The organism is Ramlibacter sp. WS9 (assembly GCF_003797765.1).
Classification (GTDB): Bacteria; Pseudomonadota; Gammaproteobacteria; order Burkholderiales; family Burkholderiaceae_C; genus Ramlibacter.
Genome location: NZ_RKMB01000020.1, coordinates 57,005 through 110,100, shown reverse-complemented (window position 1 = coordinate 110,100; position 53,096 = coordinate 57,005). Strand labels below are relative to the sequence as shown.

The window sequence follows — 53,096 nt, the reverse complement described above, 5'->3', positions numbered from 1 at the left end:
GCTCTCACTGCAACGCCGTGCATGGCCGGGCCGCGGCGCGAATAAAGCCCAGGCGCCCGCGGTGGACGGTCTTGCGGCCCAGCGTCGCTTGCGACGCGACCGTCTCATGCTCGCGGCACTTGTTTGAGTCGCAGCGAAGCGGAGGCGAGTTGTGGCGCGCGGGCCGCAAGACCGTTCAGCGCGGGGACTCCGGCAGGAGCTTGCGAAAGCAAGCGATGCCGGACGCCGTAGCCATCGCGCCGCGGCCCGGCCATGCACGGCGTTGCCGCGAGGTCCCTGAGCGCCGGATGTTCGAAATGCGGAGACGACACCACGCGAAGTTCAAAACGCCAGATTCCGCAGCTCACGCAGCGCCACCGACAACATCGCGAGATCCGGGCTGGCCGTATCTGCCAGTTCCGCCACCAGCCGGCGCGCACGCGCGAACGTCATCGGGTTGCGTGCTTCCCAGGCCGAGAGCTTGTCGCCGGCAGGGCCGGGATGCCGGCTGACCGCGTCCAGGGCGATCGAGCGCTGCAGGTCGGCCAGGTCGTCGGCCAGCGCCACCTTGGCCAGGCCCTGCCAGTGCGTGTCCGACGGCAACAGGTCGATCTGCTGGCGCAGCTTTTCCAGGCCCAGGCGCTCACCGATGCCGAAGTGCACTTCACTGGTCACTTCCAGCGGGCTGTGGCCGGCGTCCGCGACCTCGGCGACGTCGAGCGCACTGAACAGGCGGTCGGCCGTGCCGACCTGTTGCGCCAGCGTTTGCGGCACACCGGCAGCGACCCATGCGGCGACGCGGGGTGACGCGGCGGAATCCGGCTCGAGCCGGGTGCGCAGGAAGGCAACGGCGGGCAGCAGTTTTTCCGCGGCCTTCTCCATCGGCTCATCCAGGCGGCGCGACCGCAGGAACCACGTCGTGGCGCGGGCGATGAGGCGCCGCCACTCGACGATCAGCTCGCTTTGCACGCTGTCGGCGACGACGTTGTCGAGCGCTTCGATCTGCTGCCACAGCGCCACGCTGGCGAACACTTCGCGCGACAACAGGTAGGCACGCACGACCTGCGGGGGCGTGGCGCCCGTCAGCTCGGCGACCTGGTGCACGAAGGTCGAACCCACGCGGTTGATCATGCTGTTGAGCACGTGCGTGGCAATGATTTCGCGTCGCAGTGGATGCTGCGGGATGAAGGCCCCGAAGTCGCGCTTCATCGCGGATGGGAAGTACCGCTCCAGCGCCGTGGCCACCCACGCGTCCTCTGGCAAATCGGAAGCGACGAGCTCGTCCGACAGCCACATCTTGCTGTACGCCAGCAGCACCGCTTGCTCGGGCGTGGTGAGGCCCAGGCCCTTGGCCTTGCGCTCGGCCAGCTCGTCGTCGGTGGGCAGGAACTCGATCGCACGGTTCAGGCGCCCGTTCCTTTCCAGGAACCGCATGAAACGGCCATGCTCGTCGATCTGCTGCGCCGCGAGCCGTTTTCCGACCGACAACGCCTGCGTCTGGAAGTAGTTGTCCCGAAGCACCAGACCAGCGACGTCATCCGTCATCGTCGGCAGCACGGCGTTGCGCTGTTCCGGCGTGAGCTTGCCGGCGGCAACCGCCAGGCCCAGCAGGATCTTGATGTTGACCTCATGGTCCGACGTGTCGACGCCCGCGGAATTGTCGATCGCGTCGGTGTACAGGCGCACGCCGGAGAGCGCAGCCTCGATGCGCCCGCGCTGCGTGAAGCCCAGGTTGCCGCCCTCACCCACCACCTTGCAGCGAAGCTCCGCGCCGTTGATGCGCAGGCCGTCGTTGGCACGATCACCCACTTCGGCATGCGATTCGCTCGCCGCCTTGACGTAGGTGCCGATACCGCCGTTGTAGAGCAGGTCGACCGGCGCCTTCAGGATCGCTGACACCAGCTCGGTGGGCGCCAGCTTGTCGGCGGTGATGCCCAACGCCGCGCGCGCTTGCGGCGAGATGGGGATCGACTTTTCGGAGCGGGCCCAGACACCGCCGCCCTCAGAGATCAGCTTGGTGTCGTAGTCGGCCCAGGACGAGCGCGGCAGCGCGAACAGCCGCTGGCGCTCGGTGAACGTGGATGCGGCGTCGGGCAGCGGGTCGATGAAGATGTGGCGGTGGTCGAACGCAGCCACCAGCCTGATGTGCTTCGACAGCAGCATGCCGTTGCCGAACACGTCGCCCGACATGTCGCCCACGCCCACCACGGTGAAGTCGGTGGATTGCGTGTCCAGCCCCATCTCGCGGAAGTGGCGCCTCACGCTTTCCCAGGCACCGCGGGCCGTGATGCCCATGACCTTGTGGTCGTAGCCGACGCTGCCGCCCGACGCGAAGCCGTCGCCCAGCCAGTGGCCGTATTCCGCACTTACCTGGTTGGCGAAATCGGAGAACGTCGCGGTGCCCTTGTCGGCGGCCACCACGAGGTACGGGTCATCGCCGTCGATGCGCACCACGTGCGGCGGTGGCACCGCCCCGCCACCGATCAGGTTGTCGGTGATGTCGAGCAGGCCGCGCAGGTAGTCCTGGTAGCAGGCGATGCCTTCTTTCATGAACGCTTCGCGGTCGGTCGAAGGCGGCGCCTTCTTCAACACGAAGCCGCCCTTCGATCCCACCGGCACGATCACGGTGTTCTTCACCATCTGCGCCTTCACCAGGCCCAGCACCTCGGTACGGAAATCGTCGGGCCGGTCGGACCAGCGCAGGCCGCCGCGCGCGACCTTGCCGCCGCGCAGGTGGATGCCTTCGAAACGCGGCGAGTAGACGAAGATTTCGTACAGCGGTCGCGGCTGCGGCAGGCCGGGGATCTTGGCCGAATCGAACTTGAAGCTCAGGAAGCTGCGACGCGGGCCCGCGTCGCCGGAATGGCCCGCACCCGTTCGCCAGTAGTTGGTGCGCAAGGTGGCGTCGACCAGCGCCAGCAACTGGCGCAGGACGCGGTCTTCATTGAGGTTGCTGACCTTGTCCAGCGCCTGGTTGATGCCATTGACCTGCGCGGTGGCGCCTTCGGCATCGCGCCCTTGCGGATCGAAGCGCAGCTTGAACAGGCCGACCAGCATGCGCGCGATGCGCGGGTGCGCGGCGAGCGTTGCGGCGATGGTGGCTTGCGACTGCGCAAAGCCGATCTGCTTCAGGTACTTCGCGTAAGCCCGCAGCACCACCACCTCTTCGGCCGACAAGCCGGCCAGCAACACCAGGCGGTTGAATTCGTCGCTCTCGACCTCACCGCGCAGCACCCTTGCAAACGCGTCCTCGAACAGGCGGGCCAGCGTCTGCGGCTCGATCTCGCCGGTGACGGGGGCGTGCAGCTCGAAATCGTGCAGCGAGATGGCTTGATCTTCCGAAGGGCCGCCAATTTCGTAGCTCGACTCGGCGATCACGCGCGCGCCCATGTGCTCGAGCATCGGCAGGCTGTCCGACAGCACCAGCGGCGCGCCCAGCCGATAGACCTTCAGGCCCAGCGCTTCGCGCGCCGCGCCGGGCATCTGGTACAGCGACAACTGCAGTGGTTCCTGCAACGAAACCGCGGCGAGCTTGCGCACGTCGGGCACGGCTTCGCGCGCGGCCACGCGGTCGCGATAGGCGGCCGGCATTGCGGTGCTCCAACGCTTGAACAGCGCGAGCCCCGTGCCCTCGCCTTCCGACTCCACCAGCGCGTCGCGCAGTTCGTCGTCCCAGCGGCGCGCGGCTGCGGCCAGCTGGCGCTCGATGTCCTTGCGTTCGAAGGCGGACACCTGGCCCGGAACGGTCCGCACCGTGAAGTGAATGCGCGCCAGGACGGCGTCGCCGAGCAGCACGTCGAATTCGGCGCTCGTACCACCCAGCGCTGCCAGCAGGATACGCTGGAACTTCACGCGCAAATCTGTGGAATAGGCTTCGCGCGGCACATAGACCAGGCAGGAAACGAAGCGGTCGAACGGGTCGCGCCACATGAACAGACGCAGCCGTTGACGCTCACCCAGGGCGACGATGCCCAGCGCCGTTTCATACAGCGCCTCGTCGGGAATCTGGAACAGGTCGTCGCGCGGGTAGGTCTCCAGGACGTGGTCCAACGCCTTGGCCAGGTGACCGCCGGGCGGCAACCCTGCCTTGGTCGCGATGGCTTCGACCTTGCCGCGCAGCAACGGTGTTTCTGCCACGCGGGCGCTGTAAGCGGTGGAGGTGAAGAGGCCGATGAAGCGGTGCTCGCCGATCACGTCGCCCGCGGCGTTGTAGCGCTTGACGCCGATGTAGTCGGTATAGCCGGCGCGGTGGACGGTGGAACGGGTGTTGGCCTTGGTCACCACCAACACGGGCAACGGAGCGCGGGCCAGCTCGCGCGCTTGCGACGGCAGCGCCGCGAAGCTGGCGGAGAGTTTTTCAGCCTGCGTCTCGCGCAGCAGCCCGAGGCCGCTGCCCGGGACCAGCCGAAGTGCGGCAGCGCCCTGCTCCTGCACCAGGTCGTGCTGCCGGTAGCCCAGCAGTGTCATGTGCCCGTCTTCCAGCCATCGCAGAAATTCGCGGCTCTCGGCCACCGCTGCGGCGGGCACCGTGGCGGGGGCGCCTTCCAGTTCGGCGATGGCATCGGCCAGCTTCGCCAGCATCGGCTTCCAGTCGGTGACGGCGGCGCGCACGTCGGCGAGCACGCGCTCGATACCCGCCGCGAGCGCGTCGCGCTGTTCGTCGTCGACCAGGCGATCCACCTCGATGTGCATCCACGATTCGCGCGGGACGCCCTTCGCGTTCCCGTTGGCTTCCACGATCGACTGCAAGTTGCCTTGCGCGTCACGCTCCACCGCGTAGATGGGGTGAACGATCAGGTGCAGGGTGAGGCCTTGCCGGTTGATCTCCAGGCTGGTGGAGTCCACCAGGAAAGGCATGTCGTCGTTGACGATCTGGATGACCGTGTGCCGCGAAGTCCAGCCGTCCTCGCCCGCGGTGGCGCCGAAGATGCGCAGTTTGGCCCGGCCGGACTGGCGCTCTTCGCCCAGTTGAATGTGGGACAGGAGCGCGCCCAGCAGGTCTTCCGGCGTGCGCTCGGCCAGGTCGTCGGCGTCGACGCGGTTGAAATAGGCGTGCGCCATGCCTTCAACGCGCTTGTGGCGCGCGGCATCGAGCCGGGAGGCGGAAAGTGCGAGAACCGCGCTGATGCGGTTGTGCAGGGCTTGATCGGGGGCGTTCATGGCGCGCCTTCTTCCTGTGAATGAGGGGTGCCACACTCTAGGCAGAGTTGCGGGCAAGCGCAAATGCCATATCCGCGCTGCGCCATGCAAAGAACGCATGTGGCCGCCGCAGGGCGGCCGGCCGGTGTGCTACTGCTGCTTCAGCCCCAGCGTGGCGGCCAGGCGGCGGTAATGCGCGCCTCGCTCAGCCACCACGCGGCCGAGCTTTTCGGGACCGCCCTCTTCCACGGGCGTGCCGCGCGCCCGCATGAATTCGCGTACCTGCGGCTCATTCATCGCGGCCATGAGTTCGCGATGCAGCGTCGTCACGGTCGCTTGCGGCGTTCCCGCGGGAACCAGCATGCCCATGAAGCCGATGACGGTGAAGCCCGGCCAGGTTTCGCTGGCCAGCGGCAAACGGTCGAAAGGCGGCATGCCGGGTTTGGTGCCCATGGTGGCGATGGCCGTGACGCGCCCGCTTTCAACCAGCGGCTGCGCGGCATCGTGCGGCGCAATCACCAGATCAACCTGGCCACCGGCCAGCGCGGCCATGGCGGGCGCAACGCCGGGATACGGAACCGTCACCACGGCGCCGCCGAGCAGCTGCTTGAGCTGCTCGCAGCCGAGCATGAAGTCGCCCGGCGGCGCACCGCAATTCAGCCCGCCCTTTTGCAGATCGGCGATGCGTTGCAAGTCGGCCGGCTTGCGCGCGTCGAGGTCCTTGCGCACCAGCATCAGCATGCCCATCTGGCCCATCTCGATCACCGGGACCAGGTCGCGGAGCGGGTCGTAGTTGACCTTGTAGAAGACGGGGTTCGAAGCCACGAAACCGGTCGCGAGCAGCATCGTGCGGCCGTCCGGCGGTGCCTTGACGACATGTTCGGTGCCGATGATCCCCGATGCACCCGGCCGGTTCTCGACGATGACCGTCTGATTCATGTTGCGCGCAAGGACCGTGGCGAGCATGCGCGCCGTGACGTCGAGCGGCCCGCCCGCATTCGTCGGCACCACCACGCGGATCGTTCCATCGGCCTGGGCGAAGGCGCTGGGGGCGATGAAAGCGGCAGCGGCAAGCAGCACGGCTACCACCGCGCTGCGCATAGGCTGGAAATCAAGGGTCATGACTCATCTCCGGGCGGAAGGAACAGGGACTGCAGGTCGCTCAGGAAGTCGAAGCCGCGCGTGGTCGGCCGCACCTGCGCCAGGTCGCGTTCCACCAGCCCCTTTTTTTCCGCCTCCTGAAGTCTCGCCTCGATCGCGGCCAGAGGCAAGCCCGTGCGCTCGGTGAAATCACGCAGCGCGAAACCCTCCTTCAGGCGAAGCGCATTGAGCATGAACTCGAACGGCAGCTCGCCGCGACCCACTTCGCTTTCCTGCGCAAGCGGCTTGCCGGCCAGCGCGTTGTCCATGTACAGGCGCGGCTCGCGATAGCGCACCTGGCGGATCACCCGGTGCGGGAAACTGAGCTTGCCGTGCGCACCCGCGCCGATGCCCAGGTAATCTCCGAACTGCCAGTAGTTGACGTTGTGCCAGCAGCGATGGCCCGCCTTTGCATAGGCCGACACCTCGTAGCGATCCAGGCCTGCGGCCGCGGTCATTTCGGTGATGCGGTCCAGCATGGCGTACGCGAGGTCGTCGTCGGGCACGCGCGGTGGAAACTTCGCGAAGTACGTGTTCGGCTCGATGGTGAGTTGGTAGACAGACAGGTGCGGCGGCATCACCGCCAGCGCCTCGTGCAGGTCGCTCTCGAGCTGCGCCATGTCCTGCCCGGGCAGCGCGTACATCAGGTCGAGGTTGAAGGTGTCGAACGAAGCTGCCGCTTCTTCCAGCGCCGCGATCGCCTGTGCCCGGTCATGCACGCGGCCCAGGGCGCGCAGATGGTCGTCGTTGAAGCTTTGCACGCCGACCGACAGGCGCGTGACGCCCGCGGCGCGGAATGCCCTGAAGCGATCTTTCTCGAAGGTGCCCGGGTTGGCTTCGAGGGTGATCTCGCAGTCGGGCTCGAGCTTCACACGCGCGCGAATGTCGCCGAGCAGGCGGTCGATGCCCTGCGGCGAGAACAGGCTGGGCGTGCCGCCGCCGATGAAGATGCTGTGCACCGGCCGGCCCCAGATGAGCGGCAGCGACGACTCCAGGTCGGCGACGAGTGCATCGAGATAGCGCTGCTCCGGGATGTCCGAAGGACGCATCTCATGCGAGTTGAAGTCGCAATAAGGGCACTTCTTCAGGCACCACGGCAGATGGACGTAGAGCGAGAGCGGCGGCAGCGCGGGCAGTTGCAGCAGGCCGGGCCGCAGGTAGTGGCCGACGTCCTTGATCGTGTCGCCTCCCGTGGCAACGGGCTGGATGGGAATCATCGCCAGCGCTCGCGAATCAGCACGAGCATTTGCCGGGCGGCTTGGCCTCGGTGGCTGTTGGCGTTCTTCACTTCGACGGGCAGCTGCGCGAAGGTCTGGCCGAACTCGGGGATGTACATCACGGGGTCGAAGCCGAAGCCGTTGCTGCCCACCGGCTGTGGCGCGATCTCGCCGGCCACGCGGCCGACGGCGATCAGCGGCTCGGGATCGTCGGGCGTGCGCACCGCGACCAGCGTGCTCACCAGGGCGGCGCGGCGGTTCGGCTCATTCTGCAACTGCTCGAGCAGCGCCTTGACGTTGTTGGCGTCGCCTTTTTCGTAGCCGAACTGCGTGGCGTAAAAGGCTGTGTCGACGCCCGGGAGGCCGCCGAACGCATCCACGCACAATCCGGCGTCGTCGGCCAGCGCCGGCAGGCCGCTCTCGCGCGCGGCGTGGCGCGCCTTGGCCAGCGCGTTCTCGACGAAGGTGCGGTAGGGTTCTTCGGCTTCGCCTATGCCCAGGTCGGCCTGGCGGACCAGGGCGATGCCCAAAGGCTCGAACATGGCTTGCAGCTCGGCAAGCTTGCCGGGGTTGTTGGAGGCGAGGACGATTTTGGGGGGCATGGAACCTGCAATTGTCGCCTGAGTGCCCCCACCCCCGCCCTCCCCCGCAGGGGGAGGGAGTCAGGCAGCCAGTGCCTTTGCCTGAAGGACCACCAGCTCGGCAATGCCCTTTTCCGCCAGACGCAGCAGCTCGTCCATTTCCTTGCGGGTGAAAGCGGCGCCTTCGGCCGTGCCCTGCACTTCGACGTAATGGCCGGCGCCGGTCATGACGACGTTCATGTCGGTGTCGCAGCCCACGTCCTCGACATATTCCAGGTCGAGCAGCGGCGTGCCCTGCACGATGCCCACCGACACCGCGGCCACAGGGCCGGTGATGGGCGAGATGGCCAGCTTGCCTTGAGCGAGCAGCTTGTTCACCGCGTCCTGCGCGGCCACGAAGGCGCCTGTGATCGCGGCCGTGCGTGTGCCGCCATCGGCCTGCAACACATCGCAATCGATCTGGATGGTGCGCTCGCCCAGAAGCTTCAGGTCGAACACCGCCCGCATGGAGCGGCCGATGAGCCGCTGGATCTCCTGCGTGCGGCCGCTCTGCTTGCCGCGGGCCGCTTCGCGATCCCCTCGCGTGTGGGTGGCGCGCGGCAGCATGCCGTACTCGGCCGTCACCCAGCCTTCACCGCTGCCGCGCTTGTGCGGCGGCACCCGCTCTTCCACCGAGGCGGTGCAAAGCACCTTGGTGTCGCCGAACTCGATGAGCACCGAGCCCTCGGCGTGGATGGTGAAGCCGCGGGTGATGCGGATGGGGCGTAGTTGATCTGCGGCGCGGCCGCTGCTTCGTTCGAATGTCATGGGGAGCGAGTTTAGTTTTTCCGGGCGGCCGAGCGCCGGATGGCTTCGTTGATCTCGGCGATCGAGCGCTCGATGGCTGCGTCGTCCAGGTCTTCGACCATGGTGTCGAGCACGCCAGCCTGGATGGTGGAGGCGAACACCCCGTCGCTGATGCTGTCGGTGGAAATGCCGCGGGTGGATTCGAAGGAATCGGGCGTTTCCCACTCCAGCGCGATCACGGTGACGTTGTCGCTGTGGTCGCCGCCGTTGCGGAGGGCCGCCTCGACCAGGTCGGGCACGGCCTGCGACACGGGCTGGATGGACAGGTGCCGGACGATGTCGATGTCGTTCAGGCTGCCCCACAGGCCGTCCGAGCACAGCAGGATCTTGTCGCCCTGCTGCAGCGTGACCGGCCCGGTGACGTCGAACACGGGCTTGGTGGGCGAGCCCAGGCAGGTGAAGAGGATGTTGCGGTTGATGCGGTCCATGCGCACCACGCCCGAGCCGCTTTGCTGCTCCAGATACGAATGGTCCCGCGTGCGCGTGAGCAGCTCGCCGCCGCGCACCACGTACAAGCGCGAATCGCCGCAGTGCACCCAGGTAGCTGACGTGCCTTGCACGATCGCGGCGACCAGCGTCGTGCGCGGTGTGTCGAGCATGCCTTTTTCGCTGGCGTAGCGGATGATCTGGTGATGCGCCGCCATGAGCGAGGTAGACAGGAACTCGCCCACGTCGCGGACCAGCGGCTTGGCTTCTTTCTGGTACAGCGCCGACACCGTCTGCAGCGCCAGCTGCGCCGCGACTTCGCCTTCCGGGTGGCCGCCCATGCCGTCGGCCAACACGAACAGGCCCGACTCCCGCGTGTAGCAATAGCCCATGCGGTCTTCGTTCTTTTCGCGGCCGCCCTTGCGGCTGATCTGGAAGACGGAGAACTTCATTCAGACTACCTACTTCGCCTTCACGCCGCCGAAACCGGTGGCGCGTTTCACGTTCTTCTTGGTGTCCGACACCATGTTGTCGAATTGCAGGCGCATCTTCTCGCCCACCGACAGCTTGGTGTAGCGGCGCTCGCCCTCGCGGCTCAATTCCTTCTGCAGCGCGAACACGGACTGCGGGCGCGACAGCGGGTCGAGCGACATGCACCACTCGACCACTTCGATCAGGTTGTCGGAGTACACGCCGCGCAGCCGCGACAGGGCCAGCGCCAGCCGGTCTTTTTCCAGACGCTGCGGCGCGTCGTTGGGCGGATAACCCTGCATGCAGGCATAGATACACGCGCCGATGGCGTAGATGTCGGTCCAGGGGCCCATCGACGAATCGCGCCGGTACATCTCGGGCGCGGCGAAGCCGGGCGTGTACATCGGGCGGATGAAGTTGCCTTCTTTCGACAGCACTTCGCGTGCGGCACCGAAGTCGATCATCACGGCCTTGTTGTCGTCGGTGATGAAGATGTTGGCCGGCTTGATGTCCAGGTGCAGCATCTTGTGCTGGTGCACGATGCGCAGCCCGCGCAGGATCTCGTCGAACAGCGAGCGGATGGTCGATTCGCGGAACACCTTCTGCTTTTTCAGCTCGCGCGCGGTGATGATGAAGTCCTGCAGGGTCGCGCCCTCCAGGTAGTTCATCACCATGTAGACGGTTTCGTTCTCGCGAAAGAAGTTGAGCACGCTCACCACGGAGGCGTGCGAGATCTGCGCGAGGGAGCGGCCTTCTTCGAAGAAACTCTTGAGACCGAGGCGATAAAGAGACAGTTTCTCCGGCTGCACCTGCGGCAACAGCTCGCCCGGGGCGCGCGTGGCCAGGGAAGCGGGCAGGTATTCCTTGACGGCGACCTGCTGGCCTTCGTTGTCCACCGCGAGGTAAACGACGCCAAACCCGCCCGCCGACAGCTTGCGCACCACCCGATAGCCGCCAATGACCGTATCTGGCGGCAGGGGGGCTGGCTTGACCTTTGACATAATTAAGAACTGATTCTCTAGTTCTCGAATGTAGGGGTCAACGCGTAACCCGGTTATTCTCGCAATCCCGCAACGAACCCAAGATTGAAGACCTCCATGGCAGTTTACAGCATGACCGGTTATGCAAGCGCCCAGCAAAACGCGCCGCAAACCGGTGGGGGCCAGGAGGCAAAGGGCATGGCCGCGGGCCGCATCGGGCTTGAGATCCGCTCGGTCAACAGCCGCTTCCTCGATCTTTCATTCCGCCTCTCCGAGGAGTTGCGCCAGCACGAGCCCGCCCTGCGCGAACTCATCACGGGCAAGCTGAAACGCGGCAAGGTCGAAGTGCGCGCGGCCCTGGAAAGCGGCGCGGGCGATACCCTGAAGGAGCCGACCACCCGCCTCCTTCAACGGCTCAACGCCTTGCAGGACAACGTACGCAGCTGGCTGCCCGACGCGCGCGCCCTCAGCGTGGCCGACGTGGTGCGGCTTTCGGCGGCGGAAGGCAGTGCCGACGTGGATTGGACGCAGCCCCTCGCCGAACTGGCGCGGCGCACGCTGGACGAATTGATGTCGGCACGGGAGCGTGAAGGCGCCCGGCTGGCAACGATGCTGCTCGGTCACCTGCAGCAGCTGCGAGACCTGGCGCAACAGGCCAAGCCGCTCGTGCCGCAGCTGGTGGAACAGCAGCGCGCCCGCTTCCTGGAACGCTGGAAGGAAGCGATGGCGCTGAGCGAAGGCTCCACGGTGCCCGAGGCCGCGCAGGACCGCGCGTTGACCGAAGCCACTGCCTTCGCCATCCGCATCGACGTGGCCGAGGAGCTGATGCGCCTGTCGTCGCACCTCGACGAAATCGAGCGGCTGGTGAAAAAGGGTGGCGAGGTCGGCAAGCGCCTGGACTTCCTGATCCAGGAGCTGCACCGCGAGGCCAACACCTTGGGCTCCAAGTCCGCCGCGCTCGAACTCACGCGCATTTCGGTGGACATGAAGGTCCTGGTCGAGCAGATGCGCGAGCAGGTCCAGAACATCGAGTAAGACCCTCCGGGCGCGGCGGTTCCCCGCGCACAGCCCCCGCCTTCCCCCTGTCTGTCACGCGATCGCGTGACAGACCGTGGCGCGCCCGCCTCCTAGGATTCGTACGCGTCTACATCAGGAGGAACGCAAATGCCCATTTCCATCACGCTCGACAGCGTCACATGCGTCGCCACGTCCGCCGGCCCCACGGCTGACGAGGTTTACATCGTCTATCAGGCTGACGCGGGCATACCGCGCCATGTCCCCAGGCGCTTCACGGCACCGCATTCCATGGGGAACGGCGAAACCTGGAACGTGGGCCAGGAGATGGAGTTCAACCGCGATCTCCTGGTGACGTTGTACGACCATGACGAGTCGCTCACCGACACGCGGTCGGACTTCCTGGTCAGCTACGACTACACGCCGGACAGCCTGCCGGGCAGCGTCACGGTTTCCAACAACGACGGCGCGCAGTACACGCTGAAGATCACGGTCAACAACTGAAGCCCGGGGAGCCATCACCATGACACAGCAAACCGATTTTTCAGCCTACGTCCAGGCCCAGTCCGAGGAACTGGCGCAGTTTCGCGCATCGGCGGTTCCGCCCAGCGGGCAACACGCGCTCCAACAGGTCAAGTGGGGCCGCAGCGATATCGAGCAGCGCATCACGCAGGCCGCGGCCAAGGCCATCAAGGACTACAACGCCAGTCCGGCGGGCCAGGCGCTCAGGGCCGGTCTGGCGGGCAAGAGCATGGACGACATCCGCCCCGTGGCGGCGCAGATCCTCAATTCGCTGGAGTTCATGCCGGTTCGCGAGCTGGTGCAGCAGCATGCGCGCGCCCAGGAACAGGACCGGAGCTTTCGCATCCAGTCCATCTCGCTGGGCATCGAGTTCTCCCTTTTCGTGCTTGTCGCCGGTGTCGAGGGCAGCGTGGGTATCGCGGTTCCGCCCCACGACTGGACGAACCCGGAGGAATACGTGGTCTACCTGACCACCGGCGCCATGGTGGGCGCGGGGGCCAACGAGTTCGGCGGTCTGACCCTTGGCCTGTGGAACGTGCAGCCCACCGACATGGCCGGGCCGGCCTGGGGCATCCAGGCCAACCTGGGCGACACGGTCGGCCTGATGGTGGAGGCATCGTTCTCCGGCTCCAACTTCATCGGCCTGTCGTTTTCCGAGGGCGAAGACGGAGGCATCAGTCTCGAGTTCGTCGCGTCCGACACCTGGGTCTGGGGCTGGGACGAGCCCCATGTCTTCCAGCCGCGTCAGAACAACTACATGATCGTGCAGTCCATCGTGTGCAACCAGCCGGGTGAGAACGCCGGCGACGAAATCTATTTCAAGTTCACCCCCGACAGCGGCAACACCTACAGGTACCCCACGCAGGGACGGTACTCGCTCAAGGCAGGCCAGTCCTGGGATGCGGGCCGCAGCATCTACTTCGACCAAAGTGTGCTGGTGGAGCTGTTCGACAACGACGATGGCAACGACGACCCGCGCGGCAGCGTCACGTACACGGCCACTGGTTTCGCGTACAACACGACGGTGTCGGGCAACGGCGGCCAGTACCAGATCAACGCCGTGCTGAACCCGACTTTTCCGAGCTGGCCTGCCGGCCAGCAGATCAACAGCACGGACAGCACGAGCGCGGCACCGGGAGCGTGCGGCTACCGCAACAAGCTCTACTACTTCTGGCGCGCGAGCAGCAGCCCCGGCAAGTTGTATTTCAGCGCGTCCGCCGATGGCATGACCTGGCCTGCCGGCGAGCCGATCAACGGCGTCGACTACAGCTACGACGGCAGCGGCCCGACGGCGATCGCGTTCGGGAGCGACGCCGACGTCGATTCGAGTGAGCTGTTCGTTTTCTGGCGGGGCGGCAACAACGGTGTGTACTGGAGCAGTTCGCCCACTGGCCAGGCGCCCTGGCCCAACGGCCTGCGGATCGGCACCGGGTCGGCCAATGCGGCTCCGGCACCCTGCGTTTTCGGCAACACGCTGTACCTCTTCTGGACCGACACCGACTCCAACCACATCGTCTACAGCACCTTCGATCCGGCAAGCCGCTCGTGGTCCACGGCCCAGTCCATCAACACCCGCGACGCCAGCGGCGACCGCCTGGCCGCGTGCGAGTTTCAAGGCAAGCTCTACGTGTTCTGGCGCAACAACGGCAGCGGTTCTGACAAGAACCAGATCTTCTACTCGGCCTCCAGCAACGGCAGCGCCGGCAGTTGGCCCAATGGCCAGACCATCAACGCGGGCGAAACCACCGATGCCGGCCCCGGCGTCAACGTCTACCAGGGCAACCTGTTCGTGTTCTTCACTACCAGTGACAGCTACCGCGCCCTCGTCTGGACTGCTTCGGCGACCGGCACCTCCTGGCCGGCCAATACCCCCGCGGGGCCGACAGGGGTCCAGGGCCCGCCCAGCGCGCTGGACTACAACGAGAGCCAGTACCTGGCGTGGACCAACGGCTCCTTGCTGTTGTACTCACCGTCCAAGAGCTGAGGTCCATGGAGGCGGCGAGGCGCATGTGATGCAGAATTCCCGCCGATGAGCGACGCCGCCTCCGCCGACCCCTCGCACGCAAGCACTCGAGCGCCCGCACCCGGCATTCATGTCGCCCTGGTGGAGGACGACCTGTTGTTCCAGCACACCTTCGTCAAGGTGCTGGCCGCCGCGAGCGACATGCGCCTGGTCGCCATGGCCGGCACCGTGCATGAAGGCCTGGCCATGCTTTCGGGCAGCCCGGCCGACGTGCTGCTGGTGGACCTGGGGCTGCCCGACGGCTCGGGGCTGGACGTGATCCGGCAGGCCATCGTGCAGTGGCCCAGCTGCGCTGTCATGGTCAACACCGTGTTCGGCGATGAAGCCCACGTGATGCAGTGCATCGAGGCCGGCGCCAGCGGCTACCTCATCAAGGCCAGTTCGCCCGACAGCATCGTCGGCGAGATCCGCAGCGTGGCCCACGGCGGCAGCCCCATCAGCCCCATGATCGCCCGCCAGGTGCTGGGACGTTTTCGCCAGCTGTCCACCCAGGCGAGCCCGGCAAGCCCACGCGCGGTGCCGCTGCCTACGGGGCATGCGACGGAGCCCGCCGCTGCCCTGTCGGCTCGCGAGGCACAGGTGCTCGACCTGGTGACGCGCGGCTTCACGCTGGCCGAAGCCGCTCGCCTGATGGACATCTCACGCCACACGGTGGATGCCTTCGTGCGGCGGATCTACCGCAAACTCAACGTCAGCTCCAAGACCGAGGCCATCTACGAAGCACGCCGGCAGGGCCTGCTGGGTGATTAGGAGGCTGCTCCTCGCCTGCCTGCTCGTGTCCGTCACGGCAGCAGGGGCGCGGGACGGCGCCGAGAACGCAGCGACCTACCCGCTGACACACCATGCGCAGGCGCAGTTGCTCGACGCGGTGCAAGCCGCTGGCCCGGTGATGGCGACCGTGGATATTCAGGCGCTGGCAGGCTCGTGGGAGACCGTCGCCCTGCCCTACACGTTCAAAAGTCCGGCCGCTCCCGGCGAACCAGGTGTGCTGCAGACGCGCTGGTTTCGCATCCACCTGCCTCCCGTGTCCCAGGCGCAGGTCGCAGGCGTGCATCTTTACGTGGTCCGCTGGCAGGTGGCCGGGCATATCGCCATTTACGGCGATGGTCGTTTGATGCACCGGTCGCTGGGCAATCCCACGGCCAATCTCACGCGGCAGCTGTCGCTGGCCCTGCCGCTCAATCCCGGGCAGTCCAGCACCCTGCCACGCGACATCCTGGTCCGGCTGGACAGCTTCGCGGGTACGCCCGGTGGGTTGTCGTCGCTCTACACCGGCCCGTCCGACGACATGCTTTCGATGTATGGAAGGCGCGAATGGCTGCAGAACCGCCTGCCGGAAATGGGCAGCATGGCCTTCATGGCGATGGGCGCGCTCAGCCTGATGGTGTGGTGGCGGCGCCGGAAGGAGAAGCTCTTTTTGTTCGTGGGCATCTATGCCGCGCTGCACGGCGCGCGGCAGTGGATCCTGCTGTCCGATCTGCCCCAGGCACCCGGCAGCGACGACGGCTGGCTCACCTTCAGCCTGGTGAACTACCGGGTCTGGCAACTGGTGGTGACGCAGTACGTGATGATGGAACTGCACGGCGTCATGCAGCCGCGCGCGGCCCGCGCCTTTCTCGGCGTGGGCATCGGCTTCACCTTGTTGACCGCATTGCTCGAGCTGTCGGGCATCGGCCTGCTGACCCTGCGCCCTGCCTGGCTGGCCTTCACCCTGGCCATGGCCCTGGCCGTGCTGGGCATGGGCTTGCACAATTCGCTGCGCACCCGGTCGCGCGACGGCGTGCTGCTCGGCGTGGTGCTGCTGGGCAATACGGCACTGGCGATCTACGAAGCGCTCAAGGCGAATCTGGTGCTGCCCATGGAGTGGCCGCCGCTATTCCCCTACACCATCGGCATCTACACCGTCACGCTGATGTTCATCATGACGCGCCGCTATGTGGGCGCGCTGGGCCAGGTGGAAGAGGCCAACCTGGGCCTGGCGCAGCGGTTGCGCGAGCGCGAAGAGGAACTGGAGAACAGCTACCAGCGGCTGCGCGAGATCGAGCACCAGCAGACGCTGGCCAACGAGCGCCGCCGCCTGATGCAGGACATGCACGACGGGATCGGTTCATCGCTGACGGGCGCTATCCGCGCCGTGGACGACGGCGCGCTCGACAAGCCCGCCCTGGCGCAAATGCTGCGCGATTGCCTGGACGACCTGAAGCTGACCATCGATTCCATGGAGACAGCCGACCCGGACCTGCCCCTGCTGCTGGGCACGCTGCGCTTCCGGCTGGCGGCGAACATCCAGGGCGCGGGCATCGAGTTGCACTGGAACGTCGAGCGGCTGCCGCCGCTTGGCTGGCTGGACCCTTCGACGGCGCTGAACATCCTGCGCATCCTGCAGGAGAGCGTGGCCAACGTGCTGCGCCACACCCGCGCAACCGAGTTGCGCATCGGCGCCACCGAGGCGGCCCGCGAAGGGCGGCCGGGCGTGGAGGTGGTGGTCCAGGACAACGGGATGGGCTTTGCCGTGGAGCCCACCGTGGCCGGCAGCGCCGGCCGCGGCTTGCAGAACCAGCAGCGCCGCGCCCACGCGTGCCAGGGCGAGGTGCGGTGGGAATCCGGCCCCGGCGGAACGCGCTTCGTCCTGTGGCTGCCGCTAGCCTGGAACGCGTGAGCCTGGATGGACGCGCCCGGGAAATTCTTGCAGCGTCCGTACATTTGGCGTACATTGAAGTTGTGCCGGGAATCAGCCCGCACCGCCCTGGAAGAGACAGACCATGCAAGCCACCACGCCGGAAACCACCGACAAGTCGCGCGGCGCACGCCTGGAAGCCCGCATCTCGGTCGAACAGAAAACGGTGTTGCAGCAAGCCGCTGCCCTGTCGGGGCGCACCCTGAGTGAATTCGTGGTCGCCAGTGCCCAGGAAGCCGCCAGCCGCGTCATCCGGGAACACGAGACCATCCGCCTCAGCCGCACCGAACAGATTGCGTTCGTGAATGCCTTGCTTCATCCGCCCCCGCCCAATGCGCGTCTGCGCAAGGCCGCAGCGGCCTACCGCAAACAGATGGGCGCGTGATTGCCCGCGCCCGCCACGCCGTATCGGATCGAGGCACTCGGCAAGACTCACGAACGCGCCGCATTCACCTGCGGCAGCGCGGCACTGGATCGCTACCTCCAGCAGCAGGCGCGCCAGGACGCCGAAAAGAGCGTTGCCGCGCCTTTTGTCCTGACGACACCGCCGGCCCGGCAGGTGCTCGGCTACTACACGCTGTCGGCGTCGCTCGTGAACGCCAGCGAACTGCCCAACACCCTGGCCAAGAAGCTGCCGCGCCATCCGCAGTTGCCGGTGACGTTGCTGGGTCGGCTGGCCGTTGACCAAAGCATGAAGGGCAAAGGCATCGGACAGCTCTTGCTCATGGACGCCCTGCGCCGCAGCCTCGAAGCTGCCACCCACATTGCGGCGATGGCTGTCCTGGTCGATGCCAAAGACGACGCGGCGCAAGCCTTCTACCGGCATTTCAGCTTTCTGCCGTTGCACGAGCAGCCGCGCCGCCTCTTCCTGCCCATGAAAACCGTCGTCGGACTGTTCGACGACTGACCGGCGGGCGCAACGACCACCGCGCTGCGATTGACTGAAGACCAGAACCTGGGCAGCCAACGACCGTTCTCACAATGGTGTCGAGCATCCCGTCCAGATCCTTGCCCACGGCCTGGGCAAGAAAGCGCAGCACGAGGTCGCTTGCGATCATCCCAGCCCAAGTGTGAATAATGCAGACACAGACGCCGGGGCTTTCAGAGCCGTGCCGGCAGAACAATCCGGGGAGGGTGTGTGACAGCCAAGAACAGCAACGCGGACGCCGTCATCTTGACGATCCTGCCAGAGGAAAACCAAGCCGTTTGCCAAGCGCTGGAGAAGCATTGCCATGGTCGAAGGGTGCCCGCCTGTCGGCGCCGGTTGAATTTTGACCCACCCTGCCGATTGAATTCTGACCCCGGGGATGGAAGCCGGCAGCGAAGCCGCCGACTGTGCTGGATTTTTTGGTGCCCGCGCACCGCAGTCATCCCACAGCGGACGTAGATCGCGTGGTCGCAACTGGCCTGTCTTTCGGCGTGGCGTACGAGCTGCACACCGAACAGCGCCAGTCCGCCGCCGTGCGCCTCGTCAAGGCTGTTTCATTTCGCAGGCCCAAGTTTGTCGAGGGCTGCGCATCCCTCCAATTTGACCGGCGCGCACATTTGCATAAAAATGCGAACATGCGAACCAGCCTGGATCTTCCCGATGCGCTCTACCGGCACCTCAAGGCGCGCGCTGCCATGGAAAGCACTAGCTTGCGCGATCTGGTCGTGTCCCTGATCGAACGCGGCCTTGACGAGCCAGGCCCGCGGATTGGCGACCAGCCCCCGGCGCTGCCCAGCGTGCGGCTTGGCGCGCCGCTCGCGCTGGCCTCGCAGGAATTGAGCAACGCCCGCCTGGCCGAGCTGCTCGATGACCAAGCGGTATAGCTCAGCGGCGACATCACCTGGCCTGACCGTTCGCGAGCCGCCGCGTCTGCCGTGGGTCGCGCGCGCCGGCGACCTGCCCGACATCAACGTCTGGCTGGCCCTCGCCGTGGAAGAACACCCCCATCACGCCATGGCATTGCGGTACTGGGCGCAGGCGCAGGGCGCCGCCGGCACCTTGTGGTTCTGCCGCGTGACGATGCTGGGCCTGGTGCGGCTGCTGTGCCAGCCCAAGGTGGTGGGTGAAGGCGCGCTCGGCCTGGCCGCCGCATGGGCCCTCTACCAGCGCTTCCGCGCCATCGCCAGTGTGCGACTGGTGGGCGAGCCGGACGACTGCGATCGCCATCTGGCCGAACTGGTGACGGCGGCGCCGCTGCCGCCGCGCCTGTGGACGGACGCCTATCTTGCCGCCCTGTGCCAAGCCAGCGGGCTGCGCCTCGTGACTTTCGACGCGGACTTCCGACGGTTCGGGCTGGAACGCTGCTTGGTGCTTTCCCGGGACTGAATCCCCCTTCCTCCCCGACCTCCCGTTTGTGGCGGTGCATGAAAAACAGCGACTCCCGGCAAATTTACGGGCGTTCAGGCGCCCAGGCGCTCCTGGATCATGTTCCACGCCTTGTCGCTCATGTAGGTGGCTATGACCAGCAGATCCCCTGGCTCGGCGCTGTCGAACGCTGTCCTGAGACCGTCGTCATGGGTCGCCGCCACGAGAACATGCGTTTTCGGCACGCCCTTGCCAATCAACCCGTCGGCCAACAGCTGGGCCGCGGCGCAGGCAGGGCGTCCGCGCAGGTCTTCCCAGTCCGCGCAGACGTATCTGGAGAACACACCCGCAGCCGCGCGGCCCGAGTCCAGCAAAAATTCATCGGGTCGATTTCCCACCGCGCTGAGCATCAGGTGCTTTTTGCCGGGCACCTCGAGCCTGTCCACGAAACGCGCGAGTTCCGCGATGGCCTCCTTGCCGTCCACCCAGGTGACCAGAAGCCGGTACGGCAGATGATCATGGAAATTCATCCGGCCCGGATTGCTCTGCGGCGTCGATTGAAACTTGCCAAGCGCGGCTGCGATGGTGCCGAACCCGATACCCATGGCGTGGGCAATCGCGGCAGCATAGAGGGCGTTGACGACGGAGGGGCGATAAACACCACCCCAGGTTGCCGGAATATCCGCAGCAGCGAGTGCGCCGATGAGTCGCTGTCCTTCGTAGAGTTTCAGCATCGAGGCCGGCAATTCGCCTTCCGCAATGGCGGCCACCCCGCCTGCCGACAGATGAGCCAGAACCGCCGGATTTTCCGGGTTCTCGGTGACCAGGCAGACGGGGACCTGGACGTGTCCGCGCATGGCCAGGCACAAGGGATCGTCGGCGTTCAGCACGGCCATCTTGCGCGCGTTTTCGACCACCAGTCGCTTCACGCGCGCCAGGTCGTCCCGGTCGCGCACGCCATCCAGGCCGAGATGATTGTCGTGCACATTCAGGACCGCTCCCACATCGCAGGCATCGATGACCATTCCCTTTTTGAGCAGGCCGCCGCGAGCCAGTTCGAAAACGCCCGCCTCGACCCGGGGATCGAGCAGGAGTCCGCCCGCACTGGCACCGCCGGCGAAGTCGCCGGACCTGATCGGGTCGGCGCCGACATAAGCGCCTTGGGTCGTGGACAGCGCCACAGTCCTGCCTTCATGGGCCAGTATGGCGGCCACCATGCGGCAGGTCGTTGTCTTGCCGACGCTGCCGGTGACCGCCGCGGTGGGCACCCGGCTGGCCGAGCCGTTCGGGAAGAGATTTTCGACGATCGGGCCCAACACGTCGCGTTGCGCATTGGCCGCCATGTGCGGCCGCAGGCCCGGTGATGAATTGACCTCCAGGATGGCACAAGCGATATCCCGCCACGATGTTCCGATGTCGAGGGTCAGGAAGTCGATACCCACCACATCCAGCCCGATCAGCCGGGCCACGCGTTCGGCCATGACCCGATTGTCAGGATGGACCTCGTCCGTCACGTCGATCGCAGTGCCGCCGCGGGAAATGTTGGCGGTACGCCTGAGCGGAACCACCTGGTCCGGCGCGGGAATGGCGTCGAGGGTGAGGCCTGCTGTTGCGACGACGGATTCGGCCTCCTCGTCGAGCTTGACCCATTCGAGTACGCGCTCGAACGGCATGCCCCTGCGCGGGTCTTGATTGAGCTTGGCCGCGAGTTCGCGAACGGTCAGCGTCCCGTCGCCGATCACCTGGGCGGGCAAGCGTTGTGCAACGGCGACGAGCCGGCCGCCCACCACCAGCAAGCGGTGATCATGGCCGTGGACGAATCGCTCGACGACAACACCGGTGTTGAAGCTGGCCGCCTGGACGAAAGCGCGGGCGACCTCCTGGTCGCTGGAGAGGTTCACCGAGACGCCGTTGCCCTTGCCGGCTGCCCGGGGCTTGACGACCACAGGCAGCTTCAGGCTGTGAAAAGCCTGCACCGCCTGCGTCGGCGAAACCGCGATGCGGGGTTGCGAAGTGGGCAGGCCCTGCGCGGACAAATAAGAAGAGGTGGCGAACTTGTCGCCCGCCAGCCAGAGCGCCAGCCCGCCCGTCTGGTCCGTGACCGTCTCGTTGAGCCTTTGCCGATGGCATCCTTGACCCAGCTGGAGAAATTGAGCCGGCGCGATACGGTAGTGTGGGATGCCCCTGCGCGCGGCGGCCCTTGCCAGGCCGATGGTGGTCTGGTTGAGTCCGTACTTGCGCGCCGTCCCGCGAAAACGCCAGTACTGGTCCAGCAGCTGCTTGATACGTCCTGCCTTGTTTTCAGGAGGCGGGCCTACTTGTAAGAGGCAAGCGTCCACCGAAAGCATCCAGGCGGGCAGGCCGATGTCCGCTTCCTCGCAAGGCAGGAAAAGGCGCAATCGCTCGCTCTCGGCGCCGACCAGCCAGCCCCTGGCCGGTCGAACGCAAAAATCGCGAAGCAGGACATCGGCGGCTAGAAGCAACAGATCAATGGCGGGAACCCGTGCATCGCAGATCGACTGAGGGTTCCAGTCTTCAGTCGCGTTTTGCTCGACAAAAAATGCACCCCGCAAGAACGTCATAACCGCTGACGCCTCATTCGGGAGAGGCTTCCACTGAAGGAACGCCCGATCTGCCGGTGAGTGTTCGATGGCCAACAGCAGTCCGGATGATCGGGCCCAGATGTTCGCGCCGCAGTAGAAAGCCGAATTGACGAGTCTCATGCCTGAAATTAAGAAAGGGACCTGACCACGCAGCCAGGCCCTGATTCAAATGGCAGGTCCAGTTCGCGCGGTCGACCCACGAGTCAGGAGAGCAAATCTGGGCCACAGGCCACAGGAGAATACTCTAGAGCACCCCCGGGACGCTATTTCATGGCGTTCGATCAGGCGGGAAAAAGCTGCTCACGTTCGACTCGGGCATCAGCCAGTTGCTGGCCACGCCCCAGGAGCGGCAACAGCATCTGTCGATACTCGGCTGATAAGATCGACTGGATCCATGGATTACCCCGGCAACCTCTTCGTCGTCGCAGCCCCCAGCGGGGCCGGCAAGTCCAGCCTGGTCAAGGCCTTGCTGGAGCTCGACTCGCGCGTCCAGCCCTCGGTGTCGCACACCACCCGGCCGCCGCGCGGCCAGGAAAAGCACGGCCGCGAGTATTTCTTCGTCTCACCCACCGAATTCGACGCCCTGGTGCTGGCCGACGGCTTCGTGGAATGGGCTTTCGTGCATGGCCAGCGCTACGGCACGTCCAAGAGGGCGATCGAGGAGCGCATTGCCCAAGGCGCCGACGTCATTTTGGAGATCGACTTCCAGGGCGCCTTGTCGATCAAGCGGATCTTCGCCAATGCCGTGTTGATCTTCATCCTGCCACCCAGTTGGGAAGAACTCCGCTCGCGGCTGGAACGCCGGGGCGAAGACGCCCCCGACGTCATCGATCTGCGGCTGCAAAACGCCGCCACCGAGATGGCGCAGGCACGGGAGTTCGATTTCGTTATAATCAATGAGTTATTTGAGCGAGCGCTTTTTGACCTGAAAGCGATTGTTCATGCTCAACGGCTCAAGTTTTCGGCCCAGCGCCGCGCCCGAGCCGATACCTTCCAAGCCCTCAACATCACCTGACTGGAACCTCCACAATGGCCCGCATCACCGTTGAAGACTGCCTGCAGCAAATCCCGAATCGCTTCCAGCTCGTTCTGGCCGCCACCTACCGCGCCCGCATGCTGAGCCAGGGCCACGCGCCCAAGATCGAAAGCAAGAACAAGCCGGGCGTCACCGCCCTGCGCGAGATCGCCGAAGGCAAGATCGGCCTCGAAATGCTCAAGAAGGTCCCGGGCTGAACTAGCCCACCCCCGAAGCGGCCTTTGGCCGATGCCCCCTCGGGCGTCGCCCTCTCCCCCTCAAGGGGGCGCCACCAGTGGCCCGGCGGAGCCGGTTCCACGGTGGCACTGGAACAGAAAAAGCACCGCGAGGCGGTGCTTTTTCATTGCTGGGTACCGGGTGTTCGAGGGCAAGCTACAGTAAGGGCATGAGTGCAGTCCTCGAATCAGGCAAAGGCAAAGGCAAGCGCCCCGTGGCGCCGGTCTTGCCCAGCCCCGCCGCGGCCAACGCCGCGGCGGCGAGCTTTGCCGCGCTGACGGCCAAGCTCGACTACCTGGAGCCGGCGGAAATCGAGCAGGTCCGAAAGGCCTACCGGTTTGCCGACGAAGCGCACCTGGGCCAGATCCGCGCCAGCGGCGAGCCGTATATCACCCACCCGATCGCCGTGGCGGCCCAGTGCGCGGAATGGAAGCTGGACGACCAGGCGCTCATGGCAGCCCTGCTGCACGACGCGATCGAAGATTGCGGCGTCACGAAGCCCGAGCTGATCGAGCGCTTCGGGGCACCGGTGGCCGAACTGGTCGATGGCCTCACCAAGCTCGACAAACTCCAGTTCAACACCCGCGAAGAAAGCCAGGCCGAGTCTTTCCGCAAGATGCTGCTGGCGATGGCGCGCGATGTGCGCGTCATCCTGATCAAGCTCGCCGACCGCACCCACAACATGCGCACGCTGGACGACGTGCCGCGCGAAAAATGGACTCGCATCTCGTCGGAAACGCTGGAAATCTACGCGCCCATTGCGCACCGCCTGGGCTTGAATTCGACCTACCGCGAGTTGCAGGAGCTGGCCTTCCGCCACCTGCGGCCGTGGCGCTACGCGATCCTGAACAAGGCCGTGTCCAAGGCCCGCAACCGCCGCCGCGACCTGATCCAGAAGGTGCAGCACGAGGTCGAAAGCACCTTCGAGGACGCCGGCATGGAAGTGCGCATCGCCGGGCGCGAGAAAACGCTCTACTCGGTCTATCGCAAGATGGACGAGAAGCACCTGTCGTTCGCGCAGGTCACCGACATCTACGGCTTTCGTGTCATCGTGCCTTCGGTCATCGAGTGCTACACCGCGCTGGGCCTCTTGCACCAGATGTACAAGCCGGTGCCAGGCAAGTTCAAGGACCACATCGCCATCCCCAAGGTCAACGGCTACCAGTCGCTGCACACGACGCTGGTGGGCCCCTCGGGCGTCAACGTCGAATTCCAGATGCGCACGGAGGCCATGCACGTGGTGGCCGAGTCGGGCGTGGCTGCGCACTGGCTGTACAAAGCGAGCGAGCAGGACGGCGAAAGCTCGGACCGGTTGGGCACGAAATGGCTGCAGTCGCTGCTGGACATCCAGCACGAGACGCGCGACGCCGCTGAGTTCTGGGACCACGTCAAGATCGACCTGTTCCCCGACGCCGTTTACGTGTTCACGCCCAAGAGCCAGATCATGGCCCTGCCGCGCGGCGCCACCGTCGTCGACTTCGCCTACGCGATCCACAGCAACATCGGCGACCGCACCGTCGCCGCGAAAATCAACAACGTGCAGGTCCCGCTGCGCACCGAGCTGAAGAACGGCGACGTGGTGGAGGTGGTGACGGCGCCGGTGTCCACGCCCAACCCGGCGTGGCTGGGCTTCGTTCGCACCGGGCGCGCCCGGTCCAAGATCCGGCACCACCTCAAGTCGCTGGCCCAGGCCGAGTCGCAGGACCTGGGCGAGAAGCTGCTCACACAGGCTCTTCGCGCGGAGGGCCTGGAACGTTTGCCCGCCGACGACGAGGAGCGCCACCCGATCTGGGAAAAGCTGCTGCGCTTCACGGGCAACCGCAGCCGCGCGGAGTTGCTCACCGATATCGGCCTGGGCAAGCGCATCGCGAGCATCGTCGCCAAGCGGCTGGTGACCATGCTCGCCGAGCGCGGCGAGCGGCCCGACGCATTGCTGATCACCCGCGAGCGCTACACCGCGCACGAGAACGTCTCGCAGGGCGAGGTGATCCTGGACGGCAGCGAGAACGCCTCGGTGCAGTTCGCGACCTGCTGCCGGCCGGTTCCGGGTGACGAGATCGTCGGCTATCTGGGCCGCGGCGAAGGCCTCGTCGTGCACAGGAACGACTGCGCCGTGGCGAAGCGGCTGCAGCACAAGGACAGCGAGCGCTTCATCAGCGTCGAGTGGGCGGACGAACCGGTCCGGCCCTTCGAGACGGGCCTGCTGGTCACCGTGGTCAACGGCAAGGGCGTGCTGGCCCGTGTCGCCGCCGCGCTGGCAAGCGCAGAGGCCGACATCGCGCACGTCGACATGGACGACGAGCGCGCGCAGGATGCGACAGACCTGCGCTTCATCGTCGCGGTGCGAGACCGCACGCACCTCGAGTCGGCGATCCGTACCTTGCGGCGGACGCCGTCGGTGATAAGCGTGCAGCGTGTGCGGCCGGGCGCGCCTTCGTAGCGCCTTCGGGGCGGGATCGGGGCGGCGGGGCACTCCGCGCTGCGAATGTCCCCCGTCGCGGCAAGCCGCTCCCTCCTCCTTTATTTCGCTGCGCAGAGCGCCCCACCACCCCGATCCGGGAAGGCTGTCGGTATTCGGCCGTCGCGCGCCAATTGGGTCCCCCATGGCGTCCATGGCGCCGCACACGCTCGCTGTGCAGCGCTTCGATGAGATCAGATTTCGGGCAGCAGTGGGCAAGCCCTTTCCGCCAAAGAAACGGAGGGCCTTAGCTCCGGGGCGCCGGATACCGCACCTCCAGCACCTCGATCTCCTGAACCCCCGCAGGCGTTACCAGCTTCACCGCATCCCCCTCGCGCGCCTTCAGCAGCGCCCGGGCGATGGGCGATATCCAGCTCACCTGGCCTTGCGCGCTGTCGGCTTCGTCGATGCCCATGATCGTGACCGTGCGCTCCTGGCCCGATTCGTCGGCGTAGGTGACGGTGGCGCCGAAGAACACCTGTTCGCCGCCGTGGTGCACGGCCGGGTCCGTCACTTCGGCGATTTCGAGCCGCTTGGTCAAGAAGCGGATGCGGCGGTCGATCTCGCGCAGCCGCTTCTTGCCGTAGATGTAGTCGCCGTTCTCGGAGCGGTCGCCGTTCTTGGCAGCCCAATGAACCGCCTCCACCACCTTGGGACGTTCCTCGTCCATCAGCTGCAGCAGCTCGCTGCGCAGCCGCTCGAAGCCCTGCGGTGTCATGTAGTTCTTGCCGCCGCCGGGAAGCGCCGGCAACGAGGCTTCGTCCTCGTCGTCGGAATCGGTTTCGCGGGTGAATGCCTTGCTCATCCCCCAAGGATAGCGAGGCCTGCGGACTCTGCACTGCCCTTGTCCTACAAGCGCTTGGGCCATCTCCTACTGCTTGTTACGCCTGGATCGTGGAACATCGCTGTGTTCTCAGGAGAAAAGATGAGTCTCTGCGCTGTCATCAATCCGACCGCGGAAGATGCCTATTGGCACCGCGTCTTCCGGGATGAGCCGTATTACGAGGTTCCGATGGCGTACGGCGACTACAGCCCGGCTTACCGGGTCGGCTACACGGCGCCCTTGCGCCGCGAAGGCAGCTTCGATTCCCTTGAAGAGCAGCTGCGTCAGGACTGGGAGGGCGTCAAAGGGAGCTCCCGCCTCACTTGGCCGCAAGCCCGCGTGGCCATCCGCGCCGCGTGGGACCGCGTGGCTGACCACACCCATTCCACCGAGGACATGGCTTGAAAGACGCCGACGATACCTCCCGCGCGGCGGGACGCAAGCCACGCGCCGGCGCTGAAGCCGCGCGCTACGCCGTGCTGCGGCGCCTGGGCCCCGTGCTCAAGCACGACATGGTGGTGAACCTCCAGGCGATCTCCATGATGGCCGAGGTCCTGAACGCGCGCATCGAGCGCGCGGCGCCCAGCCCCGCCGACTTCCAGGCCAACATCTCCAAGCTCAACCGTCTGGCGCGCGAGGCCGTTGCCAGCTGCCTGAAGGTAGCTGCCTGGATCGAGCCCGGCGAAGACCAGGGCATCCGCCTTGCGGAAGGCGTGGACGAATGCATGGCCCTGCTGGCCAGCAACTTCAACTTCCGGGGGTTCGCCGTCACCCGCGACGTCGACGAAACCGATTTCCAGGTCTGGCGCATTGCAGTGCGCAACCTGCTGGTGGTTTCCCTCATCACGCTGACCGACACCGCCACCGGCCCCTGCCATGTGCACGTGAAAGCCGAGGTGCGCAACGGCATCGCGGAAATCAGCGTGCAAGTCTCGCCGCGCGAAGACCCGGTGGATGCGCTGTCGTTCGAGCCGAGCTACCGGCACTTGGACTGGGCCGACGTTCAGGCGCTGGCCGACGCGGAATCGGTCGAGTTGATGCGCGACGGCGACCGGATCACCATGCGCATGCCGCGCGCCGTGGCCACCGCGCCGCTGCAGATCGCGCCCGTCTGAACCGGTTCATTCCGGCGCGGCACTCTCCTTCTCCGATTCGATGTAGGCCTCGAGCTGGTCGATCGGCAGCGGCGGGCAGAAAAGATAGCCCTGGTATTCGGTACAGCCCTGGCGCGCCAAAAAGTCGCGCTGCTCCTGGGTTTCCACCCCTTCGGCGACCACGCCCAGGTTCAGGCTTTGCGCCAGGTCAATGATGGTCTTGGCAATGGCGGCGTCGTTGGCGTCGGTCAGGATGTCGCGCACGAACTCCTTGTCGATCTTCAGCTGGTCCAGCGGCAGGCGCTTGAGGTACGACAGCGACGAATAGCCCATGCCGAAGTCATCGAGCGACAGCGTCACGCCCATCGCCTTCAGGTTGCCCATCTTGGCCACCGTCACCTCGATCCCGTCGGCCAGCAGGCTTTCCGTGAGTTCGAGCTTCAGCTTGTGGGGGGCGATGCCGGACTGCATGATCGCGCTCATCACCTCGTCCACGAAGTGCGGATGGCGGAACTGCCGCACGCTGACGTTCACGGCGATGCTCAGGTGGCGCCGGTCCGGCCGCTTTGCCCAGGCCGCCAGTTGCGCGCAGACCTGGTCCAGCACCCAGCGGCCGATCGGGATGATCAGCGAGGTTTCCTCGGCCGTCGGGATGAAGTGCGCCGGCGGCACGAGATCGCGCTGCGGGTGCTTCCAGCGCAGCAGCGCCTCGACGCCTGTCATGCGGCCGTCGACGCCGACCTGCGGCTGGTAATCCACGAGGAACTGGCCTTCGCGCCATGCCTCGCGCAGGTCCGTCGCCATTGCGGCATTGGCCGTGACGACCGCCTGCATTTCCGGATCGAAGAAGCACACGGCGTTGCGGCCCGCGGCCTTGGCCTGGTACATGGCCAGGTCGGCCTGCTTGAGCAGCTCGCTCACCGTCCACGGCGTTTTGCCGAACAGCGTCACCCCGATGCTGCAGGTGCTGTGGTGCAGGTAGCCGGAGAGGAGGTAAGGCTCGCCCAGCCTGGCCAGGATGCGCTGGCTCACCACGCGCGCGCCTTCGGCCGGCTGCAGCGGCTTGACGCCGCTGTTTTCCAGCAGGATCACGAATTCGTCGCCGCCCAGCCGCGCCACGGTGTCGCCGCGCGCCACGCAGGAGCGCAGGCGCTCCGCCACCTGCTGCAGCAGCAAGTCCCCCTTCTGGTGGCCCAGCGTGTCGTTGAGCACCTTGAAGTTGTCCAGGTCGATGAACATCAGCGCGCCTTCGCGCGGGCGGGCGTCGTCGGTCAGCGCGCGCTGGAGGCGATCCAACAGCAACTGCCGGTTCGGGAGCCTGGTGAGCGGGTCGTAGAAGGCCAGGTACTGGATCTTCTCCTCGGCCATCTTGCGCTCGGTGATGTCGCGGCCCACGGCCACCCAGTGCGTCAACCTCCGCTCGTGGTCCCACACCGGGGAGACTTCCAGGTCGACCCAGAACGCCTCGCCGTTCTTCTTGTAGTTGATCAGGTCCACCCGCGCGGGCTGCCACTGCTCCATCGCCGCCCGGATGCGATCGAGCTCCTTGCGCTGGGTCCCCGGCCCCTGCAACAGCCGTGGGGTCTTGCCCATCACCTCCTGCGGCGTGTAGCCGGTGCGGCGCTCGAAGGCTTCGTTGACGAACACGATGCGCGGGCCAGGTGCGTTGAACGGCCCGGCCTCCGTGATGATGACGATGTCGTTCAGGCGCGCAATGCTGCCTTCCAGCAGGCGCAACTGCTCCTGCGACTTGTGGCGTGCCGTGACGTCACGCAGGTGCACCGCGAGGCCGGCGCCGAACGGATAGCCGCGCGCCTCGATGCGCCGCGCGAGGCTGGCATCCAGCTCTTCCACCTCGATCTGTTCACCGCGCGCCATGCTGCGGCGGAACTGCTCTTCCACCCGGAACCGCACCGTCTTCTGGAACGCGCCCCAGATCTGCCGGCCCAGCAGCTCCGGGGTGGGCCGGCCCAGCAAGTGCTCCGCCTGCTCGTTGACATAGGTGAAGCGGCCTTCCCGGTCCACGGTGGCGAACGCCTCGCCGCTACCCATTGCGCCGCCCATGCTGACGGTGTGGCGCGACAAGGTGCCATGGCGATGGCCGTGCGGCGCGATCTCCTGCACGGCGCCTTCCACCCGGACGATCGCGCCTTCGTCGTCGCGCACCGCGTGGCCGATGGTGCGCACCCACGCGCGCCGGCCCTGCAGCGTGACGATCTGCATTTCCTCGTCGAATGGCGTGCCCTCGTTCGCGCACGCCTGGACCAACGCATCCATGGCTTCCCGCCATTCCGGCGCGTAAAGGCCGAACGCATCCTTGCGCGCCGGGGCGAAGCCGGGCGGCGCGTCGTGAATCTTCGCGAGCTGCTCCGACCACGCGAGCCGGCCGGTGGCGAGGTCGAGCGTCCACACGCCGATGAAGGCAGTGCGCTCGATCAGTTTCAACAGCGTCTCGAGCTGTTGCAGCCTGGCTGAATCGATGGAGTCGTTGCAATCGATGGTGGACATTCGCCGGCTATCTTAGGCGTGTCGTGGCAAACCCGTATGCAACAGTAGGCACTGTCCTACATGATGACGCGAGCGCCGCCGGGGGTCCGGCAAAATTTGCCTCACTTAAAGTGGAAGCGACCTTGTCATACCCTGAATCGACCATCCCCGTGCACCTGCAAGCCTACATCGTCGAGGACAACCCCACGATCCGTGAGAACCTCATTGGTACGCTGGAGGAGTTGACCTGCGTGAAGGTGACGGGCACCAGCGCCACGGAGGACGAGGCCCTGCTCTGGCTCGAAAAGAACACGCAGGGGTGGGACCTGCTGATCCTCGACCTGTTCCTGAAGCAAGGCAGCGGCATTCACCTGGCACAATGCATCGCCGAGCGCAAACCGAACCAGAAGGTGGTGGTGTTCAGCAACTACGTCAACGCCAGCATCCGCAAGCGCTGTGCGCAGCTCGGAGTCGACGCCGTCTTCGACAAGTCCACCGAGATCGACTCGCTGGTGGACTATTGCTCGTACCAGTGCTTCCGGGTTGCCCAGTCGCATGTCCAGGCGGCCTAGGGCCTGTTAACGCTATTTCCAGGGGCGCGAAGGGGCCGCATCGGGCGCCAATCAAGGCGCACGGTGCAGCCCGCACTCGCGTGCGGGCCAGCCGGGCAACGCCGAGTGGCGCCCGATGCGGCCCCTTCCCTTCGGGTTGCGACTCCAACGCGCCCCTGGAAATAGCGTTAACAGGCCCTAGACGGCCGCCCTCACACACCCTCATCCGCGGACGCCCCGGCGCGCATGTGCGTGCGCCAGGCATAGGCGGCCAACGCACCGATGAAAGCCAGCACGGCGAGTGGCAGCAGCCACCACGCGGAGTGATCGGTCAGCGAGGGCCGGGATTCGCGCGTCATGCCCTCGCCTGAAGGGTCGATCGTGTTGATCTCCGCGCGCAGCCCGCCCATGCCGATCACGGCGACATTGCCTGCCGATAGCTGCATCGGTTTGTCGATGACAGGTGCCTCGCGGCCCAGCGTGCGGTAGACAGCACCGGTGTCGCGGCCCATCTTGATCACTTCCAGCAACCCCGCGCGATTGAGGCCGCTGATGTCGAGCAGGGGCCGATCGGAGCCCTCGGCCAGCAGCAGCCGTCCGCCCTCGAGCTTGACTTCGCTCTTGGCCGAGTCCTTCAGCGGCACGTCGATCGCCAGGAAGGGGCCCTTGATCTTGGGAGGGCCCACATCGGCGACCGCGATGAACCGGGCACGCGAAGGCGACACCCCCGTGCTCGATGCAAGACTGATGACGCGCGGCAGGCTGTTTTGCGCGTCGTACAGGTAGTTGACGGGCACCAGCACACTGACCCCGTGCGCGAAACCCGAGATGAGGCTGCTGAAGTCCCCGGACGCATCGATCTTGTCCAGCAGCAGGTGGCTGCTGGCGAGCACCGACACCGGATAGGCCTCGGGCGTTTCGCGGCACTTGTCGCTGGCCTGCTGCCGCACGAAGGAGACGCGAATGTTGTTGCGCGCGCTCACGGCGTGGCGCGGGATCGGCGCAACGATGCGTTCGCGCTTGCCCGTTGCCTCCAGCTCGCGCGCCGACAGCAGCACCTCGTTCATGAAAACCGACACCACGGGCGGGGTGCGGGCCGCGCCGGGCGCCGCGGCGACGTCGATGACCAGCGTGCCGGGCCCGCGCCCGTCACTCGAGATCGCGCCGATGTCGAAAGCGGCGTTCCAGTCGGCGCGCGACAGCACTTCCAGCGTGGCCGGCTTCGCGCCCAGGTATTTGAGTGACACCGCGGCGAGGTCGGCACGGGGATCGTCCGCCGCCTGCACCTGCAGCGCGGGCGACATCGCGAGCTGTTGCCAGATCTGCGTGAACAGGCCCGCGGCCTGGCCACCGGCGTCCGGCGCCACCACGATGGCCGGCCGCCCGAACACGTTGGCCAGGCGCACCTGCCCCGAGGCGAGCTGCCGGCCCCAGCCGTCGAGCGAGCGGGCGCGCCACTCGGCAAAGGGAGCTTGCGCTTCGGCAGGAAGCTGCGCGCGCAATTCATCGAGCGCCTGCACCACCACGCTGCCGGTCGCGCGGTCGGCCACGACGATATCGGCCTGCAGCGGCCCCGCTTGCCCCAGCGCCATCAGCGCGCCGACCTCGGCCAGGTCCTTGATACGGCGCTTGCCCCCATCGCCCAGCGCGGCGAAGGCGGGTATGGCGCGCAACGCGGATGGCACAGTGACGCCTTGCAGGTCCACCACGTCACCCACCGCGGGCAAGGCGCGGATCTGCGGCCGCTTGCCGGCGCGTTCGAGCGCCACTCCCAGGCGCCAGGCCGAGTCGTAGGCTTCGGACGAGAGCTTGCGGCCGGCGATCATGATCACCGGCGATGCGGGCAATGCGCTCCAGGCCGACGAAAGGTCTTGTATCGCCGATCCGTCGTAGCGGTAGGTGAAGCGTGTCGTGGGTTCGATGCGCAGCAGGTTGCCGGGGGTGCGCGCGTCCGAGCAGGTGTTCTCGCGGTTGATGGCCGTGCGCCAGTCGACGTTGAAACGAACGACGCCGCTCGCGCGCGGCGTGCCGTCGACGGCCAGCGTGAGGCTGCCGTCGCCGCGCTCGGCCGTGACGGGGCGCGCCGACACCGGGAAGCCATCCAGGGAAAGGACGAGCGTGGTGCGTCCGCCGTCGGCGCGCACGAAGCTCGCGTCCACCTGCAGGATCGCGTTGGCCAACGGTGCGCCGGGCGGGACCGGCAGCGAAATTTCGCGCGACGTCTCCTGGGCGCCCAGCACGAGCGGGCCGGCGAACCCCAGGTCGGCGAAGCTGACGACGCGGGCGATCCAGTGGTCGGCGTTCATGCGCTGGAAGACCTGCGCCGGAGACACCGCGGACGCAGCCGAAATGGGGGGCAGCGCGGCGGGCGCCGGACCCGCGCCGAAAGCGAGGACGGGCAGCAGCCCCAGGGCCGCGCAGCCGAGCCGGCGGGCGGCGGCCGGCAGCCATTGCTGCGGCTTCACGAGACTCCCGCAGAGAAACTTGTCTTCACGCATGCTCTCCCTCCTGCTGCTGAGGCACCGCCAGCATGGCGGCTGCCGCTGCAGAGGTTCGCCAGCCAATTCGCCGTGCGCGCGTAGGAAGCGACTTACCTCGAGCTGGCGTTATCGCGCTGCGATTTGATCTGGAACAACACGCACGGTTGAGCACCAGGGCACCATCGGCGCATGTCCATCGAACTTTTCCGCAACGCGGACCATGCCTGCCTGATGTTCACCGACCTTGTCGAAGAGGACGGACACGCGGTGCAGAGCAACCAGTTCCTGATCGTCGACCACGGTGTCGGCGCGATCATCGACCCCGGCGGGAACCTCGCGTACAACGAACTCTTTCTTTCGCTGTCGCGCTTCTTTCCGCCGCAAGACCTGACTTACCTGATCGCCTCGCATGCCGATCCGGACATCATCGCCTCGCTCGACCGCTGGCTGACGGCCACGCGGGCGAAGCTGGTCATCTCGCGGATCTGGGAGCGCTTTGCGCCGCACTTCACGAAAGCCGGCAAGACGGAAGGCCGCGTGGTCGGTGTGCCGGACGCCGGGGGCCGCCTGCCGCTCGGCCAGAGCGAGCTGTGGCTCCTGCCTGCCCACTTCATGCACTCGGAGGGCAACTTCCACTTCTGGGATCCGGTGAGCCGCATCCTGTTCACGGGCGACCTGGGCGTTTCCATGATGTCCGGAGCCGACGCCGCGAAGCCGGTGCAGGACTTTGCAAGCCACGTCGGCAAGATGGAAGGCTTCCATCGCCGCTACATGGTGTCGAACAAGATCCTGCGGCTCTGGGTCCGCATGGCGCGGCAGCTGCCGGTCGCGATGATCGTGCCGCAGCACGGCGCCCCGCTGGAGGGCAAGGCGATCGGCGACTTCTTCGACTGGATCGAGAACCTCATGTGCGGGGTAGACCTGTTCGACGACCGCGCCTACCAGCTGCCGACCTCTTCAATCGATGCGCATCTGAACCGGATCAAGCCCGCTCTTCGCGCGATCGGTTGAGCTGAGGCGAAAGACTCAGCCTGGCACCGGTGTTCAGCTACAAAGCGAGCAGCCGTTCGAAGAAAGAGCGATAGCTGCGCAGCGCGACGCGCAGGTTTTCCGTCGATGCCTTGCTCGATTCGCCCATGTCGGCCTCGATCGCTACGCGTTGCCGCGCAAAACTCTCGGCCAGGCTCTTCATCACCTCACCGACCAGCTCGTCGGCGCGCTGCACCGATTGGCGTGGATCGTCGACGAACGCGATCTGCACGGCGTTCCAGCGGTCGCGAAAGCCCCGCGCCGTGTCTTCGTCGAACAGCGCGGCCAGCTGCTCCACCGCGCCGTCGCGGATCGCATCGTTGTGCCATGCCCCGGGACGGCGCGCGGCATCGTCCTGAACCTGGCGCCGCTCGCGCTCGCGTTCCTCGCGCACGACGTCGCGCTCCATTTGCTGCGGGTCCGCCGTGTTGCGGTTCTGCTCGTCGTGTTCGCGGCTCATGGTGGCGCCCCTGCGGGCGCAAAGGCGCCCCAACTCCGCTAACTTAGGCGCCATCGCGCGCTCGCGATGTCGGCGCTGGCCCTGCTGAATCCGGCCTGTGGCTGATGCCGCTGTAGGAGCTATCCCGCGCCCACATCAAGGCGTGGTGACCAACGCTGTCACAGAACCGACATTCTGGTCGGCGTATTGCGTTGCGGCATGACAAAACACCGTCGAGCTGTAACCCGCGGGCCCAGAGCCTTGCAGCTCGTGACGTTTGCGCGGCGCCGGCGCCTTTCACAATCGGGACGTCTTGGCGTTGGAGTGGGACATGAGTTGGGCCGACAAGAAGAAGCTGGAGCGGCTGGTACAGCTGTTTTGCGGAGTCGCCGTATTGGCGGCCGCCGGCTGTGGCGGCGGCGGTGGCGGCCCGGCACCTGCGCCGGCCCCACCGCCCGCTCCGGTACCGGCACCGGCACCTGGACCCGGCTCCGCTCCAGCGCCCGTTCCTCCGCCCGCACCGGCCCCGGTCCCCACACCTGCGCCGCCGCCAGCGCCCATCCCTGCACCACCGCCCGCGCCGGGCGCGGTTGCCATGATCGGCAATTGCGAAGTTTTCCCGCCCACGGCGATCTTCAACACGCGCATCGACGACCCCGTGCGCTTCCCGCCGCACGCGAGCAGCGGCGCGTGGATCTCGTCCATCGGCAGCGACCGGCGCTTTCATGCCGACTGGGGTACCAACGACAACCCCGCGCAGCCGGCGACGTACTACGGCATCCCGATCAACGTCGTCGACGGCAGCGCCGCCACCACGGACTGGCCCGTGGTGTCATTCGATTTCGCTGCGTCGGGCGTCAGCACCGAACAGGGCTGGCCCGACGAAAGCGATTGCGCCGTCGCGAGCGGCGGCGGCTTCGCGCTCACCCGCGACTGCAGCGCGGTGCCGCCCGCGCAGCGGCGCTTCCCCTTCCCGCTGCCCGGCAACCTGCGCAATGAAGGCGGCCAATGCAACGACCCGGACACCTGCGGCGACCACCACGTGCTGGTGGTGGAACAAGGCGCTTGCCGCCTGTGGGAGGGCTACTATTCCTACCGCTTGTCGAGCCAGTGGTACACGCTGGCCACCGCGGCCTGGGACCTGAAGTCGCTCGCGCTGCGTCCATCCGGGTGGACTTCCGGCGACGCGGCCGGGCTGCCGATCACGCCGCTGCTCGCCCGCGCGGCCGAATCCTCGTCGGGCGAAGTGCACCACCCCTTGCGCGTGACCTTTCGCGACAGCGTGCTGGCGCGCAGCTTCGTCTGGCCGGCACGCCATGCCGCCGGAGGCGAGACGGCGGCGGGGATTCCCTTCGGCGCGCTGTTGCGGCTGAAGGCCGACTTCATCATTCCCGCCGGCTGGACGGCGCAGGCGCGGGCGTTGGCCACGGCGATGAAGCGCTACGGCCTGTACGTGTCGGACATCGGTTCCGATTTCTTCGTGCAAGGCGAACCCAACGCCGCCTGGGATGCCAACACCATCAACCAACTGCAGACCTTGACGATGGGGCAGATGGAGTTCGTGAGCACCGGCGCCGTGACGGGCGACCCCCGTTTCTCACTGGACTCCATGGCGGCAGGCTGGTAGCTGGCGCCGGGCGTTGGCGGCCGACGACCGGCCTTGGGGAGCCTTTCCTACACGCGTGAGCGGGCCGCGCGCGCACGATGGAATCGACGTGCAGCACTGTCGTTGCGCATCGATACCGGGAGATGTTCATGAAATTCGCCCTTCTGTGCGCCGCGGCCCTGCTGGCAGCGCCCGCCATGGCCGACGAGTTGGTGGCAAGCAACGGCAATGACCAGATCCGCATCTCCAACGGCCCGTGCACCAGCGAGGATGTGCTCAATCGCCTGAAGCCGCAGTTTCGCGCCGCCCTGCGCGAAGCCAGCGCCACGCTCCAGGGCCGGACGTTCAAGGCCTGCTGGATGCTCGAAGGCTCCGCGGCGCACCTGCTCTACGAAGACGGTGACCAGGGCCTGATTCCCCTCACCGAGTTCAAGCCTCCTATCACCGCTTGACGCGATGCTGCCTGCGCGGCAGTCGGCTGCGCTCCTGAATCGCGGTGGCAAGGATGGTGCTGCTCAGCTGCATTGCGGCCGGCAGTGAGATGTGCAGCAATCTGTCACGCAAGCCTCTGCCGCGGCACTTGGCACGGTATGGTTGGAATCCATGGGCATCACATTGCGCATCAATTCGCGCGAGGGAATCATCCTGGCTTCCGGCGTTGTTCTCGGTGCTGCCGTTAGCGCGGCCATCGTGCTCGCCCCGCGCTGGCGAAGCCCTGCGGCCGGCCCCACCGGCACCGTCACGGCGCAGCGCGTCGCGATGGCGCCCAAGCCGCGCGTCCCCTGCCCGCTGGCGCCGGCCGCCGCACCCAGTGGTGAGGCGGATGGCCGCTTCCAGATACCGCCGGGCCTCTCCAGCGACGGCCCATCCGATGTCGGCGCGTTCATGGCGGTCGGCAAAGAGGCCGCAGCCGCCGGCCGCACCCATGATGCCGAGGTCGCGTTCATCATGGCGTGCCGGGTTGCGGACCAGTTCAAGGGGCGGGAATCGGCCGAGTCCGGCCGCGTCCGCGACCGGCTCGTGGCCCACTACGACGCTCTGCTGCGCGATACGGGCCACGACACGGCGGCCCGCCGCGGGGAGTTGCTGCGCCGGGTCGAGTTGCTGAGGCCGGGCCACCCGGCGCCGGCCGTCGAAGCTGCAAAGACTCCGGCGCCCCCGGTCCTTTCCAAACCACAGTTCGTACAAACCGATCCGCCCAAGCCGCAGCCGCGCCGTCCAGAGCTCGCCAAGGCCGCGCCCGCCCGGGTGCCGCAGAAAGCCGTGGCCGCTTCGTCCACGCACGCGAGTTTCGATTGCGCGAAGGCCCGTTCGGTGTCCGAGAAACTCATCTGCTCCGACGCCCAGCTCGCGCGGCTCGATCGCGAATTGGGCCAGTTGCATGCGCGCGCGAAGATTTCCGCGCGCAACACCTGGGCCTTCCAGCAGCGCAGCGACGAGGAATGGCGGCGCCGCGAAGCGACCTGCCGCGACCGCGAATGCCTGCTGCGGTGGTATGGGCAGCGCCGCTATCAGTTGATGAATGAGATCGAAAGCGGATAAACCACACGGTTTTCGGCACAGGGTTACGGAAATTCCCTAAGCGCCGAAGCGTGTGCCGTGGTTTCATCCCGTTACAGGAGAAACCAATCATGCAGTCCCCACATCGGTCCACCCCCAGCGATGCCCAGCCCGCAGCGCCGGCCACGGCATTCCTGGCCAACATGGGTCACGAGATTCGCACGCCGATGAACACCGTCTTCGGCCTTTCGCACCTGCTGCTCAAGACCGACCTCACACCGCGCCAGCGCGACTATGTGGGAAAGATCCAGGCGGCCGGCCAGCAACTGCTGGGCATGATCAACGACGTGCTCGACTTCTCGCGCGCGCAGGCGGGCCAACTGGCGCTGGAGTGCGACGATTTCGATCTGGAGAAATTGCTCGACAGCGCCTGCGGCCCGGTTGCGCACGAGATGGCGCAGAAGGGACTGGAACTGGTGATCGACATCGACCCGTCGGTGCCGCGCAGTGTGCGTGGTGACGCGTTGCGGCTCGGGCAGATCCTGCAGAACTTCATTGCCAATGCCGTGAGCCACACCGAGCGCGGCGAGGTCGCTGTCTCCGTGACGGAGCTTTCGCGCACCGAGACCGACGCGATGATTCGTTTCGAGGTGCGCGACACCGGCATGGGGATGGACGCCGAACAGGCCGGCCGGCTCTTCACATCCTTCCAGGACGGCAGCGGCCTCGGCTTGGTGGTGAGCCGCAAACTCGCCGAACTGATGGGCGGCGAAGTCGGCGTGCGCAGTGCGCCCGGGCGCGGCAGCACCTTCTGGTGCACCGCCAAGCTGGGGCTGGGCCACGAACGGCAGCTGACGGTGCAGCCCAGCCTGCGCGGCTGCCGCGCGCTGGTGGTGGACGACAGCTTCGATGCACGCGCCGCGATCGCCGACATGCTGCACAGCCTGACCTTCGAAGTCACGGAAGCGGCCACGGGCGTTGAGGCCATCGACGCGGTGCGCTCCGCGGCCATCGAGGGACGGCCTTTCGACATCGTCTACGTGGACTGGCGGATGCCGGGCATGGACGGCATCGACACGGCCACGCGCATCAAGGCGTTGGGCCTGGAAGTGCCGCCGCTCATGATGATGGTGTCGGCCTACAGCCGCGAAGACATGTTGAAAGAGGCCGACGCATGCGGCATCGACACGGTGCTGGTCAAGCCGGTCCGCGCGTCGACCTTGTACGACGCGACGGTGGATGTGCTGGCCAGGAAGCGTTCGGTCACGCCGTCGCGGCGCGAAATCGTCGGCGCACCCGAGGCGCCCGTGCCGCCGTCGCTGCTGGCCGGCATCCGCGGCGCACGCGTGCTGCTGGTGGAAGACAACGACATCAACCAGATGGTTGCCCGCGAGATCCTCGAACAGTCTGGGTTGCAGGTCGAGGTGGCCGGGGACGGCCAGGTGGCGCTGGACATGGTGCAGCGGTCGCGGTTCGACCTGGTGTTCATGGACATGCAGATGCCGGTGATGGACGGCGTTGCGGCAACCCGCGCCATACGCCGCATTCCCACGCTGGCCAAGCTGCCGATCATCGCCATGACCGCCAACGCGATGGAGCAGGACCGCCAGCTGTGCATCGAGGCGGGCATGAACGACTCGCTGACCAAGCCGATCGACCCGCGCGTGCTGTGGGCGACACTGCTGCGCTGGATCTCGCCTCCTGCCGTTACGCCCGCGGGCACCGGCATTGGGGGTGGCGAGTCGGCCCATGCCGAACTCGGGCATTGGCTGGACGGCGTGCCCGGCCTGGAGTGGAAGGATGGGTTGGGCTATGTCCGCGGCAACGAAACGCTCTACCGCGAATTGCTGGTGCGGTTTTGTGCAACGCAGGGGCGCGCGCCCGAGCAAATCCACCAGGCATTGGCCAACGGGGACCTGGCGGCAGCAGAAGCGCTCTCGCACACCACCAAGTCGGTGGCCGGCCACATTGGGGCTCGCAAGGTGCAGGCGCTGGCCGGCGAGCTGGAGCAGGCGCTTCGCACCTACTCGCCGCCGACCTGCGTTCAGGAAAGGCTGGGCCAGCTGGAACGTGCCATGTCGGCACTCACGGCCAGCCTTGCAGCCCGGCTCGAGCTGGAGCCCGAACCGGCCTGAAGGCCCGCCTGGCCTTAGCGCCCAGGTGCGACGCGCTGCTCAGCGCGGCAGTTCGGTCTTGCGGTTGACGATGCTGCCGACCAGGCCGTAGGTGATTGCTTCTTCGGCCGACAGCCAGCGGTCGCGCTCGATATCGACGAGCACCGTGTCCAGTGGGCGGCCGGTTTCGCGGGCGATGATGCGCGCGATGCGCTCGCGCGCCTTGATGATTTCTTGCGCATGGATGGCGATGTCCGTCGCCTGGCCGCCGGACGCACCGCTCGGCTGGTGGATCAGGAAGCGCGTGTTCGGCAGGCAGAAGCGGCGCTCGCGTGGCACGGCCAGGTAGAGGTGGGTCGCGGCGCTGCCGACCCAGCCGGTGCCGATCATGTTCACGGGCGCCTCGATGAACCGGATGATGTCGTGGATGGCGTCGCCGGACTCCAGGTGGCCGCCGGGCGAGCTCACCAGCAAATTGATGGGCTTGCTGGAGTCGGCGTCCAGCGCCAGCAGTCGCCGCGCGATATCGCTGGCGGATGTGTCGGAGACGGTGCCGAACAGCAGGACGGTGCGGGACTTGAATGCCTTCTCTTCGAGGAAGGAGCTGCGCAGCTCGATGTTGGTGGTGCCGGGGGCTGCCGGCGGATCTTCTTCGTCTTCCAGGCGGTACATGATGCGTTCCTTTTGTCGTCGTATCGGCGGATTATCGTCCGGATGCACAATCCCCTCTGCCCATGAATGCTTCACCCGACACCACCCCGCTGACCGCCGACGACTTCGATGCTCAGGACGCCGAACTGGACCTGATTCGCGAGGGCGACGACGAAGTCCCACAGTGGGAATTCTGCGAAGGCTTCCTCGCCGCGATGGTCTGCTCGCGGCGCGCCATCGCGCCCGAGGAATACTGGCCGGTGCTGCTGGGCGACACCTTCAACCCGGTCCAGCACATGGAATTCGTCTGGCGCTGGCGCCGCCGGTGGGCCGAGATCGCCAGCGCGCTGGACGCGCCCGTTGAAACGCTCGACGATGACCGGACGTTCCAGCCGGAAGTGCTGGACACACGCGGCGCGGTGCTGGCGCTGCCCGAAGCGGAGCGCGGCGATACGGACATGGCCGGCCTTCCTGCCTTCGCGCAGGTCTGGGCCCTGGGTTTCATGTATGCCGTGGAAACCTGGCCCGACGAGTGGACGCCGCCGCGCGACGCCGACGCGGCGCAGATGCTCGACCACGCACTCGGCTGCATCGTCGCGCTCGCGGGCGACGACACCGGCAAACCGTCCGTTTCGATGTTCGCGGAAGACGGCCCGCCCAGCGTGAGCGACCAGCGGCTGGACGACTTCGGCGCCGCCATCTGGGCGGTGTACGACCTGCGTCAGCTATGGAAGAGCCTGGGCCCGAAGGTCCAATCCGTGCGCAAGGGCCCCGAGCCCGGCCGCAACGACCTGTGCCCTTGCGGCAGCGGCAAGAAGTACAAGAAGTGCCACGGGGCGGGGTGAGCGTCGCACGAAACGCCGGACTCGGCGACCTCGCGGCAACGCCGTGCATGGCCGGGCTGCGGCGCGATGGCTACGGCGTCCGGCATCGCTTGCTGTCGCAAGCTCCTGCCGGAGTCCCCGCGCTGAACGGTCTTGCGGCCCGCGCGGCACAACTCGCCTCCGCTTTGCTGCGACTCAAACAGGTGCCGCGAGCATGAGACGGTCGCGTCGCAAGCGACGCTGGGCCGCAAGACCGTCCACCGCGGGCGCCTGGGCTTTATTCGCGCCGCGGCCCGGCCATGCACGGCGTTGCAGTGAGAGCGTGGCGGGCCAACGGTGGCGCGCCCATGTTGTGGCGGACAGTGAAGCGTTGGCCGTCCACCGGTGGCGTGCATGGATGGTTTGCGAAGCTGTGCGTGGGCGGGCTGTGGCGCGAATAAAGCCCAGGCGCTTGCGGCGGGTGACCGCGCGGCCCCGCACGGCTTCAGCCGTGCGACCGTTTCATGCTCGCGAAAATTGTTTGAACGGAGCAAAGCGGAGAGAGTTTTTTCGCGCGGGTCGCGCGGTCACCCGGCGCAAGGAATTCGGCAGAAGCTTGCGACAGCAAGCGATGCCGAACGCCGTAGCCATCGCGCCGCAGCCCGCCCACGCACGGCTTCGCCGCGAGGTCGCCGAACACAAGCCGAAGGAACGCCTGTCTTGCGCGTAGAGCATGGTGTCAGCCGATAGCCGCGGGGCGAAGAATCAGGCAGGCGCCCCGGCCCGCACGGTTGCGTTCCGCATGAACCAGGCGCCCAGGCCCGCCGCCGCCAGCGCGAACAGCGCGCCCAGGGCAAAGGCCAGGTGGTAGCCGCCCGTCAAAGCCGACGCCTGTGCTGCGCCCGCGCCCTGCAGCGCTTCGGTGCGCGCGGCGGCCATGCTCGCCAGCACCGCCAACCCCAGCGCGCCGCCCATCATGAACGACGTATTGACGACGCCCGACGCGAGACCTGAATCGGCGGGGTCGACATCGCTCATCGCGGACATGAGCATCGGGTTGAGTGCGATGCCGGCGCCGAGCCCGAGCAGCGTCATGCCGGGCAGCACGTCGGCGATGAATGTTCCGTCCACCGGCGCGCGCGCGAACAGCGCCAGCCCCGCCGCGGCCAGGCCGAGGCCGGCCGCGAGCGGGAGCCTGAAGCCGTAGCGCATGACGATCTTCGCTGAGGCGCCGAGCGAGAGCGCCGCCATGATCAGGTTGGCCGGAAGAAACGCCAGGCCAACCTGCAGCGGCGTGTATTCAAGCACGAGCTGCATGTAGAGCGCCGAGATGAAGAACCACGCGAACATCGCGGCCGCCCACAGCACGCCGGCGACATTGGCCGTGGCGACGTTGCGCAACTTGAACAGCGAGAGCGGCATCAGTGGCGACTTCGCCCGTGATTCGATGAAGAGAAACATCGCCAACAGCACCGCCGCCGAAACCAGCAGGCCCAGCGTTTGCGTCGACGTCCATCCAGCCTGGTTGCCGTTGACGACGGCGTAGACGGCCAGCATCAGCGCGGTGGTGACGGTGAACGCGCCGCCCAGGTCCAGCTTCTGCCCCGCCTGTCCAGTGCCGGCGTCGATCAACATCAGGCACAGCACGAACACCGCCGCGCCGATCGGCAGGTTGACCAGGAATATCCAGTGCCAGCCCATCGTTCCGGTGAGGAGCCCGCCCAGCAGCACGCCGATGCTGCCGCCCGCCGCGCAGACAAAACCATAGACCCCCATCGCCTTGGCGCGGCCTTGCGCGTCGGGGAACAGGTTCATGATGAGCGACAGCGCCACGGCGGACACGACGGCGCCGCCCAGCCCCTGCACGGAGCGCGCGACGATCAGCATGGCCTGCGATTGCGCCAACCCGCAGCCCAGCGAAGCCACCGTGAAGAGCACGATACCGGCCAGGAACAGCCGGCGGTGGCCGTACAGGTCGCCGAGACGGCCGCCCAAGAGCAGGAATCCGCCGAAGGTCAGCATGTAGGCATTGACCACCCAGACCAGCGAGGTTTCGGAAAAACCCAGATCGGTGCGGATCGACGGCAGCGCCACGTTCACGATCGTCGTGTCCAGCACGATCATCAGCACGCCCAGGCACAGCACCATCAGCGCCCACCAACGCCGGCGATTTTCGGCGGCAGTCATTGGCCCACCCCGTGGTCGAGCCACATGCCGATCGGGTGCACCTCGATCCCCCAGCCCGCCGCTTCGCCCAGCGTGGCAGCCGGGTGCAGCGAGGCGATGCGGACGGCCTCCTCGCGGTCGGCCGCTTCGATGATGAAGAAGCCGCCCACCATTTCCTTCGATTCCGCGAAGGGCCCGTCGGTCACATGCGGCTGGGCCCCCGTCGGCCGCAAGGAGATTGCTGCTTCGGGACCTTGCAGTGAGGCGCTGACGCGCAGGTGGCCGCTGGCCTTGAGCTCGGCGTCGCGCGCCGGGCATTGGCTGACCATCGCCTGCAGCTCGGCGGGCGGCATGGCACCCATTTTTTCGGGCTCGTAATAGGCCAGGCAGAGGAACTTCATGGGATGTCCTTTCCAGTTGCGGCGGGATTGCCGTCGTCGGGTTACTTCCACGACGAACGGCAACCGCCGGAATCGACATCCGGATTAAAGCAGCCTGAAAAAATATCCGGTCGGATGGACCGTGCCAGAGCCTTATCCGCCCACGCTCTTGGTATGCCTGAAGAAGTTTTCCGGATCCCACTTGCGTTTGATCGCCGCCAGCTTGTCCAGCGCCGGCCGGCCGTACGCGGCCTCGATGCGTCCCGCACCCTCCTCCTCAGTCAGGAAGTTGACGTAGGTGCCGCCCGTGGAGAACGGCTTCATGGCCTCGAAGGTGTCGCGTGCCCAACCCATGTTGACCGCGTCGTCGTCCGGTTTCTCCCATGATCCCGCGATGTTGAGCACGTAGTGCGCGTCGCGATTGCCCGCGGGCGAGTGGCCGGCCGGCAGCTCGTTCAACGCGCCGCCGATCTGGAACATCAGGATGGCGGAATGCGGTGAGGCGATGCGCGCCGCATGCGTGATGGCCACGTCCACGGCCTCACGCCCGATCGCGCCGAGGTAGTGCGACTTCCAGTAGTAGCGCCGGCCCTTGGGCTGCGTCGCGTCGAGCAAGCTCTGCATCTGGGTGTAGGGCCTGCGCATCACGATGTCGGCCACCGGGCTGCCCATTTTGCGGAGCGGTGCCAGCAGCTTTTCCCCGTCCTCCACCTTGCCGGTGTAGCACACGAAGATCGCGGCCATCGGCTTGCCGTGGATTTCCTTGGGCAGCCAGGGCGCGGGCGGCGCGATGCGCAGCGCGGCAACCAGCGTCAACTCGCGCGGCGCAGTGGCGCTGAACTCGCGGAAGGTGTCCAACACCTGCTTCGCGTCTTCGCCGCGCCACGCGATGGCACCGCCCAGGATTTCCGGGCCGGTGGGGAACAGCTCGTATTCGAACGAGGTGACGATGCCGAAGTTGCCGCTGCCCCCGCGCAGCGCCCAGAACAGGTCGGCGTTCTCGGTCGCGCTGCCACGCACGACCTTGGCATCGGCGGTCACCACCTCCATCGAGCGCACGGTGTCGCAGGTCCAGCCGTGCCGGCGCGTGAGGTAGCCAAAGCCGCCGCCCACCGTGAGCCCCGCGATCCCCGTTTCGGAAACGAAGCCCATGACGGCCGCCAGGCCATGCATCTGCGTCTCACGGTCGAGCATGGCCAGCGTGCAGCCCGCTTGCGCTCGAGCTGTCCGGCCCACCGGATCGACCCAGACGCCGCGCAGCAGCGACATGTCGATCATCAGCCCGCCGTCGCACACCGCCAGGCCCGCGATGTTGTGGCCGCCGCCGCGCACCGAATGCAGCAGCTTGTGCTGGGCAGCGAAGCGCACCGCCTGCACCACGTCGGCCGTGCCCGAGCAGCGCGCGATGAGGCCGGGCCGCCGGTCGATCATCGCGTTCCAGATCTTGCGTGTTTCCTCGTAGGCGGCGTCCTCGGGCGCGAGCACCACGCCCTTGAAGCCGGCCTTGAATGCCTGCAGCGCTTCGGGCGTGATGGACACCGCGGCGCCGTCCAGGCCTTTTAAGTTGATGGTCATGCTGTCACTCCTTGATACGGTTGGGTCGGCTGATGCCGAAGCGCAAGAGTGCGCGTGACGCGGCGCCCTGGCTAGTCCAGAATCTGAAGCGCTCTTTGGGCGCCAGGAGACAGCGATGGAGACCGGCTACGGACAGTTTTGCACGGTGGCACGCGGTGCCGAAGTGTTGTGCGAGCGCTGGACGCCGCTCATCATCCGGGAATTGCTGTGCGGCAGCAAGCGCTTCAACGACCTGCACCGGGGCGTGCCGCGGATGTCGACCAGCCTGCTCGCGCAGCGGCTGCGGCGGCTGGAAGAAGTGGGCGTGGTGCAGCGAAGCGCCGAGGGCAAGGTCCGTGAATATCACCTGACGCCGGCCGGCGAGGAGCTGCGCCCCATCGTCATGGCGCTGGGCCACTGGGGCGCCCGCTGGATCGACAGCGACCTGCGCGAGGACGAACTCGACGTGAGCCTGCTGCTGTGGGACATCCGGCGATCAATCCGGCTGGACCAATTTCCTCCAACGCCGGTGATCATCTATTTCGAGTTCCATGACGCGCGGGCCGGTGAGCGCCAGTGGTGGCTGGTGGTCGAAGACGGCGTGGTCGACCTGTGCAGGGACGACCCTGGGCGCGAAGTCACGCTCGTGGTGGAGTCCACGGTGCGTGCCTTGACCGAAGTCTGGGGCGGCGACCGCACGCCGCGGGAAGCGATGCGGCCGGGCCAGCTGGCGGTCAAGGGACGCGACTCGGCGAAGCTGTGGCACTGGCTTGGTACGGGCACGTTCTCGGCGACGCGGCAGGCGGCGCGGCACCAGGCGGCGGCCGCCGCCTGAACCCCTGGCACAATTCCGTAGAGCGGGCAGGGGCTGTCGCCCCGGTGCCGCGCCCAGGCCCCGTGCCTGAATACCATTGACCTTGCCACTTCCGACTTCCGCATCGCGGACCATCCCATGAGCGCCTTCAACGAAGAAACCGTCCTGTCCATCCACCATTGGACGGACAAACTGTTCACATTCAAGACCACGCGCGACCCTTCGCTGCGCTTTTCCAACGGCCACTTCACGATGATCGGCCTGCGCGTGAACGAGAAGCCGCTGCTACGGGCGTATAGCATCGTCAGCGCCAATTACGAAGAGCACCTGGAGTTCCTGAGCATCAAGGTGCCGGACGGTCCCCTCACTTCGCGCCTGCAGCACATCCAGGTGGGCGACAAAATCATCGTCGGGCGCAAGCCCACCGGCACGCTGCTGATCGACTACTTGCTGCCGGGCAAGCGCCTGTTCCTGCTGTCCACGGGCACGGGCCTCGCGCCCTTCATGAGCATCGTGCACGACCCGGAAACGTACGAGAAATTCGAGCAGATCATCCTGGTGCACGGCGTGCGGCAGAAGGACGAGCTGGCCTATCACGACTTGCTGGTCGAACACCTGCCGGCCCACGAAATCCTCGGCGACATGGTGCGCAGCCAGCTGAGCTACTACCCCACCGTCACCCGCGAGGCCTACCGCAACATGGGCCGCGTCACCGACCTGATGCAGACCGGCAAGATGTTCGAAGACCTCGGCATCCCGCCACTGAATCAGGCCGAAGACCGCGTGATGATCTGCGGCAGCCCAGGCATGCTGAAGGACCTGAAGCACATGCTGGAAGGGCTGGGCTTCGCCGAAGGAAATACGTCCAGGCCCGGGGACTTTGTGATCGAGCGGGCTTTCGCGGAGCAATGAGTTTGGTTTAGTGCTTGCACGTCGTGGGTTTCGCTCATGGACCTCGCGGCAAGGGTCGCTCATAGACCTCGCGGCAAAGCTGTGCGTGGGCGGGCTGCGGCGCGGCCGTGCACGGTGTTGCCGCGAGGTCTCAGAGCGCCATAGATCCCGGACCAAGCGAGGATGACGAGCTTCCGCCCCTAGCGACCACCGTCCACAGCCGTCCTGGCATCCATCCCCATTCGCTTTTCGCGCAATGAACTGCCGCTGCTGCGGAACTGAATGACTGACGGTTCTGCATCCTTCGCGGCGACGCCCAGGATGTATGCGAACGTCGAGGCTACCGTGTGCGGGTCGTCGTCGAAATCGCCGTGGTGGCGCGCCTCGGAGGCCATGCCCGAATCCACCGGCTGCTGGTTGGGCGCGAGTACCAGCCGGTGGCGCGCCGTCTTGAACAGCGCGCGGATGTCGGCGTCCAGGAACTTCTGCATGCCGAGGATCGCCACACCATCCCGGAAACCCGGGATGCGGGCCTTGTCTTCAAAGGCGTTCGACACCAGGTACAGCAGCGACTTGTTGTAGATCTTCGCGCAGTTGTCGGCCTGCTCCGTCTCGTCGTTGAGCATGTACAGCGCGAAGCGGCCGATCTTCCCCGACTGGATGGCCGGCAGGTAGTTCTGCTTGAACAGGTCGACTGTGCACGCGGGCGCCCAGAGCGTGCAGCTCTCGATCTTGCGCTTGCCGGCGGTCAGCAGCTTGATAAGAGGCGCGTGCAGGATGGAACCCGCGCTGTGACCCACGACGTGGATTTCCACATTGTCGTGGTCCAGCTCTGCCAGCAGATCCGCCACCAGTTGCGCAGCGCCGCCTTTGTTGCTGGCGGCCAGCGCGTTCTCTTTCATCTCGCTCCAGGCCGACTTGCCCGTCAGGCTGCGGGCAAGCGGTTCCAGCGCGTCGTCCAGGCGGTCCAGCATGAAGTCCTTGGCCGCGTCGAGCACGCCCTCGGGCCGGCGCCGGCGCACGGCGTCCTGCAGGATGTTGGTGATCGTTGTCCAGTAGTCGCTGTTCCAGATGAACGCCAGCGGATAGACCTGCGCCTCCAACAGCGCGGGCCGGTACTCGGCGAGCCGCTGCACCGCCGCCTGCTGGCCCACCAGGCCACCGTGCGCGTACAGCAGGATGCGCAGCTTCTTCCAGCCCCGCGTGACGCGGGGAATATCTTCCTCGAAGATATGGCGCAGGCTGTCGGGCGTGACGCCGTAGTCGCCGCCCGGCTTGAGCATGCCGTTGTTGCCGACGCTGATCACGTGCGGGCGCAGGTCGGCGAACGAATAGGCGGCCGTCTGGCCGGACGTGGTGGCATGCGCCGTGGCGGTCGATTCCAGCGTGCGCAACGTCACCGGCGCGCCCAGCCGGGCAACCCACACGTCGGTGCCGTTCTTCAGCCAGTCGTCGTAGCAGATGCGGGCGAAACCGCCCCGGCCCCAGCCCGGGCCCCAGGAGTTCTGGATCCAGAAGCCTTCTTCGTCATAGGCCACGATGGCGAACGCGTGGCCGCCGAGATCCGGTGCGGGGAACGCGACGATGCCGTCCGGCCCCACCGAGCGCCAGCCTGCGTGCACCACACTGGTGGCGTAGAGGATGCCCACCTCGGCCAGCGCCGAATGCATCGCCACGACATCGCGATGGTTCACGCGGAAGTACGCGCCCAGCGGGCGGCGCCGGGCTTCGGAGGTTCGCGCATCCGTCAGGCCGCGCGCGTCGTCGCGACGCGGCTTGACCGGATAGAGCGTCTCGGCGCAGACGCCGTGCTTGTGCCAGCCCTTCATCGCGCCGCGAGCGCTGGAGCCGGAATAGTCTTCGCCCGGCCACTCGTCGTAGCGACGCGCCAGGTCGTACAGCATGCGCGGGCTGACGGGCGCCGCGTCGGGGATCACGCGCCGGCGGCGCAGCAGGTAGTTCGCCACGGTCGCCAGGCCGAAGCCGGTGCACGCGCCTTCGGTGCCCTGGTCGAGGATGGGCACGTCGTGGTCGAGGTAGTTGCCCAGGGGAATGTGCGTGGGCACCTCCACCAGCGTCGGCACGTACATCGCGTCGCGGAAGTCCAGGGTGTCGGGCCGGGCATTGAGGATGGGGCCTTCGGCCTTGTCCTTGGCGGCGGCGCCCTTCCGGCCCTTGGCCGCGGGCTTGGTGGGCGGCGGGGTATCGATGCGCACGACCTCGACGCCGCGCGTAAAGTCTTCGGCGGGCTGTGCCTTGCGCCGCGCGGCCGCAGCCGATGCGCCGGCGGGGAACGCATCCTTCAGCACGTCCAGCGCGCGCTTGTAGAACGCTTCACGGTCTGCCGCGCCGTTCTGGCCACCGTTGATGCGCTGCGTGATGCCGCGGAAGTCGCCGGCGTCGGCGAGCGCGTTCAAACCATTCTTCTGCCAGAAGAGGGCCGCCGTCGTGAAACCGACTTCGGGCGTGGCGGCCAACTCGGGCTTGCTCACCAGGTCCAGCCCCATCAGCGCGCCGTAGCGCTGGTAGTTGTCGCGGCCGGTGATCTGGATCGGCCCTCGGCCCTTGAAGCGTTTGCCGTCGCCCGGCTGGGTGTTGCCCAGCCTCTTGGACAGGGGGGTCACGGGCTCGTACCGCTTCTGCGCCTCGGTCGGCCCCCAGATCTCTTCCATGAACTGGAACTCGCCGGACTCGTGCGCCAGCTGCGCGATGAACGCCGCCACCCGCATTCGCCCGGTGATGTCGAACGCGCTCATGGCTTCGTTGAGGTGCGGCAGGAACCTGTCGAGCTTGGCATGCGATGCGTGCCGCATGATTTGCGTGAGGTGCGCGAGTGTGAGCATGACGTCTCCCTGGAGGTTCGCGAATCTAGCAATTGCGCGCCCCGCCCACATCCTCCGATTGGGGGAGACAGTCGTTCGCTCGCGCGACGATGCGACTAGCCCAGCAACCCAGGCAACTCCACCATGTCGGTAAACACAGCCGCGACGCCGACAGCGCGCAGCGCCGCCGGCGTGTCGTGGCCCGCTTCGGGCGGGCTGTAGCCGAAGACCGTCGCGCCGGCGGCCACACCAGCGGTCGCGCCGATGGACGTGTCCTCGATTACGGCGCAATGCGTCGGGTTCACCCCGAGCGCGGCCGCCGCCGCAAGGTACACATCGGGCGCCGGTTTGGACCGAGGCAGCTCGTGGCCGCTGAAGACACGGCCGCGAAAAAACGGCATGAGGCCGCACTTTTCCAATTGCAGTTCGACCTTTGCGCGGTCGGCGCCCGAAGCGCAGGCGATGCGGCCATCGAAACGCTCATGGATCTGCCTCACAACTTCGACAGCACCGCGAACCGCCTCCACACGGAGCAGCAGCTGTTCATTGCGACGCTCGCGAAAGCTGGCGAGCCATTCGTCGGCCAGCGGCCGGCCGGTGTGCGCTTCGATCTGCGCGCGCTCGTCCTTGATGGCCTTGCCGATGAAGATGCGCATGCACTCCTCGGATGTGAGTTTCCAGCCCAGGTCCTCCAGCATCTCGCGCAAGACGCCGTTGGTGATGGACTCGCTGTCGACCAGCACGCCGTCGCAGTCGAACAGTACCGCTTCGAATTTCGCCACTTACTTCGTTCCTCCGTTGATGGTGATCAGGGCCCATTCGGGCCGCATGTTGAAGCGCACGGGGAAGATGCTCACTCCCAGTCCGCTGGTAACGTACATCCGGTTGGGGCCGTGATCGATCCAGCCGTGGGCCCATTGCCGCGGCGCGGCCGTGGGCAGTGCCAACGCACCGTAAAACGGGATCGACACCTGGCCGCCGTGGGTGTGGCCGGCGACGGCCAGGCCCGTGATCGCCGGCAGTTCCAGCAGGCTGGCTGGGTCGTGCATCAACACCAGCGCCTGGGCATCGGCCGGCAATTTGGCGATGGCCTTCCTTGGCTGCGAATGACCGGTGTAGTCGTCGCCGATGCCCACCACCCAGAGCGATGTTCCCTCTAGCGGCACGGCATCGTTCTCCAGCACCGCGATACCCTTCTTGCGCAGCGCTGCCGCGATGGCCGGGGCGTCGTGCCACCAGTCGTGGTTGCCCAGGACGGCATAAACGCCCAACGGCGCGCGCAGTTCGCCGAGCACCGTGGCGATCTCGTCTTCCGGCTTCGCGATGTCCGGGTCGTCGTTCTGGCTGGCGATCAGATCGCCCGGCAGCAGCACCACGTCGGGCTTTGCGGCGTTGATCTCGGCGACGATGCCGCGGGCCCGCTCCGCGGTCATCACACGCCAGAAGGGGCGCCGGGTGAAGTGCCAATCCGACGCCACGGCCACCTTGAGTCCCGGCGGCCCCTGCCACGACGCGACTGTGTGCTGCAGGTGGCGCTGCGCGACCCAGCGCGGCTCGATGCCCACCGACCAGACGAGGCCCATCGCCAGCAGCGCCAGGACTGCCAGACGCCAGCGCATCCGTGTGCTCAATGCGCGCCGGGCGATACCGTTCTCCTAGCGGGTGTCCCCGTCCACGTAATACCAGCGCCCGTCCTCGCGCACGAAGCGACTGCGCTCGTGCAGCCGAACGCCACGGCCAGCGACACGGTAACGGGCGACGAATTCGACTTCGGCATGGTCTGCATCAATGACCCGATGATCGCGCACTTCCAGGGCCAGCCATTTCGTACCGGGTTCGAGCTCGAATTCCGGGCTGGCGGAAGGACGCGTGGCGATGTACCATGTGTCCACGATGTAGCGCGCGTCACACAGCACATGGGCCGTGTAGCGGGACCGCATCAGCGCCTCCGCGTCCGGCGCGGGCGTGTCGTCCAGATGACCGACATAGCGGCCGCAACATTGGGCCAGCGTCAGCGGCTTCTTGTTGGGGCCGAGGCGGCCGCAAGGGCAGGGTTGCGTAGGGGCAGGAGTTGTCATGAGGATATAGCCGCGAGCAGTCGGTCCAGCTTGCGCGCGCGTGATCCGCACACCAGCTGCGACGCCCAGCTTACCTGACCTTGCAGCCGCATACGCGTTGCCTCGTCGCAGCCGAGGGCGGCCAAGGCATGCAACTGCGCCCGCAGGCGATCGTAGGCACAGCGCTCGAGATTGGGCCGCTCGTTCACGACCACCCCTGTGAGCCGCTGGCGGCGGTGCGACGGCATGGCGCGCGTCTTGTCGGGGTGCAAAGCAAAGCCTTCGGCGTGCGCGATGGCTTGCACCCAGGCCTGCAGGTTGCGGCGTCGAGGCATCAAGTCCGCCGGGCCGGAAAATGCCAAGTCGTCGGCATAGCGGCTGTAACGCGCGCCAAAGCGCCACGCGAGGCCGTCCAGGCGCAGGTCAAGTGCGAAGCCACAAAGATTGGCCAGGGCCGGCGAGGTGGGCGCGCCCTGGGGCAAGTGCGGCGATGCGAGCCGGGCAGCGCCGCGGCGGTCGATGCTGCCGCATTCCAGCAGCCGCTCGCGCACGGCCCGGGGTGTACGTGCCGTGCACAGGGCCGCCAGTGCGGCCGACACCCCCTCGGGGTAGCCCAGCGTCCGCCACAGGGCGCGGATACGAGCGATGCCTATGCTGTTGAAAAAATCTCGCAGGTCATGACAGATCACTACGGCTTGCCCGGTATGTTCAGCCGCATGGGTAAGCACGCTGCGTCCCTTGGAAAAGCCGTGAACACACTCATGAACCGGGATGCGATCCAGCAAGCCGGACAACAGGCGGCGCTGGACACGCTTGAGGTCGGGTTTGGGAATCTCGATCAGCCGCAGGCCATCGGATCGTTTGGGTTTGAGCAAAGCATGGTAGTGCAGGCCTGGCGGGACGTTGGCGCGGCCCGGCGCTGGCTCGGTCTCACGAAAATTCTGCGACGGTGCGATCAGCCATTGCAAGCGCTCGAGAGAGACGTCCAGCCAGGCCGCCAGATCGGTCAGCGTGGGCAGCGAAGGCAGCTCCAGCCCGGCCAGCTCGAATGGCGGCGCGGCCATGCGAGCCGTCCGGAGAAGCAGCCGTCGCACGCGGGGCCGAGGTTGACCAGGGGCGAATGCCGCATCGAACTGCGGCAACTCGAAGATGTGGTCAGCCAGGGTCGCGACAGTGTGGTGCCGCGGGTTGCGGGCGAATTCACGGGCGACGGC

Annotated in this window: 44 protein-coding genes (1 of these 44 cut by a window edge); 23 read left to right on the top strand and 21 right to left on the bottom strand. The window is 66.7% G+C overall.

Annotated elements, in window-relative coordinates; genetic code table 11:
* Positions 1-321 precede the first annotated feature (321 nt).
* The 7 genes from EEB15_RS24420 to EEB15_RS24390 form a co-directional block, all read right to left on the bottom strand.
* Entirely contained in the window at positions 322-5,139 is a 4,818-nt protein-coding gene (locus EEB15_RS24420; protein ID WP_141512561.1) for an NAD-glutamate dehydrogenase, read from the bottom strand.
* Between the two features lie 129 nt (positions 5,140-5,268).
* On the bottom strand, positions 5,269-6,240 hold the full coding sequence (locus tag EEB15_RS24415; RefSeq protein WP_141512560.1) for a tripartite tricarboxylate transporter substrate binding protein: 972 nt from the start codon (positions 6,238-6,240) through the stop codon (positions 5,269-5,271).
* On the bottom strand, positions 6,237-7,475 hold the full coding sequence (gene hemW, locus EEB15_RS24410) for a radical SAM family heme chaperone HemW (protein ID WP_141512559.1): 1,239 nt from the start codon (positions 7,473-7,475) through the stop codon (positions 6,237-6,239). The genes EEB15_RS24415 and hemW overlap by 4 nt, the downstream gene beginning before the upstream one ends.
* On the bottom strand, positions 7,472-8,077 hold the full coding sequence (gene rdgB / locus EEB15_RS24405) for an RdgB/HAM1 family non-canonical purine NTP pyrophosphatase (RefSeq protein ID WP_141512558.1): 606 nt from the start codon (positions 8,075-8,077) through the stop codon (positions 7,472-7,474). The genes hemW and rdgB overlap by 4 nt, the downstream gene beginning before the upstream one ends.
* A 60-nt stretch (positions 8,078-8,137) precedes the next feature.
* Positions 8,138-8,863 (bottom strand): ribonuclease PH, encoded by a 726-nt coding sequence (gene rph, locus EEB15_RS24400; protein WP_141512557.1) that lies wholly within the window; start codon positions 8,861-8,863, stop codon positions 8,138-8,140.
* 11 nt (positions 8,864-8,874) lie between these two features.
* Positions 8,875-9,780, bottom strand: coding sequence for a PP2C family serine/threonine-protein phosphatase (locus EEB15_RS24395; RefSeq protein WP_141512556.1), 906 nt, complete (start codon positions 9,778-9,780; stop codon positions 8,875-8,877).
* Positions 9,781-9,789: 9 nt separating this feature from the next.
* Entirely contained in the window at positions 9,790-10,800 is a 1,011-nt protein-coding gene (locus EEB15_RS24390) for a serine/threonine-protein kinase (protein ID WP_141512555.1), read from the bottom strand.
* A 96-nt stretch (positions 10,801-10,896) separates the two neighbouring features.
* Between EEB15_RS24390 and EEB15_RS24385 the strand changes: the two genes are divergently transcribed.
* The 9 genes from EEB15_RS24385 to EEB15_RS24345 all read left to right on the top strand — a co-directional run bounded on the left by EEB15_RS24385 (position 10,897) and on the right by EEB15_RS24345 (position 19,329).
* A complete protein-coding gene (locus EEB15_RS24385; RefSeq protein ID WP_141512554.1) occupies positions 10,897-11,814 on the top strand; it encodes a YicC/YloC family endoribonuclease in 918 nt (305 codons plus the stop codon).
* 129 nt (positions 11,815-11,943) lie between these two features.
* Entirely contained in the window at positions 11,944-12,297 is a 354-nt protein-coding gene (locus EEB15_RS24380) for a hypothetical protein (RefSeq protein ID WP_141512553.1), read from the top strand.
* A 19-nt stretch (positions 12,298-12,316) separates the two neighbouring features.
* Positions 12,317-14,299, top strand: a complete 1,983-nt coding sequence (locus EEB15_RS24375) for a hypothetical protein (RefSeq protein ID WP_141512552.1) — start codon at positions 12,317-12,319, stop codon at positions 14,297-14,299.
* A 45-nt stretch (positions 14,300-14,344) separates the two neighbouring features.
* A complete protein-coding gene (locus EEB15_RS24370) occupies positions 14,345-15,088 on the top strand; it encodes a response regulator transcription factor (RefSeq protein WP_141512551.1) in 744 nt (247 codons plus the stop codon).
* On the top strand, positions 15,081-16,997 hold the full coding sequence (locus EEB15_RS24365) for an ATP-binding protein (RefSeq protein ID WP_158290215.1): 1,917 nt from the start codon (positions 15,081-15,083) through the stop codon (positions 16,995-16,997). Before EEB15_RS24370 ends, EEB15_RS24365 begins: the two co-directional genes overlap by 8 nt.
* 103 nt (positions 16,998-17,100) lie before the next feature.
* On the top strand, positions 17,101-17,400 hold the full coding sequence (locus EEB15_RS24360) for a DUF1778 domain-containing protein (RefSeq protein WP_141512549.1): 300 nt from the start codon (positions 17,101-17,103) through the stop codon (positions 17,398-17,400).
* Positions 17,401-17,922, top strand: coding sequence for an N-acetyltransferase (locus EEB15_RS24355; protein WP_141512548.1), 522 nt, complete (start codon positions 17,401-17,403; stop codon positions 17,920-17,922).
* A 428-nt stretch (positions 17,923-18,350) separates the two neighbouring features.
* Positions 18,351-18,827: a hypothetical protein gene (locus EEB15_RS34010; protein WP_199236614.1), complete on the top strand. Its 477-nt coding sequence runs from the start codon at positions 18,351-18,353 to the stop codon at positions 18,825-18,827.
* A complete protein-coding gene (locus tag EEB15_RS24345) occupies positions 18,811-19,329 on the top strand; it encodes a TA system VapC family ribonuclease toxin (RefSeq protein WP_141512547.1) in 519 nt (172 codons plus the stop codon). The genes EEB15_RS34010 and EEB15_RS24345 overlap by 17 nt, the downstream gene beginning before the upstream one ends.
* A 74-nt stretch (positions 19,330-19,403) precedes the next feature.
* On the opposite strand, the gene EEB15_RS24340 is transcribed toward EEB15_RS24345, so the two are convergent.
* Positions 19,404-22,031 (bottom strand): Mur ligase family protein, encoded by a 2,628-nt coding sequence (locus EEB15_RS24340; protein WP_141512546.1) that lies wholly within the window; start codon positions 22,029-22,031, stop codon positions 19,404-19,406.
* 274 nt (positions 22,032-22,305) lie between these two features.
* Here EEB15_RS24340 and gmk point away from each other — a divergent pair, with 274 nt between their 5' ends.
* The 3 genes from gmk to EEB15_RS24325 all read left to right on the top strand — a co-directional run bounded on the left by gmk (position 22,306) and on the right by EEB15_RS24325 (position 25,603).
* On the top strand, positions 22,306-22,926 hold the full coding sequence (gene gmk, locus EEB15_RS24335) for a guanylate kinase (protein WP_141512545.1): 621 nt from the start codon (positions 22,306-22,308) through the stop codon (positions 22,924-22,926).
* A 14-nt stretch (positions 22,927-22,940) separates the two neighbouring features.
* Positions 22,941-23,144 carry a DNA-directed RNA polymerase subunit omega gene (gene rpoZ, locus EEB15_RS24330; protein ID WP_093162973.1) on the top strand — a complete coding sequence of 68 codons (204 nt, stop codon included), beginning with the start codon at positions 22,941-22,943 and terminating at the stop codon, positions 23,142-23,144.
* A gap of 188 nt (positions 23,145-23,332) precedes the next feature.
* A complete protein-coding gene (locus EEB15_RS24325; RefSeq protein ID WP_141512544.1) occupies positions 23,333-25,603 on the top strand; it encodes a bifunctional (p)ppGpp synthetase/guanosine-3',5'-bis(diphosphate) 3'-pyrophosphohydrolase in 2,271 nt (756 codons plus the stop codon).
* A gap of 265 nt (positions 25,604-25,868) precedes the next feature.
* Here the strand turns inward: EEB15_RS24325 and greB are convergent, their stop codons facing one another.
* Positions 25,869-26,426 carry a transcription elongation factor GreB gene (gene greB / locus EEB15_RS24320; protein WP_141512543.1) on the bottom strand — a complete coding sequence of 186 codons (558 nt, stop codon included), beginning with the start codon at positions 26,424-26,426 and terminating at the stop codon, positions 25,869-25,871.
* Positions 26,427-26,546: 120 nt separating this feature from the next.
* On the opposite strand from greB, the gene EEB15_RS24315 reads away from it, so the two are divergent.
* Positions 26,547-26,849, top strand: coding sequence for a hypothetical protein (locus tag EEB15_RS24315; RefSeq protein ID WP_141512542.1), 303 nt, complete (start codon positions 26,547-26,549; stop codon positions 26,847-26,849).
* A complete protein-coding gene (locus EEB15_RS24310; RefSeq protein ID WP_141512541.1) occupies positions 26,846-27,559 on the top strand; it encodes a hypothetical protein in 714 nt (237 codons plus the stop codon). Before EEB15_RS24315 ends, EEB15_RS24310 begins: the two co-directional genes overlap by 4 nt.
* Before the next feature lie 6 nt (positions 27,560-27,565).
* On the opposite strand, the gene EEB15_RS24305 is transcribed toward EEB15_RS24310, so the two are convergent.
* Complete coding sequence (locus EEB15_RS24305; RefSeq protein ID WP_141512540.1) at positions 27,566-30,046, bottom strand: bifunctional diguanylate cyclase/phosphodiesterase; 2,481 nt, start codon at positions 30,044-30,046, stop codon at positions 27,566-27,568.
* A 122-nt stretch (positions 30,047-30,168) separates the two neighbouring features.
* Between EEB15_RS24305 and EEB15_RS24300 the strand changes: the two genes are divergently transcribed.
* On the top strand, positions 30,169-30,597 hold the full coding sequence (locus tag EEB15_RS24300) for a response regulator (protein ID WP_233259601.1): 429 nt from the start codon (positions 30,169-30,171) through the stop codon (positions 30,595-30,597).
* A gap of 191 nt (positions 30,598-30,788) precedes the next feature.
* On the opposite strand, the gene EEB15_RS24295 is transcribed toward EEB15_RS24300, so the two are convergent.
* Entirely contained in the window at positions 30,789-33,074 is a 2,286-nt protein-coding gene (locus EEB15_RS24295) for a cellulose biosynthesis cyclic di-GMP-binding regulatory protein BcsB (RefSeq protein WP_141512539.1), read from the bottom strand.
* A gap of 171 nt (positions 33,075-33,245) precedes the next feature.
* Between EEB15_RS24295 and EEB15_RS24290 the strand changes: the two genes are divergently transcribed.
* Positions 33,246-34,067, top strand: a complete 822-nt coding sequence (locus tag EEB15_RS24290) for an MBL fold metallo-hydrolase (protein ID WP_141512538.1) — start codon at positions 33,246-33,248, stop codon at positions 34,065-34,067.
* A 37-nt stretch (positions 34,068-34,104) separates the two neighbouring features.
* On the opposite strand, the gene EEB15_RS24285 is transcribed toward EEB15_RS24290, so the two are convergent.
* Entirely contained in the window at positions 34,105-34,545 is a 441-nt protein-coding gene (locus EEB15_RS24285; RefSeq protein WP_141512537.1) for a hypothetical protein, read from the bottom strand.
* A gap of 310 nt (positions 34,546-34,855) precedes the next feature.
* On the opposite strand from EEB15_RS24285, the gene EEB15_RS24275 reads away from it, so the two are divergent.
* The 4 genes from EEB15_RS24275 to EEB15_RS24260 all read left to right on the top strand — a co-directional run bounded on the left by EEB15_RS24275 (position 34,856) and on the right by EEB15_RS24260 (position 39,765).
* On the top strand, positions 34,856-36,151 hold the full coding sequence (locus EEB15_RS24275) for a hypothetical protein (protein WP_158290214.1): 1,296 nt from the start codon (positions 34,856-34,858) through the stop codon (positions 36,149-36,151).
* 128 nt (positions 36,152-36,279) lie between these two features.
* Entirely contained in the window at positions 36,280-36,582 is a 303-nt protein-coding gene (locus EEB15_RS24270; protein WP_141512535.1) for a hypothetical protein, read from the top strand.
* A 163-nt stretch (positions 36,583-36,745) separates the two neighbouring features.
* On the top strand, positions 36,746-37,672 hold the full coding sequence (locus EEB15_RS24265) for a lysozyme inhibitor LprI family protein (protein ID WP_233259600.1): 927 nt from the start codon (positions 36,746-36,748) through the stop codon (positions 37,670-37,672).
* Positions 37,673-37,761: 89 nt separating this feature from the next.
* Positions 37,762-39,765: a response regulator gene (locus tag EEB15_RS24260; protein WP_141512533.1), complete on the top strand. Its 2,004-nt coding sequence runs from the start codon at positions 37,762-37,764 to the stop codon at positions 39,763-39,765.
* 39 nt (positions 39,766-39,804) lie between these two features.
* Here EEB15_RS24260 and EEB15_RS24255 read toward each other — a convergent pair whose 3' ends face one another.
* Positions 39,805-40,416, bottom strand: coding sequence for an ATP-dependent Clp protease proteolytic subunit (locus tag EEB15_RS24255; RefSeq protein ID WP_141512532.1), 612 nt, complete (start codon positions 40,414-40,416; stop codon positions 39,805-39,807).
* 62 nt (positions 40,417-40,478) lie between these two features.
* Here EEB15_RS24255 and EEB15_RS24250 point away from each other — a divergent pair, with 62 nt between their 5' ends.
* Positions 40,479-41,240, top strand: coding sequence for a YecA family protein (locus EEB15_RS24250; protein WP_141512531.1), 762 nt, complete (start codon positions 40,479-40,481; stop codon positions 41,238-41,240).
* 723 nt (positions 41,241-41,963) lie between these two features.
* On the opposite strand, the gene EEB15_RS24245 is transcribed toward EEB15_RS24250, so the two are convergent.
* From EEB15_RS24245 to EEB15_RS24235, 3 genes are all read right to left on the bottom strand, one after another.
* A complete protein-coding gene (locus EEB15_RS24245) occupies positions 41,964-43,385 on the bottom strand; it encodes a DHA2 family efflux MFS transporter permease subunit (protein WP_141512530.1) in 1,422 nt (473 codons plus the stop codon).
* Positions 43,382-43,765: a YciI family protein gene (locus EEB15_RS24240; protein ID WP_141512529.1), complete on the bottom strand. Its 384-nt coding sequence runs from the start codon at positions 43,763-43,765 to the stop codon at positions 43,382-43,384. Before EEB15_RS24240 ends, EEB15_RS24245 begins: the two co-directional genes overlap by 4 nt.
* A 132-nt stretch (positions 43,766-43,897) precedes the next feature.
* Positions 43,898-45,319 carry an FAD-binding oxidoreductase gene (locus tag EEB15_RS24235; RefSeq protein ID WP_141512528.1) on the bottom strand — a complete coding sequence of 474 codons (1,422 nt, stop codon included), beginning with the start codon at positions 45,317-45,319 and terminating at the stop codon, positions 43,898-43,900.
* A gap of 115 nt (positions 45,320-45,434) precedes the next feature.
* Here EEB15_RS24235 and EEB15_RS24230 point away from each other — a divergent pair, with 115 nt between their 5' ends.
* Together EEB15_RS24230 and EEB15_RS24225 are read left to right on the top strand one after the other, a co-directional pair.
* Entirely contained in the window at positions 45,435-46,133 is a 699-nt protein-coding gene (locus EEB15_RS24230) for a helix-turn-helix domain-containing protein (protein ID WP_141512527.1), read from the top strand.
* A gap of 117 nt (positions 46,134-46,250) precedes the next feature.
* Positions 46,251-47,024, top strand: coding sequence for a ferredoxin--NADP reductase (locus EEB15_RS24225; RefSeq protein ID WP_141512526.1), 774 nt, complete (start codon positions 46,251-46,253; stop codon positions 47,022-47,024).
* A gap of 179 nt (positions 47,025-47,203) precedes the next feature.
* Here EEB15_RS24225 and EEB15_RS24220 read toward each other — a convergent pair whose 3' ends face one another.
* From EEB15_RS24220 to EEB15_RS24195, 5 genes are all read right to left on the bottom strand, one after another.
* Positions 47,204-49,846 (bottom strand): glycoside hydrolase family 19 protein, encoded by a 2,643-nt coding sequence (locus EEB15_RS24220; protein WP_199236613.1) that lies wholly within the window; start codon positions 49,844-49,846, stop codon positions 47,204-47,206.
* A gap of 95 nt (positions 49,847-49,941) precedes the next feature.
* The gene (locus tag EEB15_RS24210) at positions 49,942-50,607 is read right to left on the bottom strand and encodes an HAD family phosphatase (RefSeq protein ID WP_141512525.1); all 666 of its coding nucleotides are present in this window, start codon (positions 50,605-50,607) and stop codon (positions 49,942-49,944) included.
* Positions 50,608-51,444: a metallophosphoesterase gene (locus tag EEB15_RS24205; RefSeq protein ID WP_141512524.1), complete on the bottom strand. Its 837-nt coding sequence runs from the start codon at positions 51,442-51,444 to the stop codon at positions 50,608-50,610.
* A gap of 36 nt (positions 51,445-51,480) precedes the next feature.
* Positions 51,481-51,903 carry a YchJ family protein gene (locus EEB15_RS24200; RefSeq protein WP_141512523.1) on the bottom strand — a complete coding sequence of 141 codons (423 nt, stop codon included), beginning with the start codon at positions 51,901-51,903 and terminating at the stop codon, positions 51,481-51,483.
* On the bottom strand, positions 51,900-53,096 hold the 3' portion of the coding sequence (locus EEB15_RS24195; RefSeq protein ID WP_141512522.1) for a reverse transcriptase family protein. The gene runs 156 nt beyond the window's last position; the window shows 1,197 of its 1,353 coding nt (coding positions 157-1,353); its start codon lies off the right edge, out of view; the stop codon is at positions 51,900-51,902. The genes EEB15_RS24200 and EEB15_RS24195 overlap by 4 nt, the downstream gene beginning before the upstream one ends.

Bases quoted from the DNA above. Each gene is read 5' to 3' on its own strand.
- EEB15_RS24420 (WP_141512561.1), bottom strand. From the start codon at position 5,139: ATGAACGCCCCCGATCAAGCCCTGCACAACCGCATCAGCGCGGTTCTC.
- EEB15_RS24415 (WP_141512560.1), bottom strand. From the start codon at position 6,240: ATGACCCTTGATTTCCAGCCTATGCGCAGCGCGGTGGTAGCCGTGCTG.
- hemW (WP_141512559.1), bottom strand. From the start codon at position 7,475: ATGATTCCCATCCAGCCCGTTGCCACGGGAGGCGACACGATCAAGGAC.
- rdgB (WP_141512558.1), bottom strand. From the start codon at position 8,077: ATGCCCCCCAAAATCGTCCTCGCCTCCAACAACCCCGGCAAGCTTGCC.
- rph (WP_141512557.1), bottom strand. From the start codon at position 8,863: ATGACATTCGAACGAAGCAGCGGCCGCGCCGCAGATCAACTACGCCCC.
- EEB15_RS24395 (WP_141512556.1), bottom strand. From the start codon at position 9,780: ATGAAGTTCTCCGTCTTCCAGATCAGCCGCAAGGGCGGCCGCGAAAAG.
- EEB15_RS24390 (WP_141512555.1), bottom strand. From the start codon at position 10,800: ATGTCAAAGGTCAAGCCAGCCCCCCTGCCGCCAGATACGGTCATTGGC.
- EEB15_RS24385 (WP_141512554.1), top strand. From the start codon at position 10,897: ATGGCAGTTTACAGCATGACCGGTTATGCAAGCGCCCAGCAAAACGCG.
- EEB15_RS24380 (WP_141512553.1), top strand. From the start codon at position 11,944: ATGCCCATTTCCATCACGCTCGACAGCGTCACATGCGTCGCCACGTCC.
- EEB15_RS24375 (WP_141512552.1), top strand. From the start codon at position 12,317: ATGACACAGCAAACCGATTTTTCAGCCTACGTCCAGGCCCAGTCCGAG.
- EEB15_RS24370 (WP_141512551.1), top strand. From the start codon at position 14,345: ATGAGCGACGCCGCCTCCGCCGACCCCTCGCACGCAAGCACTCGAGCG.
- EEB15_RS24360 (WP_141512549.1), top strand. From the start codon at position 17,101: ATGCAAGCCACCACGCCGGAAACCACCGACAAGTCGCGCGGCGCACGC.
- EEB15_RS24345 (WP_141512547.1), top strand. From the start codon at position 18,811: ATGACCAAGCGGTATAGCTCAGCGGCGACATCACCTGGCCTGACCGTT.
- EEB15_RS24340 (WP_141512546.1), bottom strand. From the start codon at position 22,031: ATGAGACTCGTCAATTCGGCTTTCTACTGCGGCGCGAACATCTGGGCC.
- gmk (WP_141512545.1), top strand. From the start codon at position 22,306: ATGGATTACCCCGGCAACCTCTTCGTCGTCGCAGCCCCCAGCGGGGCC.
- rpoZ (WP_093162973.1), top strand. From the start codon at position 22,941: ATGGCCCGCATCACCGTTGAAGACTGCCTGCAGCAAATCCCGAATCGC.
- EEB15_RS24325 (WP_141512544.1), top strand. From the start codon at position 23,333: ATGAGTGCAGTCCTCGAATCAGGCAAAGGCAAAGGCAAGCGCCCCGTG.
- greB (WP_141512543.1), bottom strand. From the start codon at position 26,426: ATGAGCAAGGCATTCACCCGCGAAACCGATTCCGACGACGAGGACGAA.
- EEB15_RS24315 (WP_141512542.1), top strand. From the start codon at position 26,547: ATGAGTCTCTGCGCTGTCATCAATCCGACCGCGGAAGATGCCTATTGG.
- EEB15_RS24305 (WP_141512540.1), bottom strand. From the start codon at position 30,046: ATGTCCACCATCGATTGCAACGACTCCATCGATTCAGCCAGGCTGCAA.
- EEB15_RS24295 (WP_141512539.1), bottom strand. From the start codon at position 33,074: ATGCGTGAAGACAAGTTTCTCTGCGGGAGTCTCGTGAAGCCGCAGCAA.
- EEB15_RS24290 (WP_141512538.1), top strand. From the start codon at position 33,246: ATGTCCATCGAACTTTTCCGCAACGCGGACCATGCCTGCCTGATGTTC.
- EEB15_RS24285 (WP_141512537.1), bottom strand. From the start codon at position 34,545: ATGAGCCGCGAACACGACGAGCAGAACCGCAACACGGCGGACCCGCAG.
- EEB15_RS24275 (WP_158290214.1), top strand. From the start codon at position 34,856: ATGAGTTGGGCCGACAAGAAGAAGCTGGAGCGGCTGGTACAGCTGTTT.
- EEB15_RS24270 (WP_141512535.1), top strand. From the start codon at position 36,280: ATGAAATTCGCCCTTCTGTGCGCCGCGGCCCTGCTGGCAGCGCCCGCC.
- EEB15_RS24260 (WP_141512533.1), top strand. From the start codon at position 37,762: ATGCAGTCCCCACATCGGTCCACCCCCAGCGATGCCCAGCCCGCAGCG.
- EEB15_RS24255 (WP_141512532.1), bottom strand. From the start codon at position 40,416: ATGTACCGCCTGGAAGACGAAGAAGATCCGCCGGCAGCCCCCGGCACC.
- EEB15_RS24250 (WP_141512531.1), top strand. From the start codon at position 40,479: ATGAATGCTTCACCCGACACCACCCCGCTGACCGCCGACGACTTCGAT.
- EEB15_RS24245 (WP_141512530.1), bottom strand. From the start codon at position 43,385: ATGACTGCCGCCGAAAATCGCCGGCGTTGGTGGGCGCTGATGGTGCTG.
- EEB15_RS24240 (WP_141512529.1), bottom strand. From the start codon at position 43,765: ATGAAGTTCCTCTGCCTGGCCTATTACGAGCCCGAAAAAATGGGTGCC.
- EEB15_RS24235 (WP_141512528.1), bottom strand. From the start codon at position 45,319: ATGACCATCAACTTAAAAGGCCTGGACGGCGCCGCGGTGTCCATCACG.
- EEB15_RS24230 (WP_141512527.1), top strand. From the start codon at position 45,435: ATGGAGACCGGCTACGGACAGTTTTGCACGGTGGCACGCGGTGCCGAA.
- EEB15_RS24225 (WP_141512526.1), top strand. From the start codon at position 46,251: ATGAGCGCCTTCAACGAAGAAACCGTCCTGTCCATCCACCATTGGACG.
- EEB15_RS24220 (WP_199236613.1), bottom strand. From the start codon at position 49,846: ATGCTCACACTCGCGCACCTCACGCAAATCATGCGGCACGCATCGCAT.
- EEB15_RS24205 (WP_141512524.1), bottom strand. From the start codon at position 51,444: ATGCGCTGGCGTCTGGCAGTCCTGGCGCTGCTGGCGATGGGCCTCGTC.
- EEB15_RS24200 (WP_141512523.1), bottom strand. From the start codon at position 51,903: ATGACAACTCCTGCCCCTACGCAACCCTGCCCTTGCGGCCGCCTCGGC.